At 57.8% G+C, this 54,110-nt stretch carries 70 protein-coding genes, 1 tRNA gene and 1 other RNA gene (1 of these 72 running past the window's edge); 31 read left to right on the top strand and 41 right to left on the bottom strand.

The genetic code is table 11. The features are described 5' to 3' along the window. Positions 1-663 carry the 5' end (the start) of a hypothetical protein gene (locus D3P04_RS23155; protein ID WP_147391945.1) on the bottom strand. The gene continues 915 nt to the left of window position 1, outside the view, so 663 of the gene's 1,578 nt are visible here — the first part of the coding sequence; the start codon lies at positions 661-663; its stop codon lies off the left edge, out of view. Between the two features lie 570 nt (positions 664-1,233). Here D3P04_RS23155 and D3P04_RS23150 point away from each other — a divergent pair. After that, positions 1,234-2,046 (top strand): hypothetical protein, encoded by an 813-nt coding sequence (locus D3P04_RS23150; RefSeq protein ID WP_147391944.1) that lies wholly within the window; start codon positions 1,234-1,236, stop codon positions 2,044-2,046. Between the two features lie 342 nt (positions 2,047-2,388). Further along, positions 2,389-2,580, top strand: coding sequence for a hypothetical protein (locus tag D3P04_RS13625; protein ID WP_119749793.1), 192 nt, complete (start codon positions 2,389-2,391; stop codon positions 2,578-2,580). A 529-nt stretch (positions 2,581-3,109) separates the two neighbouring features. On the opposite strand, the gene D3P04_RS13620 is transcribed toward D3P04_RS13625, so the two are convergent. The 10 genes from D3P04_RS13620 to D3P04_RS13585 form a co-directional block, all read right to left on the bottom strand. Next, positions 3,110-3,367, bottom strand: coding sequence for a hypothetical protein (locus D3P04_RS13620; RefSeq protein ID WP_119749791.1), 258 nt, complete (start codon positions 3,365-3,367; stop codon positions 3,110-3,112). Between the two features lie 9 nt (positions 3,368-3,376). Next, the gene (locus tag D3P04_RS13615; RefSeq protein ID WP_119749789.1) at positions 3,377-3,994 is read right to left on the bottom strand and encodes an SOS response-associated peptidase; all 618 of its coding nucleotides are present in this window, start codon (positions 3,992-3,994) and stop codon (positions 3,377-3,379) included. Positions 3,995-3,997: 3 nt separating this feature from the next. Next, positions 3,998-4,246, bottom strand: a complete 249-nt coding sequence (locus tag D3P04_RS23145) for a hypothetical protein (protein ID WP_147391943.1) — start codon at positions 4,244-4,246, stop codon at positions 3,998-4,000. A 65-nt stretch (positions 4,247-4,311) separates the two neighbouring features. Then, positions 4,312-4,614, bottom strand: a complete 303-nt coding sequence (locus tag D3P04_RS13610) for a hypothetical protein (protein ID WP_119749787.1) — start codon at positions 4,612-4,614, stop codon at positions 4,312-4,314. After that, positions 4,611-4,952 (bottom strand): hypothetical protein, encoded by a 342-nt coding sequence (locus D3P04_RS13605; protein WP_147391942.1) that lies wholly within the window; start codon positions 4,950-4,952, stop codon positions 4,611-4,613. The genes D3P04_RS13610 and D3P04_RS13605 overlap by 4 nt, the downstream gene beginning before the upstream one ends. Before the next feature lie 378 nt (positions 4,953-5,330). After that, on the bottom strand, positions 5,331-5,894 hold the full coding sequence (locus D3P04_RS23140) for a hypothetical protein (protein WP_182912856.1): 564 nt from the start codon (positions 5,892-5,894) through the stop codon (positions 5,331-5,333). Beyond that, on the bottom strand, positions 5,891-6,388 hold the full coding sequence (locus D3P04_RS13595; protein ID WP_147391940.1) for a hypothetical protein: 498 nt from the start codon (positions 6,386-6,388) through the stop codon (positions 5,891-5,893). Before D3P04_RS13595 ends, D3P04_RS23140 begins: the two co-directional genes overlap by 4 nt. A 4-nt stretch (positions 6,389-6,392) precedes the next feature. Beyond that, positions 6,393-7,139: a hypothetical protein gene (locus tag D3P04_RS23135; protein WP_147391939.1), complete on the bottom strand. Its 747-nt coding sequence runs from the start codon at positions 7,137-7,139 to the stop codon at positions 6,393-6,395. A gap of 186 nt (positions 7,140-7,325) precedes the next feature. After that, on the bottom strand, positions 7,326-7,736 hold the full coding sequence (locus D3P04_RS13590; RefSeq protein WP_232845005.1) for a hypothetical protein: 411 nt from the start codon (positions 7,734-7,736) through the stop codon (positions 7,326-7,328). 3 nt (positions 7,737-7,739) lie between these two features. Next, positions 7,740-8,276 (bottom strand): lysozyme, encoded by a 537-nt coding sequence (locus D3P04_RS13585; protein ID WP_119749779.1) that lies wholly within the window; start codon positions 8,274-8,276, stop codon positions 7,740-7,742. A gap of 214 nt (positions 8,277-8,490) precedes the next feature. Between D3P04_RS13585 and D3P04_RS13580 the strand changes: the two genes are divergently transcribed. Beyond that, positions 8,491-8,691: a CsbD family protein gene (locus D3P04_RS13580; RefSeq protein WP_119749777.1), complete on the top strand. Its 201-nt coding sequence runs from the start codon at positions 8,491-8,493 to the stop codon at positions 8,689-8,691. A gap of 109 nt (positions 8,692-8,800) precedes the next feature. Here the strand turns inward: D3P04_RS13580 and D3P04_RS23130 are convergent, their stop codons facing one another. From D3P04_RS23130 to D3P04_RS13480, 19 genes are all read right to left on the bottom strand, one after another. Next, positions 8,801-9,082 carry a hypothetical protein gene (locus tag D3P04_RS23130; RefSeq protein WP_147391938.1) on the bottom strand — a complete coding sequence of 94 codons (282 nt, stop codon included), beginning with the start codon at positions 9,080-9,082 and terminating at the stop codon, positions 8,801-8,803. After that, positions 9,066-9,350, bottom strand: coding sequence for a hypothetical protein (locus D3P04_RS13570; protein ID WP_119749773.1), 285 nt, complete (start codon positions 9,348-9,350; stop codon positions 9,066-9,068). Before D3P04_RS13570 ends, D3P04_RS23130 begins: the two co-directional genes overlap by 17 nt. 284 nt (positions 9,351-9,634) lie before the next feature. Next, positions 9,635-12,373 (bottom strand): SGNH/GDSL hydrolase family protein, encoded by a 2,739-nt coding sequence (locus D3P04_RS13565; protein WP_119749771.1) that lies wholly within the window; start codon positions 12,371-12,373, stop codon positions 9,635-9,637. A gap of 61 nt (positions 12,374-12,434) precedes the next feature. Further along, positions 12,435-14,456 (bottom strand): phage tail protein, encoded by a 2,022-nt coding sequence (locus tag D3P04_RS13560; protein ID WP_119749769.1) that lies wholly within the window; start codon positions 14,454-14,456, stop codon positions 12,435-12,437. After that, a complete protein-coding gene (locus tag D3P04_RS13555; RefSeq protein ID WP_182912855.1) occupies positions 14,456-14,815 on the bottom strand; it encodes a hypothetical protein in 360 nt (119 codons plus the stop codon). The genes D3P04_RS13560 and D3P04_RS13555 overlap by 1 nt, the downstream gene beginning before the upstream one ends. A 23-nt stretch (positions 14,816-14,838) precedes the next feature. Beyond that, positions 14,839-15,444, bottom strand: a complete 606-nt coding sequence (locus tag D3P04_RS13550; RefSeq protein ID WP_119749765.1) for a hypothetical protein — start codon at positions 15,442-15,444, stop codon at positions 14,839-14,841. Further along, positions 15,444-16,115: a hypothetical protein gene (locus D3P04_RS13545; RefSeq protein WP_119749763.1), complete on the bottom strand. Its 672-nt coding sequence runs from the start codon at positions 16,113-16,115 to the stop codon at positions 15,444-15,446. Before D3P04_RS13545 ends, D3P04_RS13550 begins: the two co-directional genes overlap by 1 nt. After that, the gene (locus D3P04_RS13540) at positions 16,115-18,268 is read right to left on the bottom strand and encodes a phage tail tape measure protein (protein WP_119749761.1); all 2,154 of its coding nucleotides are present in this window, start codon (positions 18,266-18,268) and stop codon (positions 16,115-16,117) included. Before D3P04_RS13540 ends, D3P04_RS13545 begins: the two co-directional genes overlap by 1 nt. Before the next feature lie 292 nt (positions 18,269-18,560). Further along, a complete protein-coding gene (locus D3P04_RS13530) occupies positions 18,561-18,908 on the bottom strand; it encodes a GTA-gp10 family protein (protein ID WP_147391937.1) in 348 nt (115 codons plus the stop codon). A 2-nt stretch (positions 18,909-18,910) separates the two neighbouring features. Next, the gene (locus D3P04_RS13525; RefSeq protein WP_182912854.1) at positions 18,911-19,393 is read right to left on the bottom strand and encodes a phage tail tube protein; all 483 of its coding nucleotides are present in this window, start codon (positions 19,391-19,393) and stop codon (positions 18,911-18,913) included. A gap of 61 nt (positions 19,394-19,454) precedes the next feature. Continuing rightward, complete coding sequence (locus D3P04_RS13520) at positions 19,455-19,886, bottom strand: hypothetical protein (RefSeq protein ID WP_119749755.1); 432 nt, start codon at positions 19,884-19,886, stop codon at positions 19,455-19,457. 1 nt (position 19,887) lies between these two features. Further along, a complete protein-coding gene (locus tag D3P04_RS13515; RefSeq protein ID WP_119749753.1) occupies positions 19,888-20,217 on the bottom strand; it encodes a head-tail joining protein in 330 nt (109 codons plus the stop codon). Next, entirely contained in the window at positions 20,217-20,564 is a 348-nt protein-coding gene (locus D3P04_RS13510; protein ID WP_119749751.1) for a DUF2190 family protein, read from the bottom strand. The genes D3P04_RS13515 and D3P04_RS13510 overlap by 1 nt, the downstream gene beginning before the upstream one ends. Before the next feature lie 80 nt (positions 20,565-20,644). Further along, positions 20,645-22,759: a head maturation protease, ClpP-related gene (locus D3P04_RS13505; protein ID WP_119749749.1), complete on the bottom strand. Its 2,115-nt coding sequence runs from the start codon at positions 22,757-22,759 to the stop codon at positions 20,645-20,647. Further along, positions 22,756-24,306 carry a phage portal protein gene (locus D3P04_RS13500; protein WP_119749747.1) on the bottom strand — a complete coding sequence of 517 codons (1,551 nt, stop codon included), beginning with the start codon at positions 24,304-24,306 and terminating at the stop codon, positions 22,756-22,758. Before D3P04_RS13500 ends, D3P04_RS13505 begins: the two co-directional genes overlap by 4 nt. 4 nt (positions 24,307-24,310) lie before the next feature. Continuing rightward, complete coding sequence (locus tag D3P04_RS13495; RefSeq protein ID WP_147391936.1) at positions 24,311-24,511, bottom strand: phage head-tail joining protein; 201 nt, start codon at positions 24,509-24,511, stop codon at positions 24,311-24,313. After that, positions 24,508-26,445, bottom strand: coding sequence for a phage terminase large subunit family protein (locus D3P04_RS13490; protein ID WP_232845004.1), 1,938 nt, complete (start codon positions 26,443-26,445; stop codon positions 24,508-24,510). The genes D3P04_RS13495 and D3P04_RS13490 overlap by 4 nt, the downstream gene beginning before the upstream one ends. A gap of 106 nt (positions 26,446-26,551) precedes the next feature. Beyond that, complete coding sequence (locus tag D3P04_RS13485) at positions 26,552-27,169, bottom strand: hypothetical protein (RefSeq protein WP_119749741.1); 618 nt, start codon at positions 27,167-27,169, stop codon at positions 26,552-26,554. Between the two features lie 119 nt (positions 27,170-27,288). Next, positions 27,289-28,011: a hypothetical protein gene (locus tag D3P04_RS13480; RefSeq protein WP_119749739.1), complete on the bottom strand. Its 723-nt coding sequence runs from the start codon at positions 28,009-28,011 to the stop codon at positions 27,289-27,291. 128 nt (positions 28,012-28,139) lie between these two features. Here D3P04_RS13480 and D3P04_RS23390 point away from each other — a divergent pair, with 128 nt between their 5' ends. Then, complete coding sequence (locus tag D3P04_RS23390; RefSeq protein ID WP_182912853.1) at positions 28,140-28,310, top strand: hypothetical protein; 171 nt, start codon at positions 28,140-28,142, stop codon at positions 28,308-28,310. 175 nt (positions 28,311-28,485) lie between these two features. Further along, positions 28,486-28,977, top strand: a complete 492-nt coding sequence (locus D3P04_RS13475; RefSeq protein WP_119749737.1) for a YciE/YciF ferroxidase family protein — start codon at positions 28,486-28,488, stop codon at positions 28,975-28,977. Positions 28,978-29,220: 243 nt separating this feature from the next. Here the strand turns inward: D3P04_RS13475 and D3P04_RS13470 are convergent, their stop codons facing one another. The 7 genes from D3P04_RS13470 to D3P04_RS13435 form a co-directional block, all read right to left on the bottom strand. After that, positions 29,221-29,568: an HNH endonuclease signature motif containing protein gene (locus D3P04_RS13470; protein WP_119750147.1), complete on the bottom strand. Its 348-nt coding sequence runs from the start codon at positions 29,566-29,568 to the stop codon at positions 29,221-29,223. Positions 29,569-29,846: 278 nt separating this feature from the next. Next, complete coding sequence (locus D3P04_RS13465) at positions 29,847-30,272, bottom strand: hypothetical protein (protein WP_119749735.1); 426 nt, start codon at positions 30,270-30,272, stop codon at positions 29,847-29,849. A 71-nt stretch (positions 30,273-30,343) separates the two neighbouring features. Beyond that, positions 30,344-31,042: a hypothetical protein gene (locus tag D3P04_RS13460; protein WP_147391935.1), complete on the bottom strand. Its 699-nt coding sequence runs from the start codon at positions 31,040-31,042 to the stop codon at positions 30,344-30,346. Continuing rightward, complete coding sequence (locus D3P04_RS13455) at positions 31,039-31,602, bottom strand: hypothetical protein (protein ID WP_182912852.1); 564 nt, start codon at positions 31,600-31,602, stop codon at positions 31,039-31,041. Before D3P04_RS13455 ends, D3P04_RS13460 begins: the two co-directional genes overlap by 4 nt. A 252-nt stretch (positions 31,603-31,854) precedes the next feature. Then, complete coding sequence (locus tag D3P04_RS13450; protein WP_119749729.1) at positions 31,855-32,484, bottom strand: DUF1376 domain-containing protein; 630 nt, start codon at positions 32,482-32,484, stop codon at positions 31,855-31,857. A 271-nt stretch (positions 32,485-32,755) separates the two neighbouring features. Further along, positions 32,756-33,016: a hypothetical protein gene (locus tag D3P04_RS13440; protein ID WP_147391933.1), complete on the bottom strand. Its 261-nt coding sequence runs from the start codon at positions 33,014-33,016 to the stop codon at positions 32,756-32,758. Positions 33,017-33,155: 139 nt separating this feature from the next. After that, on the bottom strand, positions 33,156-33,389 hold the full coding sequence (locus tag D3P04_RS13435; RefSeq protein WP_232845003.1) for a hypothetical protein: 234 nt from the start codon (positions 33,387-33,389) through the stop codon (positions 33,156-33,158). A 385-nt stretch (positions 33,390-33,774) separates the two neighbouring features. On the opposite strand from D3P04_RS13435, the gene D3P04_RS13430 reads away from it, so the two are divergent. The 4 genes from D3P04_RS13430 (at position 33,775) to D3P04_RS23380 (ending at position 35,485) form a co-directional block, all read left to right on the top strand. Then, positions 33,775-34,104 (top strand): helix-turn-helix domain-containing protein, encoded by a 330-nt coding sequence (locus D3P04_RS13430; protein WP_119749721.1) that lies wholly within the window; start codon positions 33,775-33,777, stop codon positions 34,102-34,104. A gap of 318 nt (positions 34,105-34,422) precedes the next feature. Then, the gene (locus D3P04_RS23385; protein ID WP_119749720.1) at positions 34,423-34,695 is read left to right on the top strand and encodes a hypothetical protein; all 273 of its coding nucleotides are present in this window, start codon (positions 34,423-34,425) and stop codon (positions 34,693-34,695) included. A gap of 317 nt (positions 34,696-35,012) precedes the next feature. Then, complete coding sequence (locus D3P04_RS13420) at positions 35,013-35,351, top strand: hypothetical protein (RefSeq protein ID WP_147391932.1); 339 nt, start codon at positions 35,013-35,015, stop codon at positions 35,349-35,351. After that, positions 35,348-35,485: a hypothetical protein gene (locus tag D3P04_RS23380; protein ID WP_182912851.1), complete on the top strand. Its 138-nt coding sequence runs from the start codon at positions 35,348-35,350 to the stop codon at positions 35,483-35,485. Before D3P04_RS13420 ends, D3P04_RS23380 begins: the two co-directional genes overlap by 4 nt. Positions 35,486-35,505: 20 nt before the next feature. Here the strand turns inward: D3P04_RS23380 and D3P04_RS13415 are convergent, their stop codons facing one another. Next, positions 35,506-36,204, bottom strand: a complete 699-nt coding sequence (locus D3P04_RS13415) for a hypothetical protein (protein ID WP_119749716.1) — start codon at positions 36,202-36,204, stop codon at positions 35,506-35,508. A 344-nt stretch (positions 36,205-36,548) separates the two neighbouring features. On the opposite strand from D3P04_RS13415, the gene D3P04_RS13410 reads away from it, so the two are divergent. From D3P04_RS13410 to D3P04_RS13395, 4 genes are all read left to right on the top strand, one after another. Further along, positions 36,549-36,911: a hypothetical protein gene (locus D3P04_RS13410; RefSeq protein ID WP_119749714.1), complete on the top strand. Its 363-nt coding sequence runs from the start codon at positions 36,549-36,551 to the stop codon at positions 36,909-36,911. Positions 36,912-36,923: 12 nt separating this feature from the next. Beyond that, positions 36,924-37,907, top strand: a complete 984-nt coding sequence (locus tag D3P04_RS13405; protein ID WP_182912850.1) for a DUF2303 family protein — start codon at positions 36,924-36,926, stop codon at positions 37,905-37,907. A 62-nt stretch (positions 37,908-37,969) separates the two neighbouring features. Then, a complete protein-coding gene (locus D3P04_RS13400) occupies positions 37,970-38,257 on the top strand; it encodes a hypothetical protein (protein WP_119749712.1) in 288 nt (95 codons plus the stop codon). After that, complete coding sequence (locus tag D3P04_RS13395; RefSeq protein WP_119749710.1) at positions 38,254-38,460, top strand: hypothetical protein; 207 nt, start codon at positions 38,254-38,256, stop codon at positions 38,458-38,460. The genes D3P04_RS13400 and D3P04_RS13395 overlap by 4 nt, the downstream gene beginning before the upstream one ends. A gap of 43 nt (positions 38,461-38,503) precedes the next feature. Here D3P04_RS13395 and D3P04_RS23375 read toward each other — a convergent pair whose 3' ends face one another. Further along, positions 38,504-38,914 carry a DUF4145 domain-containing protein gene (locus D3P04_RS23375; protein ID WP_182912849.1) on the bottom strand — a complete coding sequence of 137 codons (411 nt, stop codon included), beginning with the start codon at positions 38,912-38,914 and terminating at the stop codon, positions 38,504-38,506. Positions 38,915-39,328: 414 nt separating this feature from the next. Between D3P04_RS23375 and D3P04_RS13385 the strand changes: the two genes are divergently transcribed. From D3P04_RS13385 to D3P04_RS13365, 5 genes are read left to right on the top strand one after another with little or no spacing between them, the layout of a single operon-like run. After that, the gene (locus tag D3P04_RS13385) at positions 39,329-40,009 is read left to right on the top strand and encodes a hypothetical protein (RefSeq protein WP_119749708.1); all 681 of its coding nucleotides are present in this window, start codon (positions 39,329-39,331) and stop codon (positions 40,007-40,009) included. Beyond that, entirely contained in the window at positions 40,006-40,251 is a 246-nt protein-coding gene (locus tag D3P04_RS13380) for a hypothetical protein (protein ID WP_119749706.1), read from the top strand. Before D3P04_RS13385 ends, D3P04_RS13380 begins: the two co-directional genes overlap by 4 nt. Positions 40,252-40,274: 23 nt before the next feature. Further along, positions 40,275-40,883, top strand: a complete 609-nt coding sequence (locus tag D3P04_RS13375; RefSeq protein ID WP_220475336.1) for a class I SAM-dependent methyltransferase — start codon at positions 40,275-40,277, stop codon at positions 40,881-40,883. Beyond that, positions 40,883-41,125 (top strand): helix-turn-helix domain-containing protein, encoded by a 243-nt coding sequence (locus D3P04_RS13370; RefSeq protein ID WP_232845002.1) that lies wholly within the window; start codon positions 40,883-40,885, stop codon positions 41,123-41,125. Before D3P04_RS13375 ends, D3P04_RS13370 begins: the two co-directional genes overlap by 1 nt. Next, positions 41,122-42,168: a tyrosine-type recombinase/integrase gene (locus D3P04_RS13365; RefSeq protein ID WP_232845001.1), complete on the top strand. Its 1,047-nt coding sequence runs from the start codon at positions 41,122-41,124 to the stop codon at positions 42,166-42,168. The genes D3P04_RS13370 and D3P04_RS13365 overlap by 4 nt, the downstream gene beginning before the upstream one ends. A gap of 57 nt (positions 42,169-42,225) precedes the next feature. Here D3P04_RS13365 and D3P04_RS13360 read toward each other — a convergent pair. Continuing rightward, positions 42,226-42,300, bottom strand: a tRNA-Glu gene (locus tag D3P04_RS13360). Between the two features lie 383 nt (positions 42,301-42,683). Here D3P04_RS13360 and D3P04_RS23370 point away from each other — a divergent pair. The 10 genes from D3P04_RS23370 (at position 42,684) to D3P04_RS13315 (ending at position 48,795) form a co-directional block, all read left to right on the top strand. Then, positions 42,684-42,851 (top strand): hypothetical protein, encoded by a 168-nt coding sequence (locus D3P04_RS23370; protein ID WP_182912848.1) that lies wholly within the window; start codon positions 42,684-42,686, stop codon positions 42,849-42,851. Between the two features lie 85 nt (positions 42,852-42,936). Next, a complete protein-coding gene (gene gatC / locus D3P04_RS13355) occupies positions 42,937-43,224 on the top strand; it encodes an Asp-tRNA(Asn)/Glu-tRNA(Gln) amidotransferase subunit GatC (RefSeq protein WP_119749698.1) in 288 nt (95 codons plus the stop codon). Then, entirely contained in the window at positions 43,221-44,702 is a 1,482-nt protein-coding gene (gene gatA, locus D3P04_RS13350) for an Asp-tRNA(Asn)/Glu-tRNA(Gln) amidotransferase subunit GatA (protein WP_119749696.1), read from the top strand. The genes gatC and gatA overlap by 4 nt, the downstream gene beginning before the upstream one ends. Positions 44,703-44,736: 34 nt before the next feature. After that, positions 44,737-45,000: a hypothetical protein gene (locus tag D3P04_RS13345; protein WP_119749694.1), complete on the top strand. Its 264-nt coding sequence runs from the start codon at positions 44,737-44,739 to the stop codon at positions 44,998-45,000. Further along, positions 44,997-45,671 (top strand): N-acetylmuramoyl-L-alanine amidase, encoded by a 675-nt coding sequence (locus tag D3P04_RS13340; RefSeq protein ID WP_269902628.1) that lies wholly within the window; start codon positions 44,997-44,999, stop codon positions 45,669-45,671. The genes D3P04_RS13345 and D3P04_RS13340 overlap by 4 nt, the downstream gene beginning before the upstream one ends. Continuing rightward, positions 45,650-46,075 (top strand): GFA family protein, encoded by a 426-nt coding sequence (locus D3P04_RS13335; RefSeq protein WP_232845000.1) that lies wholly within the window; start codon positions 45,650-45,652, stop codon positions 46,073-46,075. Before D3P04_RS13340 ends, D3P04_RS13335 begins: the two co-directional genes overlap by 22 nt. Positions 46,076-46,175: 100 nt before the next feature. Further along, an RNA gene (gene rnpB, locus D3P04_RS13330) (RNase P RNA component class A) lies at positions 46,176-46,565 on the top strand. A gap of 213 nt (positions 46,566-46,778) precedes the next feature. Beyond that, a complete protein-coding gene (locus tag D3P04_RS13325; RefSeq protein ID WP_119749692.1) occupies positions 46,779-47,234 on the top strand; it encodes a RidA family protein in 456 nt (151 codons plus the stop codon). Beyond that, entirely contained in the window at positions 47,231-48,013 is a 783-nt protein-coding gene (locus D3P04_RS13320) for a glycerophosphodiester phosphodiesterase family protein (protein ID WP_333473100.1), read from the top strand. The genes D3P04_RS13325 and D3P04_RS13320 overlap by 4 nt, the downstream gene beginning before the upstream one ends. 83 nt (positions 48,014-48,096) lie before the next feature. Beyond that, positions 48,097-48,795: a fumarylacetoacetate hydrolase family protein gene (locus tag D3P04_RS13315; RefSeq protein WP_119749688.1), complete on the top strand. Its 699-nt coding sequence runs from the start codon at positions 48,097-48,099 to the stop codon at positions 48,793-48,795. Positions 48,796-49,007: 212 nt separating this feature from the next. Here D3P04_RS13315 and D3P04_RS13310 read toward each other — a convergent pair whose 3' ends face one another. Further along, positions 49,008-49,901, bottom strand: coding sequence for a LysR family transcriptional regulator (locus D3P04_RS13310; RefSeq protein ID WP_119749686.1), 894 nt, complete (start codon positions 49,899-49,901; stop codon positions 49,008-49,010). A gap of 172 nt (positions 49,902-50,073) precedes the next feature. Between D3P04_RS13310 and xdhA the strand changes: the two genes are divergently transcribed. From xdhA to D3P04_RS13295, 3 genes are all read left to right on the top strand, one after another. Further along, positions 50,074-51,525: a xanthine dehydrogenase small subunit gene (xdhA, locus tag D3P04_RS13305; protein WP_119749684.1), complete on the top strand. Its 1,452-nt coding sequence runs from the start codon at positions 50,074-50,076 to the stop codon at positions 51,523-51,525. 2 nt (positions 51,526-51,527) lie between these two features. Further along, a complete protein-coding gene (gene xdhB / locus D3P04_RS13300; protein WP_119749682.1) occupies positions 51,528-53,828 on the top strand; it encodes a xanthine dehydrogenase molybdopterin binding subunit in 2,301 nt (766 codons plus the stop codon). Next, the coding region (locus D3P04_RS13295; protein WP_333473099.1) for an XdhC family protein at positions 53,825-54,110 on the top strand (286 nt) is incomplete at its 3' end. The genes xdhB and D3P04_RS13295, both read left to right, overlap by 4 nt.

The raw sequence follows: 54,110 nt of genomic DNA, 5'->3' as shown, positions 1-54,110 counted from the left end.
TGTGAACAGTTGAACTGCGCTTAGCTTATCTATGTTCTTTAAAGAAAGGATTGATGCCAGGGTGCATCTTGAATCAAGCCCTGCGCTCATCCGCATTACTGGTTTCATCCCCGCGTCAAGGTATGAGTTCATAAGAGACGCGAAAAACTTTCCGGCAGCGTAGTTCGATTCATGTAAATCCGGTGACCAGCGCAGGTCGGGTTTCCTTGCGAATCCAATTTTTGATTCCGTAATAACTACATTATTCCAGTGAGGTACTAAGCTGATTTCCGAGATTGGTGTTCTGAAAGATGAAAGCTGTTGTCCAACACCTTTCTGGATCATGAAGGAATATGCAGATGGTAGGTAGGGTGTGAGAGGAAGATTGCAGGAGTTTGCAAACGCTGCCAAGTCAGAGATACTATCTGATAGAGCCCAATGGTCTCCATGAAGGTAAACGAATAATCGAAATAATCCGAAGTGATCTGTGGATATGGTGGTTCTATTTCCCTTCCTTTCAATTACAGCAAACCTACCGTATATCGGATTAAATTCTCTTATTGAGTGATTTTCAGAGAAATTCTCAAATCCCTCTGGGCCAAAAATCGAGTATAGCTCAGAATGCGCTTCCCCCAATACAGTGTTGCTAACCGAATGAATTTCACTGGCAGATGCGATAATCATTACATGGAGCCCTAATGAAAAAAATACCTCTGTGCATCACTTGCCGTTTCGATTTTTGAATCTATTTGAAATTATCCGTGGAGTCAATCAATCCGCTGTTCCATTCGATTGATATTCCTGATGTTGCCGCTCACTTTGCTCTTCAGGCGAATGAGCCAAATGCCTGTGCCGGCGATTGCTGCGATGATGGAGCAGAACGTTTGTGTTTCCTCGCGCGCATTGGACCTCCGATTCAGGTATAAGAAAAACCCACTCGAGGCGAGGTGGGGCGATGTTTTTTGATTTAGTCGGCGTTGGGTTGTGCTGGGGAGTAAGAATCCTTCGAAAACGAGGTGGCCAAGCCCCTTTCCATAGGTGCAATCGCGACCACGTCCCCCCGAGCGATTTTCAGGTTTCGGATTGACGAATTTGACCAAGACACTGAAACATACTATCTTCTAAGATCAAGAACAGCTAACACACATGATATATGCGGTTCACGCTCCTGACATGGCGCACAGAACGCAAGAATTATACCGTTTGTAGGTCAATAAAAGCTAATGGGTGATTCGAAAAAAGGGGGAGAGAACTTTGACTGTAACCGAATTTGATTTGCACATTGGCGCTCATAAAACGGCAACAACTTATATTCAGAATATTTTAAGGATGTCAAAATTCCGCCCGGGAACGCTATACATTCCCATGCAAGAATTCAGATCGGGACTTGGGAGAGAGATAGGTCGAAAAAAAATATCGAAACTACCGGATTATATATTTAAGAATAATCATGTTGTCATATCGGAAGAGAATTTATCCGGCGCGGCGCTGGGTGGACTGAACCTATATCCTAGAGCTCATAATAATTTGAAAATATTTAGAAACTTTTCGGGAAGAGTTCATGTGTGTATCAGGAGGTATTCTGAATTCTTTCCATCTTGCTGGATTGAGGGAAATTTGCGTAAAGTATCGACTAGCTCATTTGAAGTTAATTTCCCCCAACGCACATGGAATGACTACCTGGGTGAGATTGCAGCAGCCTTGCCAAATTTCAAGATAAGAGTTTGGGATTATGAAGATTTTAGAGGCAATGAAAGTTTCTACATAAAGATGATTGCTAATCAATCCATTGCTGAGATGGGTCAGATAAAGACGAATACTGCCAGGGCATCTTTGAGTCATGCTGCATTTGTGGCACTTAAGGCTTGTACTGAGTTCCTCGATCCAAAAGAAAGGGCAATTTTGACAAGGCGACTGGCGAAAAAATTCCCTGCGGGAGAGATATATCCAAAATTTTCTCCGTATAGTAAGGACGAAATATCTTTCATGGATGATCGCTACAGAGAAGACGTAATGGATATAGATTCGAGCTACGGTATTATTAGGCCTTCAACGAGGATTGCGTAAATACTTGACAATCCAGCAAGAAAATGCCCAGTGCATACGCCGATTTGGATGGGCCGGTTAGGGCCAACCGCTCGAAATTGGCAGACAGTGGCTTTGAGAAACTCGGGAGATTGTCCAAACTTTTCCGAAAAGTTGGGCAAGTAGAAGGATTAGTCCATGCGTATCAATGGCTTAACGAGAGAAAGTGGCAGCCCGTAGGGGTCTACTGTATTTCCGTGTTTTCAACGCGCTATCTTGTAAAATCATTTGTTCCCCTCGTTATATTTTTCAATGACTTGCGGGGTCGATTGTAAACTCAAGATTCGATTTGCCTACGCTCGGCATTCTTGCCATTACCGCCCCATGAAAGCGACTCACGACGACAAGACATTCACCCTGACCGGACGGTACTGGTCAGGAACATTTCCGATCGAAGAACTGCCTAAGCAGCTGGCCTTTTACCGCGGTCAGCGGGCCAAGTTCTCGAAGGCGAAGGGCGTCTATGACGCGACGATCGAGGCGTTGGAGAAGCTGGAGAAGGAGATCGGTCCGTGACAAAGCCCGCGCCGCTTGCTGCAGCGATCTACGGCCGAAAAGGCGCTTTTGTCGCGCATGATCCGTGTTAGACAGGAATTAACGAGGAGGTTTGTTTATGCTTAGTGTTGCAGGATACGTAGCGATTGTCGTTTTAGCTTGGGTGCTGGTCAGAAAGGGTAGTGGAGGCGGCAGCGTAGATGGCGGCGGCAGATCATCCCACGATGGTCATCACTGGGTAGGAGGCGACGCAGGAAATGACGGCGGTGGAGATAGTGGCGGCTGCGACTGACAGAGCGCAAAAAAAGCCCGCGCTGGTTACGGTGCGCGGGCTTAATCGTAATTGTGAGTGCCTAATACAGGGAAGATATCGGGTCCGCCTGCGTGATCCAATCCGTAAGATTACCTACGTAGCATTGAGCAAAAAATAGCCCGCGCTACATGAGGGTGAGCGCGGGCTTACTTTGAACTGCTATGCCTACATCAAAGAGAGTAGTTAACGCGGCCACAAATAGCCGGTCTGCGCTGGCGCTCCTATCCGTAAGATTACCTACGAAGATGCGGTGTCTTCCACCCACTCTTCCGCGTCGTGGCCATCCCCGGCCGCAACTTCGATGCGGACCGGCTGTTTCTTCACCCATGTCGCACGATGCCTGGCCTCATCAATGGCAGCTTCGCGGGTGCTGCGGATGACGTCGCCGCCAGTAATTTCCTCGCCTTCATATTTCGGACCTGACACCAGCCATTCTGCGGGTTCAGTGCCGCTGGCGCAGACCTCGATGATCAACTCTCTGTCTTTGTCTGCCATTACGACCTCCTAAACGGGGTTTTCAATCAGCTTCAGAGATCCATCTGGTAGCGGCCTCTGAAGCTCGGCGGCCGATATGCCGCCCATCCAACTGTCCCATTCTTCTTGTTCGGTCAGGATGACCGGCATTGCCTTTGGGTGAACCGCCTTGACCTCGGCATTCGGTTCGCAGGTCAGAAAAGCATAGAGATCATCTGTAGTCTCGCCTTCCTTTACCTTGCGAACGGATGTCCAGTCTCGGACCTCGATGCCGGCGAAGAACATTGGCTTGTCATCTGCATGGGAAAACCACTGATTGCCTTTCCCCTTGCCGCGCGGTTCCGCGAAACTGGTCAGCGGCACCAGGCAGCGATGCTCTTTGCCGAGCCAGCGCCGCCAATGGCCAGATGATAGGTTGCGGACATTGGTGACGCCCGGATCACGGGCAGTTTTCAGGGCGAATATCGGTGAAGGCATGCCCCATCGCGCTTTGACCAGCTCGAAGCCGTCGCCATCGTGCCGGATGATTGCCCCGAGCTGATCCGGATAGACCTCGCCGGGCTGAACATTGCCGGCGCGATCGTCAATCCGATCGAATACTTTCCGGGCCAGTTCCTGCGAGGTCGTATTGCTGTAGAGATTGCACATGCTTCACGCCCTCTCGTTGCGCCAGATCCATTTCTCGATCTTCTTGACTGGGCGGCGCACAGTCAATCCGCTCGCCAGTTCGGCCGCAGAGGGCACATGCCAGGTCATGGCGAGATATTCCCGGCTTCGACATCGGGAACAGGGCCACGGTGGATCGTGCGCTTCGTGGAACCGGTCGAGAACCTTCACCAGGTCGGACGCCCAGTAGTGCACGCGTCGGCGGCAACCGCCGCAATACACGGTCATCAGCATCCTGTCCGCCGCACAGTGATAGACCATGCGATTTCGGAACTTGTTGGAGGACGGGACGGCGGGCATTAGCTTCGGTGTGGAGAAGTATAGCTTGGAGATATGGTGCCGTCCGCCAGTTTTAGTTCGGGGAACGCGGCAAGAAAATCAACAGCCGGGGCAGGATCACGGAAATAAAAGGCCTCGCGATCGTTGAATATGGTGTGCCCGCCGGCGGAATGCCAAGCGTAGTCGCCTCTGCCGATGTTCTGGTCCAGCCATTGATACATTTCATCGAGTGGCCTGTGCTTCCCGATTTCGGGAAGGGCGACGATAACGCGGACGGGGAACGCGCGATCGTCGATTTTCTTCTGTGGCGTGGAGCGTCTCATGCCGCTGCCTCCGTCCGGCGAAGGTAGGGCCCTCGCTGAAATTGTGTGTCCGGCACGATGACATAAGTAGACGGCAAGACGACTCGGCCATTCGCGATCCGTCCGAATATTTCGTCACGGGCCGCATCGTCATCTGGGTTTTTTGATGACAGGGCATCGCCGACTACTGCCGCCTCCGGGAATATCTCCATGCGCATGACGCCGCCGTTATCTCGGCTACACCACCAGTTGCAGCCGGAGAGCCGCATCAAGCGCCCGATCGCACCGAGCAACGTCAGGCCGCCGAGAACATCTTCGCCCGGGCAGGAGGCGATGTTGAAAACCGTATATGTGACCATGTTCACACCTCTTGACGAATCAAGACCCAATGAGAACATAAGAGGAACATTTGAGTCAATATTGCGTCCGCGAGTGGTGTTTCGAGACGCAACGAGCGAGGCGGCATGAAATGGATTGAGGTGAAATGCGAGATGTGCAACCGGCACGGACGATATCGCCGGGACCGATTCTATGAGATTGCCGGCACGGATCATTCGCCAAGTGCGCTAACGAAGTTTGCGGCAGAAATGGGGTGTGAGAAAGCGATCGAGCAATGGCGGCAGTTCCATCGTTACAACAACCTGATCATGCACGATCGGTGCGAGATCCAATATTACAGGCCAGATTTGTGAGTGATGTTTATCGTCGCTCTCTACCTGCCAATTAAGAAAGTGTACTTATTCTTCCGGTCGCGGAAGTGTCGGCATGAACTCGTTTTGCAACTCTTTCTGATGTGCGCAGCAATGATCCGGTGGAAGGAGCGAAGGTCCAGAAAGTAATTTTATCAGCTCAGTTCGCAAAAGCCGCTCATCTTCCTTAACTTTCCTTTCGGGCTTCCGTGCTGAGAGAGCCTCATCAGTCGGGTGCAGTTCAATATGGAAGTGTCTGTGGTCGCCATCTTCAGGCGCATGACGCAGGGCCCCACGAGAGTTTGCTAGAATGTCAAAATTTATATGGCGGGCGTAGATATCGTAAAATCCAAGGTAATAGCTTCTTTTATCTATATCGGGCTCTTGGCCATATCTTTCTTTTAATCTGTCATTTTTCTGTATGGAAACAGATAAACCATAATCGTGAACGCCAGTTTCATCCTTGCATACATCCCAACCGGCGAGAGATAGAGCTCGAGAACTGTTGTCCAGGGGCGAGAATGTCAAAAGGGCAGCTTCATCAAAGCGATCTGCTTTCAAGCAGCTTGGGTGGTTTGCAAGCCTACAGAATCTGTCAGTTGGAAAGTTCATTCTGCAGTACGAGACCTTACTTTTAATGGAAAAATCTTCGTTACGTCATGAAGGCTTAGTTCGGAGCCTTCACTGATCTGTTCAATGCATCGAATTCCGGTAACGCCGTTATAAATTGTTCTCTCAAGTTCATCGTTATAAATTGTTAAAAACTGTTTAAAATCATTGAGTTTCCATGTCAGGGAAAGGCTGTCTTCCCCCTCTGGAAGAATTTTTGGATATGGTACATCAGCGAAATCCCTCAGGAGATTGATAACTTCAATTGCTCGCTGCATCACGTCGTTGCCTACATGAAAAGCATCTTCGGAATCTAGTTCAGACATATTTTGAAGTGCTGAAACGATTTCATGATACTCATGATTCCGCCAGTTGCTTACAGGACTAGGGTTCTCGGACGCTGCAAGCCAATATGTACTAAGAATATTACCATCCGTTGAATTCTCTGATATATTTACAGTTCCATTTGGGTTATTCACAACTGCTGATGAAAACATCGCGTTATCCTTTCAGAAATTCTAGATTCTCAGCGGAAATAGCACGAATATGCTCATCTGCAATTCGAGATATTATCTGTTTTTGAAGATCGAGAGAATAAGGCGCATCGTTTGGATTGGGCACAGTGTTAAAATCATACGTAATGCTGAGTAACGGGATCGTTTTGACGCTCTGGGCGCTTTGGGCTCCAGAAACTATAGAAAACTGTATGCTTTGTCCTTCAGTAACGGATAGTTGTATTACCCTGTTCATCTGCATGTTAAGTGCTTCAAAGCGACGGTTGATCTGAAAAAAATGATCTGAGGTATTGCTTAGATCAAGTTTAAACCCTGTGAAATCGCAAAATTTAGATTTTGCTTTATCAAGGGTTTCTGTTATCGAATTAACGACGACAATTAAGGATACGCGCCGTGAAACGGGCAGCCGTTTAGCTTGGTTTACAACGCCAGTTAAGAAATTTATAGCCTCCTCGGTGTTCATTAATGGCGGAGCGCCAAATGGATTTGAGCTTGAGGCAAGAGTCTTTTGAATTACAAGATCGATTCGCGCCCCTTGCCTTTGCACCTCAGCATCAAAATTTCCGATTGTTCCGCCGGCAGTTTCATAGAACGGAGACTGCGGAGTCGTGTTTTTAACCTGTGTGGAGCGATCAGGCTCCGTGCCAAAGAGATCAGAAAAAAGTTCTCGTGCTTGGCCTGCCTGCGTGCCCTGAACGAACCAGACCAAGCGCAAGTTTAATGAAGGTAACATAATCACTCTCGGTCGTTTGCTGTGTCTAACAGATAAATCGGTTTGGCTTGCTGGATGTCAAGGCCTTATTGTCCTTCGCAGCGTTCCGTCCAGGAACGGACATTGAGCAAATGGAGTATGTGGCATCTTTAGATAACCACTCGCCGCCCAGGACAACCCGCCACAACGAACTTAGACAATATCCTGCTATTGCCGCATCGCCCCTGCACGCTCTAACGCCTCAGCCAGCCGATCCCGCCCGGTGATCGCATCCAGCCGTTCCTGTAGCTTTGCGCGTGCCATCTGTTCCAGCTGCTTCTGCGACGGGCCGAGCTTGCGTATCGCGCCGGGAACTGACCGGCGGACATAATCCACAATCTCGCTGGCCGCACGATCCGGCACCGCGATCGACGGGTGACGCTGCAAGTTATCGATGACCAGGCCGACACCGGTATACAGCGCCCAGTGCAGTGCTTCGCGGTGCTTAGCCTCGATGTCGATCCGCCAGCGCTCGGGCAGGCGACGGAAAAACCACGCCAGCACCGCCAGAATCAGCCAGACGGCATAATCCACGATGATTGGTTGCAGAATGTTCTGCATGCTGTCGATGATGCTCATGACTTAACCTCCAATGGCTGCAAGACAGATGCGCTGTTCCGCAGCGCGGCGGTTCACGAGACCCTGCACGGTTTTTCCGCCAGCCTTGTTCCAGCGTGGCAATTCATTGCAGGCATCGCGCCATTGGCCCGCATTGGCGCGCTTCGCCAGCGTCGAGTTGCACGCAGCACCGGTGCCGACATTGTAAGACCAGGACACCAGCGCGACTTGAACGTCCTGGGGTTGCTGGGGCAGGGCAGGGATGCATTTCGTCAGCCCGTCTCGAAACGATGCCAAGGCGGTCATCAGCATCTTGCTGCATTCGGCCGAAGTGTAGCGGTCGCCCTGCTTGACGCCCCGCGTCTCGCCGTAACAGACAGTCCAGACCGGTGGGCTGGCAACGCGATCGAGATAGGCTTCCGTGCGTTCGCCTTCCCACGGGCCGACGAACGCGGCAGCGGCAGCGAGAACGGCAGCAGCGCCGGTTGTGGTCGCCGCTTTGCGTTTGGACGAAAACAGCGAGGCAATCCACGCCCAGAGCGCGGACAGGAATTGAGGCATGTTGTTCTCCATGATAAAGCCGCCCAGAACCTAAATTCTCGGGCAAGAATTGAATTGTAAAGACAAGGGTTTAGCCGTGTTGTGCCAAGTTTCGCGCGATTTCTTAGGGGAACCTGAACGCGCATGCGGCGTTGATCTTCTGCAATTGCGCACATGTAGAGAGTGGACGCGCGTCCTGTTTGATCAACCGCATTACTGAAAGGAGTAACGCGAGATGAACTGGGACATAATTCAAGGTAAGTGGCAGCAGTTTAAGGGCTCTGTGAAGCAGCAGTGGGGCGATCTCACCGACGATGAGATCGACCAGATTGCAGGAGATCGGGATAAGTTGACCGGGAAACTGCAAGAAAAGTATGGCTGGGCGAAAGAGGACGCCGATCGCCATATCGACGATTTTTTCCGCGACAAGTCATAACAAGCTAATTTACTGGGGCCTTAACGCGCCCCAGTTCAGCTTTCTCCGGCAAACATGGGCTAGGTCCGCGTGTTAAGCGCACTATCTATCCAGCATGACTATTCTTCGATTATACAAACGCCTGCGCGATATGCGTGACGAAGCGATCCGGCGTCCGGCTTACCGGGTTGTCTACACGCACGCCTTGACCGTCGCGCATATGGAGGGCCGGCTGATTGCCGACGACCATCCGTCTTGGGAACGAATCCACATTGCAATCAAAGCTGCGCGTGCCGGCGATCCCGAAGGATTGGATGCGATCGAACGTGAGCTCCTGCGGCTGCAGGAATAGAAACAGGGCGATCTTCGAGACGATTGAACGTCGCGCGAATGGCTCACTGTCCTCGATCAAGCCGAGCCTCGATCTTTCGCAACGCATCGAGGATCAACACCAGTCGCTCATCCTGCCGAGCCGACATCTGCTCGACTGTGCGGATTCTGGTTTCATGCGACTGGGCGGTAGACTGGAGGCGCAACAACTCGGTATCGAAGTTGCTTGCCCTCTCGCTCAACCGGCCACCCCAGACGAATAGAGCGGAAGCCATTCCGATCGCAGTAAGGATCGTGCCGACAAGCGATATGATGTTACCGAATGAGATAGTGGCGTCGATTCTCGGCATTGCCGGTTCCTTTCAGGCATGAAAAAGCCCCGCGCGAGACGGAGCTGATGAAACGTCGCTAAGTTGCGGACACAAAGAACTAGCCGACATGCGCTTGCATAACGTGCAGTCATGGGCGAATTGTCGCCTATGGCTAGGATCGGTATGACCCATGGATGAATTCAAAGACGCGCTTGAAAAGCTGGCGAATAAGCGCGCTTTGCGCGAGGTGCGGGAAAGGCGGAAGATCCAGAAGGATCTGGCGAAGGGCCTCATGGATGATCATGCAGATGATGAGTCCGAGACTAAATCGCCGCCGGGTTCGAAACGGACCATGGTCCGGGCCCGTCTGAGAATACAGCTCGCACCATTCCGATATGACGTCCTGTCGGCGGTGCGGAAAACCTGTGCTGCGTAGCTGACACTGCTTCGGCGACCGGAATGACCAGGCTGTCAAACTCCACAATCGCCACCTCATACGACACGGGACCTGCTACGGGCGCCCATGACAGAAGCATGTCACTGCCCGAGGGGCTCCACCCTGTGATCACTGGACCCGATCGCTGATTAAGAACGGACGTTTCCTGCAAAATTCCGGTCGCGATTACCTCGTGCCCCAGATTGGTCGGATGGATGTTGTCGTCTGATATGACGCCCTGACCCACAGTTATGTTCGAAAACTGAACCTGTCCGTCAGTATTTGCACCGTCAACCGTGAGCATAAGGTCATAGAACTCCGCTCCTTCCGGAGATGTCCCTTCATTGGTGAATATTTGAACAGACGTGTCCGAAAGCGTAATGTAATCGCCACTGGTCGTGGAAATTACGGTGTCGGGGTTCTCTGAGCTTAGCCAGCGGATTTGAATTCGCGCGCGTCCGGTCGTTCCTCCGAGACGGCGAATATCGGCTGAAATCCACAACTCGCCCTCCGGAACGGGTGATATATTGCCCCCCTGATTGTTGGACACCGTTGTAAGCGTCCCGACATACGTCGCTGAACCATCCCCTATATCCCAGACGGCATTGTCTGAAAATGTGGACATGTCGTAGGGAGACCCGTTATCGCGCATGTAATCTCGCATGTGCGCATAGCTGTCGAAATAAAGGGTGCCGAATTCCTCCGCCACGTCACGCGCGGCGGTCACATATTCCTCGAAGCCTGCGCGGGTCTGGCCAGTGAAGCCCTCCGATCCGGTTTTCAAACCAATATCGGTTATATAATGCGGCCCGACGATAAGGATCTGATCGCGCCGGTATCCGTCGCAAAGCAAGCCGGCCAGAACCTCCCGGTAATCGTTCTTATAAGCTGCGGCATTGAAGGTACTTGGGGCCACGGTGTAGCGGGCATCATTGAAACCATAGGCAAATAACGCGAAGTCTTTCTTGCTGCCGCCCGTGAAGAGACCGCGAAAACGGTCACGGCCGTTGTTGTTCAGCGGCACCTCACCTGAGCCATTGCTGTTTTGCAGGACCGTGCCGCCAATGCCGTAATTCGTGACCGTCGCTCCCAGTGCGGAAGCAACGCGATTCAGGAACCGGTTAGACGCCGGAGAAGCGTTCGCGCCAACTGTAAAGCTGTCACCGATACCGGGCAAATTCGTGAGCCTCGACGGCAATGCTGACCCGCTCAACAATGCGTTAAGGGCCGTTTGCAGGCGAATTTTTTCAACACCGGCAGCATGTTCCATGGTGGAAATCACGCTTTCTGCAAACGCCTCCGGCGAGGTCGAGCCGGAGGGGATATAGGTCAGTCTATATGTCCCGGTGTTGATCGTCGCTGCCCGCAGATAAGACACTCCTGCGGGGATGGTAACGGAAGCGGATAGGCTCTGGATCGGCCCGGACCCGGCGGGATCGGCGACCAAGCCGTCTGCAACGTAACCCTGATTGGAGTCGTAATAGGCGATGGCTGCGCCCTGATCGCGGTTGATGCCGCCGACATATTCGACAACCTGGCCCGCTCTGACCGGGATGAAATCGGTATAGGTCCAGCTTGCCGAGGCACTGGCAATCTGCCCGTTCCCGATCGTCAGAAAGCCTTCCTTGTTGGCATTCTCGAAACCGTCGACGGGTGCGCCGACCAGAGATATGGAGCTGCGCAGGCCTGCAATCGTGGCTGTTCCGACCGCGCCGGACTGAATGATCCAGCGCCCTGCCTGCTGACGGACAAGAAGCGCGGCCCCCAGCTCAACATCATCTGCGGTCGCCTGTGCGGTGTTTTTCTCAAGGTAGATCGGCAGGGGGGTATACCCGTTGACCTGTAGCGACAGAGCGCCCTCGGCATCATTGGGAACGACAACCAGCGCCTTGGTTCCTGCACCGACTGTCAGTTTCGCGCTCAGCGAAGCGCCTGCCATGTCGGCAGTGATCAGCGTATTCCCATCCGTCACCGTGGCAGCCTGATTGATCAGATGGATAATTCCGGCCTGCGAAAGCGCCGGCCTCTGTTCCGTTCCAACTGCCCCCGAAACGATGCACCAGTTTCCCCCACGACGATCGAGCAGGATGGTCGATCCGGCGGTGACATCATCGGCGGTCAGCTGGCGATCGTTCTGCTCGGTCCTCAAGGGGCGTTCGTCATCACCCACGGTTTGAAGGCTCAAAGCGCCAGATAAGGTGCCCGGCAGAAAAATACGGACAGTTGCACCACCGCCTATCGAAACGCCCTTGGTCGCCAAACTCTCGGGGATTTCAGCAGTAATCTTCGTGGAGCTTTCATCAGGTGCAACAACCGCGGCGATGTTCGACAAAGGAATGACGCCCAGTTGATTATCAACGTCCTGACGGGAAGAAATTTCCGCATTGAGCAGATTCAAATCGGCCTTACCGCCCAACTGGTTGAGGATGTCCTGAAGCGCGTCGGGATCGCCCATAGCCTGCAGGATGGCGATCAGCAGCTCGCGCAGGCGAAACTTGGCCGGGTTGTGGATGCCGCTGCGGGGATCGCCGATCGGCAGCGGATGGCCAATGGGCGCATTCGGCTTTCCATCACCGGTATAGCGCTCAAAATCTCGCAGAACTTCATTGATCAGTGCAACGGACATGTGGCCTCACAGCAAAAAGCCCGCACAAAGGCGGGCGATTATCGGGTTGTTTTTCGAGATGTCAGACGGTGACGGCTTCCGGACCGGCTGGCGCTGAGCTTACGGATGACGGATTCAGGGTCACGGCCCAGTAATGATACGTGCCAGACGCGAGCGCCTGATCGGTATAGTTGGCCGGCTGGCCTTCAAGCCCGTCGACCACCGCGATCAGGTCCGCCGTTCCGAAATCATTCACCGTGTTTCGGTAGATGCGCGTCCGGTAGAAATCGGCGGCCGGGTTGATCCAGTCCAGATACACATCACTGCCGGTGACCATCGCCCCAAACTCTGAAGGTGGGGCAGGGGGCGTCGGATTGGCGACGACTGTGACGGTGCCGGCCGAAATCCAGCTTCCCCGACCTTTCCAGCGAAGGCGCACGGTATATTGCTGGCCATCATTCAGAATGCTGGTTTCGGCGCGATACCCGGCGACAAGCATTTCCGACCAGCCGGCGGAATTGTCGGACGGTAGCGGAGTTCCCTCAGCCACCTGTGCCCGCAGTTCCAGATCATCCCGGCCCGGATCATTGAGGCGGGCCACGAGCTTGACCCCGGTCACACCGGATGAAAGCTGTGTCAGTTCCTGGGTGAGCGTGATGCCCTCCAGCGGGGGCGGCGTGTGGATCGGCTTGCTCATCTCGCTCACACTCGGAGGGATGGGCCTCTCCATTGCCGTGGTCCAGGGATAGGGATTCTCGATGCTGGCGATGCCGATTTCGCAGAAGCTGTCCGGGATCGAGAAGCTGTGCGAGGTGACCTCGAAGACTGCATCGAGATCGAATTCCGGGGCCTGCACGCGGATGGTGTGGATTCCGTCACCTTTCGGGAAGCGGGCCTTCAGGCCAACCAGGTTCGTCCGAATTTTTCCGACCTGGTCACGGCGGTCCTTGGCGAACTTGATTGCCATCAGGCGTTGCAGCTGTGACCCTGATGGACACATTTCCAGATCCAGCTGATCTGCTCGCCGCTCCTGGGTGAGCAGCGCAACCAGATCCTCGATGTCGTTTACTGGTGTTGGTTGATATGCATGATCCGGGCTGACGAAGGATCCACCCAATGTGTTGTAATCGGTAAATGGATCAAAGCCGTCCTGCATCTCGACCGACAGGATGTCTTCGGCGGTGATGGTGACATCTGGTTCCGACCATGCGCCGCCGAGGATACCGATCTCGCCTTCTGCCGTCTCGTATATTTGCCCGTCGCATGTCGCGAGCATCCGGGCTGTGACATCCTTCAGCGGATCGTCAAGGCTGTAATAGCCGGAGAGCCGATACCGTGGCTCATTGCCGCCCGCCGCCAGGGGAACGGCCTGATCGCATAGATTCACGAATGCCGACCAGCTGGCCGAGGATAACCGCGCGGGAAGAATATTCCAGCCATCCGGGTGGGTCAGAAGATCGCGAATGCAGAGGCCGGCATTTTCGGAATAGGTCAGCGGGCCGGCGAGGCTCGGGACCAGTGATCCCTTAATCTCAACCTGAACATTGGTATGCGGTCCCTTCGGGAAGAATTCCTGAAAATCCTCGTCAGCAGGATCGCCGAACACAGCATAGAATGTTGCCTGACCCTGCAAGCGATGATCATCCGTCCAGAGTGTGGGGAAGGTGTCGATCACCCGTTGATAATCGCCACCAGAACCGCTTCCGTTCCGGAAGAACAGCTCGGTATAGCGGTTCACCTTATCTTCGGTATCCAGCGTCACCGGCTCACCATCGACCCAGAAGCCGATCAGGTCATTGACCCGGCCATGATGCGCAACGACGATCTGGTGCAACTGCCCGTTATTGGCCTCGAAGAACGCGCGCTGCCCGCCGAGAAGATTGCGGCCATAAGCCCGTAAACGTGCGGCATCGGTCTGGCTGATCGTGGCCTGCACCTGTTGGCGCGGAATGCTCGGGCTGTTCAGGGCGGCTCCAGCTAATGACCAGAGCGCGCCGCGCCCGATGGTGAAGATCGCACTGGTCACCGCAGGCGACAGGCCGAAGAGCGAGAACGCGCCCGCGCCGGGAAGGACGAATGCAGTGATCAGCGTGAATACCGCCATTATTTTACCCAGGCTCTTTCCGCCAGGCGATAGCCGAGCCGTGACAAGTCGATCCCTTCCGCACCGGTTGACATCTGGATCAATCGCGCACCCTTATCCGTCGCCCATTTTTCGAAGGCTTTCAGCAGGCGGAGGCCCGAACCATCGGACGCATACCAGCCGAGTTCCGTTGCGATTGGCTCCGGGCTGATGACCGTGCAACGGATGACACCCGCGATAAATCCGCCCTCCGATACCCAGACAGCACCATCAGGGCTGCTGATGAGTGCTGCGACAGTCTTGGCGGTATGCGCCCGGTTGACGGCCACAGGACCGTTCACGGCGACGGTCAACGCCTCAATCATATCCACCACGCGCAATATATCGGTGGCGCCTGCCGGCCTTATCCTCGCCATCGGGTCTCGTAATCATTCGCGTAGATCGGCAAGCGCTCCAGCCCCCTGTCACCCGGGTAGCGGGATTTCTGATCGGCATCGCTCCAACGACCGCGTGGCGCCGCGTTGCGGCGGAAGAACAATCCTTCGGCTTCAAGGCGGATTGTCCGTTCACTGGGGCCGTTCGCAGACCATGGCATGCGTTGCATCGTGCCACTGAACATCGAAAATGGCGAACCGATTGGCTGACCACGCTGAATCTCCGAGGAATCAATCGAAACATCTTCCATCGCGAAGAGCTGGTCATAAACGGTCACTGCGCGATCCCGAACGCGGGATTTGGCCGCAAGGGCCAGAGCCAGAATTTCAGGTGTCGCGGCGAGCTCGAATGTCACCTGCTCTGCCGAAATAGAATATGACGTCCTGATCGGACTGATACTGATCAGATCACCAAGGCCTTGCCAGATAAACCCGCCCGCCGGGAGATCGCCATAGCCAGACCACCAACGCTTCGGTGCATCGAGGAAATCCATGAAGACAAGGGCAGCCTGGCCGACCCGACCACTGCGCAGGAATTCATCCGGGATGGCAAGAAGATCGTCACGCGCGGCCATCAGATCGCTTCCTCGAAATTACATGTGACGATGGCTCCGATCTCTTTGCTTTCCGGGAACTGACCTTCCGTTTCGGAAACGAACCGCATCCGGCAGACCGGCTTCTCGATCTCAACCCGTGCGCCTGCCGTGACGGCCTCACGCAGCGCCGGCGTAATCATGAGGCGATGGGTATTCGCGTCGGGCTGCCAATGTGCCTGTACCCGGTAGAGACGTTCCCCGATGCTGAAATCCTGCCCTGGGCGAATGCCGGTCGTATTGCCAAGGGTGACATCGATCTGCATGGCTCGCAGCGGCGCGTTCGCGGCCACAGTCATTCGCTCAACATTCCCGTTCTCGAAGCCGAAATGTTCCCAGCTCTGCGCATGGGCAATGCCGGCTGCGTCACCGAAACCCAGATCATGACCATCACGGTCTTTCGGGCGGAACATTGAAAGCGCCGGAACCAGCGTTGTTCCGACCCGGCCTTCCATCTGGGCGAGAAATGCGCGCCATTCCAGCGAGTCCGCCTCGCCGATAAGCTGAAATGTCGCTGCCGCAATCCAACGGCCGCGCATTGTCGGCACAATGGTTTCTGCGCCACTGATGGAGCGTTGCGGATCGAGAGACATGCCCACGGGATAAAACTGCACCTCTTTGAAGAGTTGCTGATGAGGGAAGGTAACCTGCATTATGGCCGCCACCGCTTGTCGTGGTTGTTCATAACCTCGGGCACCTGGGCCAGAATTGAAGGCGCGGCCTCAGCGACAATCTTTCCCGCCTCGTTTCTGACGATGGCGCCAAGCGCGCCCGTCGAAGGATCCATGGTGATCGCGACATTCAGGCTATCCTGCGCCGCTTTCTCCGCCATCCGCATCGATACGTCATGAGGAATGACCCGGGTTCCGCTCGGAAGATCGACGATTTCACCGCCGCGCTCATTTATTTCCGCCAGCCCGCCGCTGAAATTTCTCACGCCATTGGCAAAGCCCGGGATCAGGCCGGAGAGAATTCCGCCCGTGGGATTCAACCCGGCACCGCGTAGCGCTCGGGTCAGACCATCGCCGCCAAGGAAATTCGTGAACAGGCTTCCGATCCCGGAAGCGAGCAGATCCCGGCCGAGTTGCTTCAGAACATCGCCGATGTTTCTGGACTTGGTGATGATGTCCGCAGCGGTATCGCCGAATCTCTTACCGAGCGTTTCGGCATTCTTCGATGCGTCATCAAGTGATTTGCCAAGCTTGTTGACACCGGAGGCGGCATTGCCTGAAGACCGGCCAGCGCCGCCCGCCGCATCTGCAGCACCGTTTAATGCGCCACTATAGGTCTGCGCTGCCCCGGCAGCTGCTGCTGTCCCCTCGGCAACCTTGTTCAACTCGCCGAGCTTCGCGATTGCAGGTCCGAATGCATCTTTGACGACAGCTCCGGCCTCGGCCAGTTTTGCTGCAGCATTGCCCGCAGCTGTAGCGGAGGCATCCAATGCGTCGTTTCCGGCTTTCGTCGCGGACGCAATCGGTCCGGTTGCGAGTGCATTGGCGGTTTCAACGGCACCGATCGCCTCAAGACCAACCTTGAAGAACGTCAGGAAATCCGCCCAGGCATAGGACAGGTCGGAAATGAAACGTTGGAATTCGGATTTCACCTTCAACCAGACAGCCGAGAGCGCCGGTGGAATGGCTTGCGCGCTGTCCTGGATGCCTTGCCAGACGAGGCCGGCGACTTCACCCAGAAGGGTCATGGCATTGCCGAATCCGCCAGCGGCACCGACCAGCTCGACGAACTTTCCGACCAGGTAACCGGCTGCAACCACGGCCGCCCCGATCCCGGTCGAGATAAGGGCCGTGCGCAGTCCACGTAACGCAACGCTCAGCAACTTCACCGCCGCGCCGGCACGGGCAGCCGCAAGTGACTGCGCGCCCAGTGCCATGTTCAGGGCAACCATGGACTGCCAGGCAGAAATCATGGATTTGACCGCTGTGACGCCCAGTGCAACCGCATAGCGCGTGGCGAACATGGCCGCGACCACGGCGGCAGTCCCGGCAATAGTGCGCATGACATCTGCGATCGTGTCGGCATGCTGGTGAAAGAACATCGCCGCTCCGGCGACAGCCGCCGCCATGGCCCTGATCGCTGGAACGGCCTGCGCACCGATGGTGTTCCTCATCCCGTCAACTGCCATGCGCATTTCCGAAACAGCGATCTTGCCTTCGTTCAGCTTGCCGATCATCTCGTTGCTCATGATCGCACCCATCTTCTCGGCGCGATCGGCATATTCGGCCATTGCCTTGCCGCCGTTTTTCAACAACGGGATCAGCAGGGTGCTGTCGGATGCCATCGCCTCCATATAGAAGGTGAAATCCTGCTGGTTCACATTGGCCTTTTGCAGGCTGGACACGTAGAGCTGCAAGGCATCCGCACCGGACAGGTCCCGGAACATATCGGCGGTGACGCCGACCTTCGGGGCGATCTTCTCGAAGAAATCCGCCATCGGGCCGCCACCGGTCTGGACGAAATCGCCGACCCGATCATTCACATCCTTCAGGATGTCTGCCAGTTTCTCCTGCTCGATGCCGACGGTTTTTGCGCCTGCCACCCAACCTTGAAATTGCGCAGGCGTGGTTCCTGCCACCTGCGACAGCCGCTCGACTTCCGCAGCGGCATTCATCGCTGATGCCCCCATGGCCACAGCGGCGCTGCCGAATGATGCAGCCAACCCTGCCGCGATCTTCCCCGCCATCGCCGCGAAGCGCGACAACCGACTATTGGCCGAGCCCATCCCACGCTGGAACTGGGCATCGTTAAGGCCGAGATTGACCCGCAACGCACCGATGACAGAAGATGCCATTACTTCTTCTTCCTCTCTGCATAGTCCTTCCACGCTGCAAGCTGTGCCTGCCAGGTCGTGGCTTTGGACGCGGCTTTCTTCTCCGCCGGGATGAATTGATTAAGCCGGGGTATCTTTTGGGCGCGCGTCAGTACCGCAGTGAGCCAGGCAGCCCAGGCCATTTCTTTCGCTTCGCGATCGAGCCGCTTGTGGGCGCCCCGCATATGGATCTGATAGAGGCGCGGTGTCAGCTGCCAGAAGGCGTCGGGGTTGAACCCTGCCGCAATATAATTTTCCAGCAGACCGAGGATTGTTACGCCCGAGCCTTGGTCGGGCGCATCCGGTTTCCCGGTTTCGTCTCCGGTTTCTCGGCCTCCGCCGCAATGACGGCAGTTGCGCGCTGGATCGCATCGGCATTCTCGCTCAGAATACTGCCTGCCAGTTGCAGTGTCATGTCAGGGTGACACTGGCGCAGCCCGGCCCACATCAGGGCGCGGGTATCCGAAGCCGACAGATTTCCGGCCTCCATTCCCTCAAGTTCGGTCAGAGCGTTCTTACCGGTCTCGCTCTCGAAATCGCACAATGCGTTGAAATCGAGAACCATAGTGAAGGACTGCCCCTCATAAGTCAGCCGTATCTCGCCTTTGAAACCATTCGCCATGATCATCCCTCCTCGCCGGTCGTCACAGGTTCGGTTACCGAGCCCGCCGCCTTGGCGACCTCCGGACCCGGAGTGATCGTCACCGCGCCGGTAACCTGGAATTCAACGGTGGCGGTCATGCGATCATCGACGGGGACACCTTTCGAATAGCCTGAGACCGAGCAGTTGAACGCCACAACCGTGGCGTTGGGGTATTCGATTTCCGCACCGACCACGCTGCCTGAGGTGATCAGGGCCTCGATCAGCAGATCGGTGGCTGATCCCGGAACGAAGTTCATCTCGCAGGATGCCGTGCCGTTGTCGCCGAGCGCGGGAATGTATTCGCGCTTGCGACCGGGTGATTTGAAGCTTGTCACCTCGACCTGGTCGATCGACGCCTCAGGTGGCGTCACGCTGTAAACCTCGGCCAGCGGTGTGAATTCGGCCGCAGCCGGCGTGGGTTTGATGCGGAACTCTGTATCGTAACCGATCATTGCGTCGCTCATGGAACCCTCCAATGGGTGCTGAAGATGGGGAATGTGATGAAGGGCAGGTCGCGCCCTTGCATCATGGTGCGGGAGGCAGGGACGGGATTTTGCGGAAGGAGGTCAGGCGGAAACTCATCACCAGCGTGGCGACGTTGCTGTGACCGTCCGTATTGGTGACCACAGACAGGTCCTCGAGAAAGCAGCCTTGACGGATTTTGAGAAAGCTGTCCGAGACAATGGCTTCAATCAGTTCGCTGTCATCATCGAGCTGATCTTCCACGTCATCGTGGCCGAGGCGACGGACAACGACCTGCAGAAGCGTGCGACAGGTGACGGATGGTTTGCCAGGCTGCTCACGGCGTTCCTGCGGCGTCAACACGCCAATCACCGGCAGAGTCTGGTCGTCGATCGAACCAGCCCAGACCTTGAGCCGAGTGAAACTCGCGAACCGGCTATGCGCGGTGAGTGCCGCAAGTGCGACCTGACGGTATTGCGATCGATAATGCGCCATATCAGCCACCCGCAGCGATTTGCAGTTCACAGATGAAAAAAGCGTCCCGCGCGGGGGACCCGGTATTATGGACAACCATCACCCGGAATTTTCGCCCGTCGGGAACCGTAACCTGATCTCCGCGCGCCACCGCCTGGGCGAGATCACGTGCCACCCGCCAAGTCGGTGCCTCAATCCTGACGATCTGACCATCAGCCCCGTCAACCTCGATCGGACTTTCGCGAAAGATCGACTGGATCTCGACGGCAGGGCCATTGGCGGGATGCCAGGTGACGGGGGCACCGAACACATCGGCGAGGATCCCCGTCATGCCGTCAAAGACGGAAGTCATCAGGTCGCGGCTGCCGCCGGTGCCGCGCCATTCAGACGGACCATGCCGGTGGGCGAGGGGTTGGCCGCAACGGCAACAGCAGCACCGATCAGGACATTACCGGTCGCCGCCGTGGTCGCAAGTCCGGTCGAGGATACATAGATCGCCTGACCTTCAGTCCATGCCTGGGCCGAAACCTTGGACAACTCGTGAACCCCCTCAAGGGCCAATTCTACCGGAGCACCGGAGGCCGCGTCGAACTGCGCGACTCCAACCAGCATTCCAACCTGTACCAGCGCTCCGCTGGTCACCGCACCGGGCGCGGTCAGGGTGACCACATGACCCGGCTGAACGAAATTCTTTGCCATGACTATTTTCCCTTCATGATGCATGAATGACGAAAGGACGCCTGCGGGCGCCCTTTCGTCATCTGGATGTCGCCGCCCGATCAGGCGCCGGCGTTCTTGAAGCCGCCACGGAAATCGGTAGCGCCACAGCCGAAATCGAGTTCGACCGAATAGGCGACACCCTGCTGGCCGAACGGCTCATCAGTGCGCAGGCGCGGACCTTCTTCGCCCTGCAGATAGCCGTACATGAACACGGGAACCTCCGATGGGTCCGCGAACATGTACCAGGCATTGCCGGTGATATAAGGTGTCGTCGCCGGGTTAAGCTTTCCGACATAGGGGTTGACGTTCGATGCCTGCGCAGCCTGGATCGGAGCCAGAAGTTGCATGGCCTCGAATTCCTTGTCGGGACCAGTCAGCAGGATTCTCGGCTCGACGGCCAGGAAGGATTCACCGGACACGCCCTTCCGCTTCCGCATTGCGGCATATCCGGCCGACACGCCCGCCGGAGTAATTGCGGAGGCCGTTCCGGCCTTGGTTCCATCGGTGGTATTGAAGACCCGGCGACCGGTTTCCAGAAGCGTCGGGCCGTCATTGCCCGATCCCGACAACATCATCGCGAAGAAGGTTGCGTCTTCGAAGGCCGCCACCGCGCGCCCGCGGGTGTTGATGATCCTGTCGATGGCAGACAGATCGTCATTCACCATCATCTGGCGCGTGATCCGGAATGCGCGGGCATAGGCGACCAGGGCCACGCTTTCCTTCTTGTCGCTGACGGTGCCGTACTTGATCTCTCCGGATTCTTCGACAGGCAAGAGCGTCGGCCAGTCGCCCACTTGCGCGATCGGATGGGGACGGAAATCGGTGAAGTCAATCCGTTCGGCAATAGCGCGGTAGACCGGTTGCGCAGCGGCATAGGCCGTCGCGAGACGCTTGTTCATGGCGTTCTCGAAGACGGCGGGGAAGTCGCTGGTGGTATGCGACGAAAACGCCATTTCGATTGCGCGCTGCTCACCTCCGCCGCGCGCGACGCGATCGCGACGGCCCATGCCGGCCATCGCCATTTCGGCAAGGGTCATCGACATGTATTCGCGGCCAGGACCACGAACGTCGCCGGTCCGGGACATGCGCGCGACGATCGCTTCTTCAAGGCCCTGCCGGCGCGTTGCACGCTCATCACGGATGATGCGGGCACTGGGACCGCGACCATTGATCTTCACCTTCTTGTCCCCTTTGCTGGTCAGTTCGGCATAAGCCTGTTTCGGCGTCAGGCCGCGATTGACAAAATCGGCCGCGCGATCCGGCGCACCATGAAGTGCGCACATATTGACCACGGCCATGATCTGCGAGGCGCTTGCCTTGGGAGCATCCTCATCTTCTTCCGCCTCAGGATCGTCATCGTTTTCGGCCTCTGGCTGATCACCTTCGGCGCGAGCTTCCGGATCGACCTGATCCTCATCACCCTGCATCTCGGTATCGTCTTCCTCGATCGCCGCGATGTCGTCGTCTTCAGCGACCGCACTGGCCGTCATTTTGGATTTCGGCATAGGTTTCCCTTTCTTGCCACTGGTGAAATTGGGCCCTGCCATCATGGCAAAGACCTCGGAGCGTTGCCGGTCGCGAGACAATCTTCCCGAGACGGCTTTCAGATTGGCAGGTGCGTTTCGATACAGGCCGTAATCGAATGCGGCGGGTTCGATCTGATCGCCGTCATCATCGGATGCGGTCGCAAAGCCCGCATCAACGGCGCCGGGCCCATCGAAATATGTTTCCGATTTCATGATGGCGCGGGCTTCGTCTACGGTGATCCCGGCACGCTTGGCGTAAATCCCGGCATAGGCGGTGGCGATGACCCCAAGACCCTTGGCAGCATGCAGATGGTCTTCCTCGGTACCGCGCCCGTCGATCCACCAACTGGCCGGGTCATGGACCATCATGATCGAGCCGAGAGACATTGTGATGGAGTCGCCCGCCATCGCGATCAAGCTGGCGGCGGAGGCCGCGATGCCCTCGACCACGATATCGACCGGGCCATCATATGCGCGCAGTGCCGTGTAAATTGCCTGACCTTCGGTCGCGATCCCGCCGCCCGAGTTGATCCTGACCGTTAACGGGCCACTCATTCCGGCCAAGGATTCACGCACCGTTTTTGCCGTGAAAAATTCCTCATCCCAGAAAGACGAGCCCACTGTTCCGTAAAGCAGAAGTTCGTTCATCGTATTCTCCTGATCTTGCCTTCGGCTTGCCCGGCGCGCGCGCGTGCCTGCATTTCCTCGATCACCTCTTCGACGCCGATGCCTGCCGAAGTCTGGCGTGACACATCCGCTCGCGGATCGCTGTCGAATGGCAGCTGCAGGCGATCCGCCTCATCACGATCCTGCGCGATTTCCTCCAGCAGCCGTTCGGGATCGATCCCAAGCTGGCGAATGACCTGCTGGCGAGAGGCAAAGCCTGAGCGCACCGCTTCGCGCAGCGCGGAGAACTCGCGCGCGGGATCGACGATGATCTTGCGCGGAGGCACCCAGGACAGGTCGAGGTGATCCCAGATATCTCCAGGCAGACCCGCATCGGCCAATTCTTCTCCATCGACGGACTGCCACGCCTTCACGAACAGCGAGGCCAGCGGCTGCATCATCTGCGGGATCAGCATCAGATGCTGCCAGGCACTGATATTCTGATCCATTTCCAGCCGTCCCATCCGGGCAGAACTGAAATTGACCTGGCTAAGATCGCCAGTCAGAGCCTCGTAGGTCACGCCCATGTCCGCTGCGACCGAACGCAACAGGTTTCGGGTGAACTCGTCATAGCCATCGACGCCGGGAGGTTCGGCGAACCTGACCTCTTCCGCGTCACCCAGATCATAGATCAGCCCCGGAGCCAGTTCCGTGAACTCCGACGCCTTCGACTCGTCGCCCCCGATCCGAAAGGCCGCGAAACAGGCAGATATCTTCTGGCGCATTAACTGCGCATCACCGAAATCGCCCAGGTCCTGAAGTCGCATCATCACCGGTGCAAACCATGTCACGCCGCGATTCTGGCCGGGCCGGTCGAGGCGATAGACATGCCAAACCTCATCCGCCGGGACGCGCTCCGATACGCCCGATCTGGTATGCGGCGACCAGTCCGCCCCCGGATGCTCGGGGAACAGCCAATAGGCCGCACGTCGTCCGGCAGCATCGAATTCGATCCCTTCGCGGATTTCCGCACCGTCCGATGTCCAGCCATAGCGCCCGGTATCGAGATAATCCGGTTCCAGGACCTCGATCTGGAATGGCAGCCCGCCCGGCACATCCTCGCTATGCAACCGGATCAGCACCTCGCCAGATTCGACAATGGTCCGCATGGCCAGCTGTTGCAGACCATACAGGTTCAGGCGACCGGCCCGGTCGATCAGGCAGCTGTCGAGATGCTGTTCAATCCGGCGCAACCCGCGCTGGCGGATGCGCTTGATCACCTGATCGTTCAGATCGGGATAGGCGCAAGTGACCTTGGGAATGATCCCGTCGCCAACCACGGCACCGGTGATCACCGTTTGCGCCCGTGCCGCGAATGGCGTGTTGCGCACCATGTCGCGACCGAAAGCCGCCATCCGGTCCCGGCCACGCGCAGCACCATCCGCATCCGTGCGCGATGCACGCAGACTGGATGTCCGCCGGCCAACCTTGGCTGCATCGTAATGGGCGGTGATCGCCAGTCGGGCGCGGGCACGGCGAAGGCCCCACTGCGGTGCCACCGCCGCAATGGTCTTGTCGATCAGGTTCATCAGATCACCCTTTCCGGAATGCCGGATATTGCTGGCGCGAGACGGACACGAGGCCGAGATCGCGTTCCATCATGGACTTGATGCGCATCATCTCATCCAGGCTGCGATAGGCGACCTTTTCACCATTCACTTCGAGGTTGGTGACGCCTTTGGCGATCATCATCACCAGCGTCTGGTATTGCTGGATCGTCCAAGGTGTGGTCACAACCATTTCCCCTTGCGATTGCCGAGCCATCCACCTGGCTGCGGTCTGGTTTCCTGCGCGGCTTCAGCCTCCGGTGACTGTTCCGGTTGCGGTTCCACCGGCATGGCCCGTTCGGACAGCGGCACTACCGGCATGGCCGCATCGAACAGGTCTCCCTGATCTTCTGGCGCGGCAACGCCGCGAGCAGCCTCGAGGACATCCCACTGACCATCGGTCATGGCCGTCCAGCCTTTCTTTCGGGCGGCGGCCTCGGAATAGATCATCGTGTCGAGGCACTCATTGCGCCGCGACGGCTCGACCAATTCCCAGCGCGACACCATCACGCCCGAGGGGGCGCGTTTCAGCACCCGCACTTCGGAGGTGATCTGGCGATAATATTCATCGCCCAGATCACGGGCGAAGGAGACGAAACCGCGTTCTTCAGGATCTTCCTTGGCCAGCCAGGCGTAGAAATCCGCCTTCATCTGGCTGACATTCAACATCCAGCCGCGCTTCTGACGCTTGATCACCCGACCATTGGCCCGGCGATCCGATTGCGGGCGCAGCGTCGGACCATTGGCCGAGGACGATCCCTTGATCAAGATCACCCGCGTCCAGGGATATTTTTTCGCCCAGTCCCGCACATCCTCGGTAAAGGCCCCCTCATCGACCGCCATCATGTCCAGCGGCAATCTCAGCCCCAGTGTAGTGCGCCATGTCGATTTCAGCAGCGCGTCCAGGCCGGCGCGGCCTTCGTCATCGCCGATATGATGCGGGATGATCCGATGGTCGATCACCCAGCGACGATAATTGCGCCCGTAGGCGCAGATCGTCACCTCGATCCGATCCGCCTGACAATCGACCCCGGCGGTCAACAGCACCCCGCATGCCGGAACGATCGATCGAGCCAGCACCTGCGTTTCCTCGGCATTCTCCGTCCGGTCGCGCAGCTTTTCCCAGTCCGGGCCTTTCGAGGCCTGCTCAAATGGTAGCCCAAGGACATCGTTCCAGAAAGTCTGCTCGGTTTCTTCCTCGACGCTCTCGCGCGTCTCGTCCTCGGTTTTGATGTCGGCCTGGACACCGGTCCAGCCCATAACCTGGGCGAACTCGACGGCGATCGAGGCCCAATCCCGCTGCGGCACATACGCCCGCCAAAGGTGAAACCCCGGATGATCGCCACGAGGATTATGCGCGATCCACTTTCCTGCCGCCACCATGGCGGTTTTGTGCGCGTGAGAGATGGCCTCGTTGCACGCCTCACACGTGAAATGCGCGGCATGCAGGTTTTCCGGGTCAATATTCTTGCGGAAATTCTCCCAGGTCAGCGGCGCCATGTTACCGCAATGCGGGCAGGGCACGTGATAGAACATCTGAGTCGAACGGTTGAACGCACGTGTGATCCGACATGTGCCAGCGATCTGCGGAGTGGAAATCCGGCCGATCTTGGCATCCTCGAAACCCGAAGCGCGGCTGGCGGCCAGCTGCTCGGGATCGCCCTTCGGCGTCATCTCGAATTTGGCCACGTCATCCATGATCACGAGGCGGCGTGTCGTGCCGGCGAGATCGTCTGGCGACCCGGCACTGACCACTTTGAGCGACCCGTCCCGACGCAGGGTTTCCTGATTGGACAACGTGTCTGTTTGTTCTCCGCGACCTTCGCCGAATACCGCGCGCAGGCTCGGGGCCTGACGACGCATCGGCATCCATTTGTTGCGCACCCATTCCGTTGCGGATGAGGTGGTCGGGTGAACGACCAGACTATCGAGCGGCCCGTATTCATGCCATGCCGCAATCGTCGGGTTCAGAACTGAAATCGTCTTGCCCCATTGGGCACTCCCGCGCAGCGTGACTTCGCGTGCCGGATGTTCAGGGCTAAGTGCCTCGTGGATATCTCGCAGAAAAGGAAAACGGTCGATCCGGAAAGGGCCGGGGAAGGGTGATCGTTCATCAAACACAATATTGTCTTCGCACCACCGGGTAATGTCCGGCGGTGGCGGGGGTGTCATAGCGTTTGCGAGACCGCGAAGAACCGCAGCCTCGGCAGACGACAGAAACCCCATGTCAGACCTGCGCCCCGGTTTCGGTGTCCGACATCGGTGCGATCGAAGATTCAGCCTGCAACTGTTCCGACCGGCTCGCCCTGTGCGCCCGCCACTGATCCATCATGATCTTGCGCACCTCGCGGAAATCGACGCCAAGCGCATCGGCGACCGCTCGGGCCCCGTCGCGCAATGCCGTTTCAAACTGGGCAACCTCCTGCGCCATCGTGCGGGCGGTGTGCCGGGCAACCTCTTCGGCCAGCACCCATCGGCCTTCGTCACGTTCGTTATCCCGACGCTTGCGGCGGGCATCCTCTTCGGCATTGAGTATGCGGGCCAACTCATAGCGGTCCGGATCATTCGGCGGCAGCGGCGTGTCGGCTTTCTGCGCTCGCGGCGGCGGAGATTCCCCGGCTTCGATGTTGCGCAGCGCCTTGCGGGTCTCAGAGCCGTTGCCCATCATCTGGCCAGGATCGAGGCGACGTCCAAGCGCCGCAGAAACCTTCTCGATGTCGAATCTGCGCGACCGTCCTTCGCCGGTATAGCAGCCGTCCAGCTTTCCCTCGCTCACATACTGGCTGATCCGTGCTTTCGAGACATCCAGCTTGGCCGCAAGTTCAGTGGCATTCAGGTTCGACATGTTCCTTTACCATTCCAGTTGTTAAGCCGGTTAAGGCTTTCCAAAGTGTTAAGGGGCACTGAACCATCGGGGCGCGAATAACCCCCGAGCGATCAGGGCTTGGAAGGACCCGCCGAAATTCAGGCGCGGCTGTGCATTCGATCGACCGCGCGCCCGATGGTCCGCCGCAAATGCAGGGGCAGGCGGTCACGCCAAACCTGCTCGGCACCATCGAAGAAGCCCAGGCGCTCATCGTACACCGGAATGGCTCGCGTGAAGTGCATCACTTTCTGGATTGAGCCGTCCGCATTCCGCTTCCAGATGCCGGGCGATAGCTTCGAGCCAGCGCGCGGCACGAAGAAACCGGCCCGCTTCCTGTTTCTGCGCCGTGACCGCTTGGTCGTGTTTGCCGTGGCATCCCGCTGAGCCTGCACAGCCGACAGCGCCTGGTTGCGTTCACCGGTCGACCAGTTGCCATAGGCATTCAGCTTAGCGCCGCCGGCCGGAGTGACGGCAGAGATGATTCCATCGTATCCGAGTCGTGCGTCCAGCAGGCTTTCCAACCCGGTCTGGCGTCTTTGACCGCCGAACTCCTGCGCCTTCAGGTAGTGACGCCTGCCGACGGATGGCCGCTCTGTGACTTGTGCTTCAAGGTCGCGGGTATGTGCCTTCTTCACCATGAAGGCGTTTTTCGTGAACCGGGTTGGCCGGTCGAAGACTTCGCCCATCCGATCCTGCACATGTGTCAGAACATCAACCGCTGTATCGTCCAGCGCGAACTTTGCCGCCCACCGGACGTCACGCTCTGCCAACTGGCGCATGTTTTTGCGCAGCTGTCGGTCTTCAATCGCGATTTTCAGCATATACAGTCCCATCAGGGGTGAAGCGGCAAACGAGCGGAACGCAAATAGCGCATGCGAGTTATTATTGTATGCGCTTAATGGGACTGCGGACAAAACACGCAGAACCAGCCAAACAAGGGAGAGACCATATGACGAAAGATGTGGAAATTCTTGACGGTATTGTGCGGCGAGACATCATGACGGCCGTTATTCGAGCGTGCGGCGAATTGAAGGTCGAATGCGGCGACGCGAAAGAGTTGGCTGTGCGGGTCGTACAAATCCTTGAAGATTCTGAGCCCCGCGATCAGGAAGCGTCCTGAGAAGTGCCGGGGAGCATAAGCAAGCCCAGCCTGATGTCAGGACGCTGCCAGAACGCGGAAACATAGAACACCTGCGAGGGGATGATCCAGGCGGCGCGGTTGAAGAGTTGGAACCTCACTTTCAGTTGAACGTTGGTTAGAGCGGTCGAGGGACGCAAAAAGAGGATACATAGTGATGAAAACGTTAGCAGATGCCTTCGAACACACCTTGCAAGATATCTACTGGGCCGAGAATGCCTTGTCCAAAGCGCTGCCTATGGTATCGAAATCGGTCAACAATGCCGAGTTGAAGGCGGCGATAGATGACCACCTGAAAGAAACCAAGGGCCACATCAAAACGCTGGAAGCCGTGTTCAAGTCTATCGGCAAGAAAGCCGAGGGCGAAAAATGCGATGCAATGGATGGTTTGCTCAAAGAGGCCGATGGGCTGATTGAAGAGGCATCGGGTCATGCGCTCGATGTCGCGTTGATCGGTGCGGCACAAGCAGTCGAACATTACGAGATCGCGCGGTACGGTACGCTTCGGGAATGGGCCAAAGAACTTGGTCATGATGAAGCGCATACACTCCTTACTTCGATACTTGACGAAGAGAAGGCGGCGAATAGCAAGTTGACATCACTCGCTGTCACCGCAGTGAACGATGCCAAGAAGTCGTCGAAAAAGTAGAACCGCTTGCGAAACTAAGTGCGTCTGCACGGGGTAACTCGGCGGACGCACACTCCAGATCATGAGCGCGACTAGGGCGCGGATGGAGCTTTAATCGGCTCATCCGGACAGTTCATTTCTGCCATCGAGGAGACGAAAATGAAGGGAATTATCGCTTACCTGTTGGGGATACCCATAGTGCTGATCATACTCCTGTACATCACCGGTCCCCAGCCGATGCCCTCCTGGACTTTCCGACACCCCCTACCGGTTGGCCGGGTGATGCGGATCGAGGGGCCAGCCATCCGGCCCGCGAGCATTGGAGAAGCCTCTGACCTCTTCGCGCTGCTTGACGATGTCATGGTGATCCGGACATAGCGTCTGCCAATTGGCCTGATCCCAGAACAGGGCAAGGTCTCCGCGATGGGGCACGATATGGTCAACAACCAGGAATCGCCGCTTCGGATTGGATTGCCGTTCACCGGCGGCGGTCAGTGAACCGTCATTCACGAACCCCATCTGACGACAGTATCGGCATATCGGCTCACGAGATAAATGGTCGAGGCGGGAACGTTTCCAGCGCGTCGTCTTGTACAGACTGAAGCGCGACATGATTGCCTCCTGTAAACCGAAGAGCGCGGCGATTGAGGAAAGTCCCTCCGACATCCCGCGGGGCCGCGCTCATGTCTGTGCCCCAAGTATGTGAGTACGACCCGAATGGAGAACGGGAGGGGCACAGGCAAAAGCGCGGAGACGAAGAGCGCCCGCGGGGAGGCTGATCCCGGCGGGCGCACGTCTAGATGATGGCAATACTTATGCGCCCGTGTGTCCTAAGCCGTCAAGGAAGAATTTTTCCCATCGGCGTTAAAACATATTTGGCTTTGCGTGTTTTACTGGCTCGTGACCCATACAAGCGAAGTTTCCCATGTCCAGCCTTCCCCATAATATGGTCTGATTGTGCCTAACTTTTGCAGGCTTTCCCACTTTTTGATCACCTGCTCTTCACTGCACCCATATCCGGCGATACTGGCGCCTTGAAACATTGGATTATGACTGTTTCCACTGACAAGCGGAGGGACGGCATATGAGAATTGAACGAGCACACCGCCATCTGTCGACATATATTCATCGATTTCTGGCTCTAAGCGGTCCATCTCTTGTTTGATCTTCCACTGATTGACCATAAAGCCAATAACGCTGGCAATGTCCTGTGCCAGTTTGGCGATACTGCCCTTGGATTTATTCCTTATTGCAGAAACGCCGCCACCTTTGGAAACGTGTAATGTCGTGTAAAAATACTTGGGCTGTTGTTGCATTATGAGGCCTTCTGCATGGTCTGAGCAAAGGGAATAAGCACAGGGATTACTTTATTGGCGTTTTGACGGCCTCAATATTGCTGCATGCGGTTCAAAACGCAACCCAGCGCCCCGATGAGCGATTGCACGTTCCGACCGGTGACTGTCCACCCATGCACCTCCAGCACCTGGCGAAACGATTTCCCATGCAGACAGATCGCATCGACCAGATCACGATCGCGAATGTTGCGTGCCGACTTCCCGCCCCGAACCGATGGCCGAACCCGACGAACCTGCATTGCGACCCCATTGCCGATCGCTCGCTGCATCCGCCGGATCGCCTCGCCCTCGGCAAGGAAGGCATCCATGAAATCACCGCCCTTGCCTGATCCGGACGCTACCCTGCCTTCAAGGCTGGCCAGCTTCATGCCGCCGGCATCATGCCGTTCGACAAGGTCTCGATAGAGCCGAGCCACATTCACCTGTCCCTTGGTGAAGGGTGGGACCTCCTTCCGCTTCGCCGCCTTGAGCGCCAGCGTGTCGAAGATGTCCATGGCCTGCGCCGCCTTGAACCCGCGCCAACCGGTTTCCTCGACCTTCCAGCCGCTTTTGTCTTTCGGATCGGGCATCATGACATGCGGCGTCACACTGCGTTGCGGCCCGCGCGCCGGCGCAACCGGAATAGCCGGGCCGCAACCTTCCGCAGGGTGCGCGCGAAAGATCAGCCTTGCGAGACGATCACGCTCATCAAGCAGCCGCGCTGCGCCCGCCGCCCGGTCGATCATTGTCATGCTGCTGTCCCTTCTTCCACGGCGGATTGGATGGCTTCGATTTCGGCCAGTTCGGCATGCCAGCTTTCCAGCCAGCGCTTTTCATCAGGTGTTGCCCGCCCGGCCTCGATGTTCTCGCGGATTACGCGCCGCTTGTGCCTGTTGCTGTCGGCATCCTGCTTGAGGCGGGATATGATGTATTTGCCCGGGGGCGGGCCGAGCTTCTTCGCGATCTGGAACAGCTCGACCGCCCAGCCCTCTGCCATTGCCTGGCGACCCATTGCAGATTTGATCAGGCTGCGCGCATAGGCACAATCGCGCGGAGGAGGGCATTGCAATGTCATCGACCAATGCCGGATCAACCCTTCCTCGGGCCAGACGCCCTTCACTGCATGCCGCGCGATCAGGTCGCGCATGGCCCGAAGATTGTCATCCGACATGTAGCTGAGCCAACCGCGCAAGCGATCCAAGCTTTTCTCATGCTTCTCGGCGCTCACCCCGCGCTTACGCGCCAAACCCGCCAATGGTTCAAACAACAGCGCATCAACCCGCGCCCTCGCTTCCGCTGTTACACCCGACATCGCAATCATCCCTCCTTTCTCAGCTCTTTTTCTGACTTATCCACAGGTGCGGCGCTGCCGGCCCTGTAAAGGTGTTATGTCTTTGTCCATGTCATTGTCGGTGTGATGTTGTGTCCCTGTCCTGTAGGGCAATTTCAGTTGCGGACCTGAAATCTTGCTGAAATCCATCTGAAACGAAGTGAAATCATTACAGTTCATTTCAGTTGATTTCAGCAGCATTACAGCAACTTAAAGGACCGGATCACACCGGCGTCAGACATCCCTCCCGTTCAGGTGGACCAGTTTCGGCCCGCCCATGACTTCCTCGAGCGCAACACGAACATTCTCGCCCGTGACGTAGAGATCGTTGTCCTTGAGCCATTGCGCGATCTGCTCGACGGCGTGCTCATTTTCCGCAATACGCGCCTGTTTCGCCTCCCGGAGCTTCGATCGGACGCGGGATTTCACCGTGGCCCAGGCGGCAACTTCGCGACCCCGCTCACGTCCGCGTTTGCGCCTGAACTGATCGGCGGCGATTTCCGCTATGACAGGATGGCCGAGGCGAGGTTGCGCGCCCGGCGGCGCATCATCGATATGGACAGGCTTCCAGCCATATAGAGCGCCGGCTCGCGCGCGGCGCCAGCCCTCGACATCCGCTCCGAAACGAGCGGCTTGCGCCAGATCCACGTCATCATCCGGCAACGTTCCTGCTGGGTCACTTTCCATACTGGCAGCCCATAGGAGTAGCGCGGTACCTATATCTTCGCGACGGCCGGCATAAACAGCCGCGTTGACGAAATGCGATGTCAGCAGCCGTTTCGTGAAGAGCGGCATCCACTCGAAATTCTTGAGCGTGTCGCCGAATTTGAGGGGATAGGCCCAGAACTCTGTGGTTTCACTCATACCCTTACCCTCCCGCGAACACGCCTGGTCGGCTGATTGCGCAAGGCGATAGCTGCTGTGAACTTCATCATGACCTGGCTGGGTTCAACGCCGGCCAATGCGCAGACCTGAAAGAAGTCTGAGCTACCGAACCAGTTGCGGGATTGCTGGATCTCGACTGGGTGGGCACGAGATGATGGGTAAATTGCCTCAACCCATGCATTCGCCAGAACGGCGCACCAAAGGGCACGGCATGAGACTGAAGCCAGGTGCTGATATTGGTGATCGACCATCATGCTGGGTCACCGCCGATCGGCCACCAATCCCAATCCGTCAGGCCGCGCATACAAACCTGCCGATATGCACCGCGCCAGCCCGTTGCCCGCCACTGGCTGCCGGTATCGTTACAGCGCAGCACCACGCCGCCAGTGAGCGCGGCAATCTGCTCAATTTCCTCGGGATCCATTTTCAGATCGGCCGCAACGCGGTCGACGCTACGATTCCGGAGCATTTCGCGGACGCGCGCGCGAGTAATGGCAGGTCTATTCTTCATTAATCCCCCTCATCCCAATCGAAGCCACCGCGCTGGAAGAATTTTTCCGCTGTCGTTTTGAAACGATGATGCAGGTTCAGGGCGCGGACAGACCGCGCCCTGTAGAAGCGATACAGCAGGTAATTGCAGAGCTTGCCCATCACCGCCTCTCGATCTTGCCGAAGACGATTTCGGCGCCCGCGATAGCCAGAACGGCCATGACGTATTTCAGCGAAGCGTCATGTTCCTCGCGTAGCCAGTTCTTCACTTGGCGCTGCGAGACATCGAGGACGCCCGCGGCCTTGACGGTCAGATCATGCTCGGATGGCGATGGAAAAGCGCGCCATAGCATGTTGCGAAACCACCTTCGTGGATTTTCGGCAGGATTTTTCATCGAAGAGTCTCCATGTTTCATTTGTGATGGTGAAACTGGAGTTGGATTGGAGAACGGGGGCGCGGCGAGTTTCATCCCCGCGCCTCCTGGTTGCAGGAATTGGGCGCGCGTTCATGACGAAGGCGCGCAATGACATCCCGCACCCTTTCAGCCGTCTCCGGCCATACCCGCTTTCCTGCCTCAAGGCGGGCGTGGAAGCGCCCACCTTGACCTGCCAATCTGCCAATCGTAGAGACCGACATATTGAGGTCAGCGGCCGCTCTTTTCATCTCATTAAGAAGGGCATCAGTATCTGTCATGCCTCGCAACGTAGTGTGAATAATCACACATAGCAAGAAGAAACTTCACACTCGCAGAAACTTCACACCCGGAATATCAATCCCGCATGGAGATAAACGAGATATTCCGCCGAAGGCTTGAAGCTGAAATGAAGGCTCAGGGAGATAATCCTGATAGCCTAGCTAAGAAGGCCGGCATGAACCGCCGTGCCGTTCGGGATATTCTCGAAGGAAATTCGCAGAGCCCTAAGCTTTCGACGGTTTACAAGTTAGCAACCGCACTCAACGCTAGCATTGATGAGCTAACCGGGAATGCTCCCCATGCGGTTATTGCGCCGCGCCTACTAGAGCTTCTTTCGAAATACGGTCCAGACGAGCAAGAGCGACTGGCAGAGGCAATCTTATCCCTTCCTCGGGCGCCGGCGTCAGAGCAATGATTGCAAGCAAGATTTGAAATTCGGTCGCTTCTGCGATTTGCGTCGGTTCCATCTACCACCTCTCCCATGGCGCTTCCTGCATAGCCAGTGAGAACGAAAGAACAACCACACAACAGGTTGTGTATGCGCCTATAGGTTGGTGACAGTTTCGAGAATCGGGCTAGATAGTGTGAGCGGGTAGCCGCCAACCCGAGGCGATAAATTGTCATGGTAAGGATAAGCCTCGACAGGCAAAGGAAAGATTATCGGCGGATTTACGCTTGCAGAATCAAGGTCAGTGACAGACCCTGAAATCAGAAAACTGTCAGGGAGGATAATATGACCGTTTTTCTGATTACCTATGATCTAAACAAGGAAACCGTTCGCCCTAAGATCGTTGATAAGATTAAGGATTTTGGTAGCTGGGCGAGGCTATCAGAAAGCTCATATGCGGTTGATACGACCCTCACTTCGGATCAAGTGTATGATCGGTTTAAACAGATTCTGGATAGTAATGACCATTTGTTGGTTATACGGCTCTCGAAGCCATGGTGCGGTCGGAACAGCCAGGAAGTGATTGACTGGTTAACTCCACGCTTGCTGTCTCAATAACCATAACTGGCGCTCGGTGATCGAGTTCAGCCGCTTCTCTTCGTCGCTAGTGGATGCTTCGACCGAATACGTGTGACCATTATCCTTTAGCTTCATCTCAACTCCTACGCCCGCGAATCAGCGGGCTTTTTCATGTGCTATTGGTTCTTATCCATGCCCCGATTCTACCACAGCGCGGGGAAGGGTGCGAACCGAAGTGCGATAAATCACACTTTATATATTGACGGTGTGATGTATCACACTTATTGTTTCTTCATGCCGCAGGAGAACCCGCTCGCCAGAACGGCAACGGAGCAATCGCGGAAATGGAGAGAAATATGCAACTCACTTCAACGCTCACGAACGTCGATATCGCCAAGCTTGAGGCGAGACGTTCCTACGCCGATGCGAAGCGTTCCCGCATTAGTAAGATCGCCGACGTCGATGCGGAGGAGCCGAGCGGAACGCTGATTATCAGGTATCGAAGTGGCAACACTGATCGCTTTCCGGGCGTGTCGTTCTCGAAGGCCGATCAGCTTTTGTCAGATGTTCATGACGGCGCGAGCTTCACGGGATCGCTGCACGTCAAGGCGATTGGGTACGTTGGCTTCGTTATCAACCTGACCGAGGTCGAGAGCCTGACGTTCAGGCTCGATGACGCGGAGGATCCGTCATGACCCTCGCGCAGTATCTCGCCCTCCGCGCCGCCCAGGCTTCACTGATCGTCACGCTCTTCCTGACGCTGCCGTTCTTCATGGCGCTGTTGATCCGCTGGGGCGGTGAAACCGTGCGGCAGGTTTTCGGGTGGTGATCGTGGTACCTGAAATAAACTCAGGTTTCGGGCATGGCCTTCTTGGCCTTGATTTCACAGATTTTAGGGTATTGCTTACCTTCGAACGCCCAATAACTGCCTGCCAGACGATCCCAGAACGATACTACAAGCCGCTGATCCTCGTCATAGTACCCGGTTGCATCAATCGCGTCGTTATAGGCTTTTGCATCGATGGCGCGGAGCATCGGCGGTTCATCTGCTGTGATGCGGATCATTCGCCCTTGCCACGAGGCGCGCTGTTCCTCTGTGGCCTCCAAGATTTCCTCAATGTCGGCAAGAAGCAGGTAGTAATCACGCTGCAACAATTGATGGTTGCGAGCTTGTCCTCCGAAGTCCAGAACAAGCTGGAGTGCCCCTGTGATCGCAACTGCCATCCCTCCCCAGTATGCCTGAACGCCCCAATCGACCAAGGCATTGCCAACTGCCGCTGTGCCCAGTGCAATCACGAGAAAATTGAAGATGCGGTTCCACCGCTCCATCGTGCGGCGACGCGCTGTGTGGTACAGCGCGTTTCTCAGGACGTTGAAGCGGATGTTCTCGCGGTCGGTCGGGCTGCTCATTTCTTCGGCTGCGGTCCCGAGGGCGTTGGCTGGCGAGGTCCCGGCCCCGTATTGGGCGTCGGTCTTGGCGTAGGCTGTCGCGGACCTAACCCCTTGGTGTTCGGGGCGCTTGGCCATTGTTTCGTTGCGTTGGACCATCTGATTTCTTCCATCCTGATCGTCTCCTTGTGGTTGTGTCATAAGGTGATGAAGGGGTTCGAGGGTATTTGTGGTACTCTCGGACCCCGCCCATACAATTATGGGGTGATCTCTAAATCTACGCAACATATTGATTTCCGGTTTCGCGCCCGTGGTGGGCGCGGGTCTGGGGAGGCAGTCAAATCTTATGATGAAAGGCTGTCCCTAATCTCTCAAGCCATGAAGCCTCCCCAGGCAACGAATGGGTGCCGAACTGCTTCGCACTCCAACTGGCCTGCGGCCGCGCAGCTGCTTTCGACCATGCGCGGTCGCGGGTCTTTTTCTCACGACGAAAGGATCTGACCATGTCGCAGACACCCGAACTGCGCAGCCTCGACCAGCTGCTGTCATTGGCTGACAACGGGGATTACCTGCCCGATCTGCTGGAACGCATCGAAGCGAACAATATCGAGATGCGTCAGTTCTCGCAGGATTTCTCGACCGCCGCCAAGGGCAAGATCACGATCACCATCGATATGAAGCTTGATCGCTTTGGCCAGATCGAAATGGCGATCGAAGACAGGATTGTCGGGCCGAAGCCGCCCAAGCATAGGGCGGTGGGATGGATCACCGGCTCGGGTGCTTTGACCACCCATAACCCCGCGCAATCCCGCATGGAAATCCGCGATGCCGGTGACGGCCGTCGCGAGTTGCGCACAGCCGAATAAGGAGAACGGACAGTGACCACGGAAACCCCGAAGAACATCGCCGAGACGGTGATCGAGGAAATGAAGCGCGTAGGCGAGGTGCAAATCCTCGCAATGCCGACTGCAGAAGCGCCGGAAGTACCGTATATCGTTGCGGCTCCGGAGGCGATGAGGCTGCATGATCTCACTGCGCAGCATCGGCAAGTGATCGAGGCGTTGCGGCCGCTCCAGCGCAAGGGTAAGGCGCAGCTGGCCGATCTGGACAGTCTGATTGCCTGGACCAATCGCTTTAAGGGCGATGCCACCGCCTTGTTCGGTCAGATCCATCCCACGCCCAAATTGGTTTCGGTGATCGACTATCACGGCGGTGGAGCGCCGGTGATCGATGCCGAGAATGGTGACCCGAACGCAAGCCATGGTCGCCACACCGGCGTTTATACGTTCCCGGTCTCCGAGGAATGGAAGCGCTGGACCGGCATCGATGGCAAGAGCCTGACGAAAGATGAGTTCGGAGAGTTCATCGAAGATAACGCCGATGATTTCCTTGATCCGACGCCCGCCTTGCTCGGACAGAACACTGCCGATGCTGAGCCGTGGGAAATGCGGATGATCGAGATTGCGGGCAAGCTTCAGGGCCGCTTCGGCCAATACGCTGCCCTCAACCTGCTCTCGCGTGAATTCAAGGTTCACGAGGTCGGGCATCTGGAGGTCAAGACCAGCCGCGACACAGGTGAACAAAAGGTCCAGTTTCTGACCGAGCACCGTGATCCGGACGGACAGCCGCTGACATTGCCGAACCTGTTCATGATTGCCATTCCGGTCTTCGAGGAAGGTGCATTGTATCGATTGGCCGTGCGGTTCCGCTATCGCAAGTCGGGCAGCGACATCCGGTTCATTGTCAGCCTGTATAACGCCGATGTCGCGCTGCGCGATGCCGCGCGGGAGGCGATGAACCGGGCGCAGGCCGAAACCGAAGTCCAGCTGCTGATGGGTGTGCCCGAAGTAGGCTCTTCCTGACTTTTCCGGTGCGCCGCCCCTGCGTTGGGCGGCCATCCAGAACAGTCAAAGGGAGGCAATCCATGAATGCCACGAAGTCCATGCCTGATCCATTCGTCACCCGCCATCTGGGTCATATCACCTATCAGGGCCCTGAGAGCGAAGCGCCCAATTGGTCGCTACCGATCGACCTGCCTGCCTGCGATGATCTGAACACATCGGCACCCGTGCATGTCTTCGACGCGTTCTACGATGACATGGCCAATGCTGACCCATCCTATCGGTTGGCCTGGCGTGATCTGATTTATGTCGTGTTCGGCGCGGTCGGAACAGCGATCGGCGGCTTGATTGCGCTTTGGATGCTGAAATGACCGATCGCCCCACATTCACCCCCGAGCAGCTGCGCGAGGCATACGCCTTTCAGGTCAAACAAACCTATTCCGGCGATCTCGGCACGACAGCCGCCGCGATGTATCTGCTCGAAAAACATGGTGTCGCTGCCAGCGATGACATGATCGAGCGGCTGGCGGCGGAGATTGGGCAGGCGGTTGAGGCAAGTCATGAAGCGTCCTGATCTAATCAGTAAGACCTTGGGCGAGATACATCAAATTGCTTCTTTACTCAGCTTTCGCAGCGGCCCGCTTTTCGGCAGCGATTTTCACTCGTCCGGGAAGTTCATAGAGGTAGGAAAGAAGGAGCGTGATGAAATCTGCTCCGGCCTTAACATCCTCTGGATCGGGGTCGTCCATGTCATGGATTTGGTTTCCGAGAAATCGGATCTCATGCATCAGGTCAATCATAGATGTTGGCAATGCATTTGCGTCGGCGAGGCGTTCAATCTTTTGAAAGAGTGTTCCTGTGCCCCCAGGTGCAATGTCTTTCATCGCTCGATCAAGAGCCGTCCGATAGTTTCCCGCGGCACTAAGGTACCTTCGATCCGCGAGATTTTGCTCCCCTTCTCGGAAGGCATTTTCCACTTGACATGGAAGGTGAGCGATACTTCTGGGTTTCGGGAAATTTGGGGCCATTCCTATAATTTCCATATGTTCAACAAGTTCAGGCCAATTCTTAACGTATTTACTCAAAGGTCGGCGAGCATAGTCGGATGGAAGGCCCCTCGTGTTTCCAAAAACCAGGATGCCCCCGAAACATGTATTGCAACTTCCAAAAACAGCCAAGCGGGCCGCCGTGCTGGCATATACCTCGTGAAAGGTGGCGCCCGACTTTTTCGTTCCACAGTGAGGACAATCGATGGGGAATTGCAACATGCCAGATAGCTCCATTCTAAATACCACATTGAAAGAATATCCCGATCTACATGATTTTGCACGAGTAATGACGGATAAATATATCTGCGCTAGGGAAAATGAGCGCACGGAAATTACGATCTCATTAATCACTGAGCTGACCGCTCGTATAATGATCGAAAAAAGAGTGCGTAGATGATCCCTCTCCGCATCCTGATCGGCTGTGAAACCTCGGGCGTGATGCGCCGTGCCTTCGCCGCACGCGGTCATGATGTCTGGTCGTGCGATCTTCTTCCTGCCGAGGATGGCAGCAACCGGCATATTCGGGGCGATGTGCGTGACTATCTCGATGACGGTTGGGACTTGCTGGCCGTCATGCATCCACCCTGCACGCGACTTTGCCGCTCTGGTCGGCGCTGGATGTCCGGGCCGGGAAAATGGACACCGCCAAAGCAACTGCCCCGCGGGCGCAGTTGGGACAGCATGAAAACAGAGTTTGAGGAAGGCGTTGCCCTGTTCATCGCCTGCTGGCGTGCGCCGATCGAGCGCGTGGCGATCGAGAACCCCGAAATGAATGATCTCGCCCGCGACCGCATGCCTAATGATCTACCTGCGCCTCAGATGGTGCAGCCGTTCTGGTTCGGTGAACCCGCCTACAAGGCAACAGGCTTCTACCTGCGCGGTCTGCCGCAATTGTCACCGACCAATAAGCTGGCCGAGCCTGAGCGCGGCAGTGACGACTGGAAGAGTTGGAACGCCGTTCACCGGGCCCCGCCCGGGCCGGATCGCTGGAAGTTACGCAGTCGCACCTATGAAGGGATAGCGGAGGCCTGCGCCGATCAGTGGGGCGGGTACGCGTTGGAGGCAGCGGCATGACCCGCAATTTACCCGTCCTGACCTTCCACAAACCGCATGAAACGCATGACACCGCTCGCGTCACTGTGTCGATCGGCGGCGCCAATATAGGGCGCATCTATCCTTTCGATGATGGTCGGGCGGCATGGTTTCTGGATCTTATCCACGAGCAAGGGACTGCCAAGTCGGTTCGGGCGGCCGAGGCGACTGTGGCTGACGCACTCGGCCGGTGGATGGAACTGGCGGGGTTGGTGCAGTCATGAGTCAGAACCGTAGCAGTGCCGTAATGCAGCAACGTGCTGAGCCTCACGATAGCCTCGACGATTTCCCGACACCGCCATGGGCGACGCGGGCGTTGTGCGAGTGGCTGAAAACCCATGCCATCATGGACAGTTGCCGAGAACCCGCCGCTAATCGCGGTCACATGGTCCGGCCACTGCTGGAATATTTCCCTCAGGTCGACGCGGCGGATGTGCACGATTACGGAGCGGGCTTTCGGGTGGAGGACTATCTGTTCGGACCTGATCCGGAGCCAGTCGACTGGACGATCACCAATCCGCCGTTTCGCCTGGCTGAACAGTTCATCGAGCGTGCGTTGCGGACTTCTCGCCAGGGCGTCGCAGTGATCGTTCGAAGCGCATTCCTTGAAGGGGTCGGGCGATTTGAACGCCTGTATGATGTCTGCCCGCCCACGGTGATTTTGCAATTCTCTGAACGGGTGGTGATGCACAAGGGCAAGCTGACCGCCACGGGCAGTTCGGCCACCGCCTATTCTTGGTTGATCTGGATGCAGTACTGCCCAGCGGACCGCTTCGGCTCGAGGTTTGGCTGGATTGCGCCATGCCGGAAGCGGCTGGAGAGGGCAGGGGATTATGAAGGGAAGGAAATGTTCTGATGGCCCGGGCCGAACTGACATTTGCGCCGCGGCTCCTGCCTTCTCCGCAGGCGGCCGCATATCTTGGTGTCAGCGAAACCACCCTGCGCGGGCTGAATATTCCTCGCAAAGTGCTTGGAGGAAAGCGCCTCTATGACCGGCTTGCACTTGACGAATACGCGGATTCCCTGACCATGGAAGGCTTGGACACTGGAGTTGAGGTCAACACATGCCGGGGCAAATTCGGACGGCGAGCGTCGTGACGCTTAAATATCTCCAGACAATATATAAGGGGGGTAAAGCGTATCACTACCTCAGGGCGCCAAACGCCAAGCGCCAAAGGCTTCCTGACCTGCCGATCGACAGTCCCGAGTTCCTTGCCGCATATTCAGCCGCACTCAGCGTTGTTGCGGTGAGGTCAAAGGCGAAATCGGGGAGCATTGCCCAGATGATCGAAGGCTATCTCGGGAGCGGTGATTATCTCGAGAGGTCCGAATCGTATCGGCGCACGATGCGCAGGCACTCAGAAGCAATTCTGATCCAGGCAGAAGATGCCCTGGCAAAACACCTGACAACCGAAGATATCACCGACGATCTGGACCCATTGGCTCCTAACGCCGCAGCCGATCGGCTGAAATGCTGGCGGGCTGTTTGCGCATATGGAAAACGGAAAAGATTCTTTCAGGTCGACCCATCCCTTGCTGCGCGCCGAAAGACGATTCCGAAGACGATCGGGCATCCCGCCTGGTCGGACGCCGAAGTTGATCTGTTTCGCAGCAAATGGCCGATCTATTCCGTCCAGCGCCTATGCTTTGAATTGATCTATTGGACCGGAGCCCGCATCAGTGACGCGGTCAAGATCGGTCCTGGAATGGTCGGTCGGGACGGGGTGCTGCAATTCACTCAGCAAAAGACAGGCGAGCCGGCGTTTGTTCCGTGGACCTGCCAACTGCCACCCTATGCAGGCAAGATGCTGGCAGATCGGGAGATCATGCACTCCGCACTGGCGGAAAGGAAGCAACGGCATATGACGTTTCTGGCAACCGCTCACGGGCGAACCAGATCGTCAAAAGCATTGGGGCATGTTGTCTCGGATGCTGCGAAGAAAATTGATATCGAAAAGTCGGCGCATGGATTGCGCAAGGCCCGCGCAAAAGCGCTCGCAGAGGCCGGGGCAACGGTCCATCAGATCGCGGCGTGGACAGGTCACATTACGCTGGAAGAGGTCGAGCATTATACCCGCGAAGCGGACCGTCGCGCGGCCGTTAGGGGATCAGAACAAAACGGGAAAGCTGTAAACCGCTAGCTCATATCTGTAAACTTACAGGAATTCGATTGATTTTAAACGATTATTTTGGTGGAGTGGCAGCCCGTAGGGGAATCGAACCCCTCTTTCCAGGTTGAAAACCTGGCGTCCTAACCGATAGACGAACGGGCCACCTTTAACGCTGCCAAGGCCCTCGGCTGCGTGGAGCGGTGTTTAGGCGAGCATACTGGCGGGTGCAAGGGAAAAAAACGGGCTGATTTGAAGATTTTTCATCCTCCGGTTTCGGTTTCAGGAATGTGCAAGCGGAATTGGCTGCAGAGGTCATGTCGCGGTGGATGGCGCGGCTTGCCTACCCCAAGGGAGCCGGAACCCTTTCGAACAACCGGATGTCGGACGGGGCTTGGCTCCCATGCCGCAAGACATTCCCGCATCAGCGGGCCGGGAAGGATTGTCCGGATGATTCGGCGTATAGCATGCTTCGTGACTCCTGGTCCGGACTCCGACATGTTCGCGGGCGAGCAGGGTAGCAGCATGGTGATCGAACAGATATTCTCGTGGGAAGCAGGACCGCCGTCATCACCGACGGATCGCTGAATGCGACAGGCCGGATGCGCTTGCCGCAGCTGCCGGTGCCGGCCGGCAATGGCACCCTCACCGCATATGCCAGAGCCACGAGCTCGACGGCGGGCATGTATCGCAACGGCGGCATGCAGGACGCGTGACTGCGACGGGGGATAGTGAAATGCGGCAGCTTCTTGCAGTGCCGCGCACAGCCTTGTAAACCGCCGGATAACGAAAGGGAAAGCCATGTCGATTACCGAAAACGAGGCCCGGAAGGTCGCCAAACTGGCACGGATCGCGGTCGAGGATGAGGCGCTGCCCGCGCTTGCACGCGAGTTGAGCGGTATTCTGGATTTCATGGAGCAGTTGAAGGAAGTCGATGTCGAAGGTGTCGAGCCGATGACCGGTGTCATGCCCATGCGGCTCAAGCGGCGAGAGGATGTCGTGACGACTGGCGGAATGCCCGAGCGGATCCTGTCGAACGCGCCCGACGCGCGCGAAGGGTTCTTTGCCGTGCCGAAGGTGGTGGAATGAGTGATCTGAACAAACTCACCGTCTCGGAGGCCCGCGATGCATTGCACAAGGGCGATGTGACTTCGGTCGAACTGACCGATGCCTGTCTGAATGCGATCGAGGCGGCAGGGGCGCTGAACGCTTTCGTCCATGGCACGCCGGACAAGGCCCGTCAGATGGCGCTTGCCGCGGATGATCGGATCAAGTCGGGCGATGCGGCGCCGATGACCGGGATCCCGCTTGGGATCAAGGATGTGTTCTGCGTGCAGGGCGTGGCCTCTCAGGCCGCCAGCCGTATTCTGGAGGGCTTCGTTCCGGAATATGAATCCACGGTGACGCAGAACCTGTGGGATGCGGGCGCGGTCATGCTGGGCAAGCTGAACATGGATGAATTCGCCATGGGCTCGGCCAATGAGAATTCCTGCTACGGCAAGGCGATCAATCCCTGGAAGATCGATGATCGCGACCTCACCCCGGGGGGGTCTTCGGGCGGATCGGCTGCTGCTGTGGCTGCGGATTTATGTCTTGCCGCAACCGGCACCGATACCGGCGGCTCGATTCGTCAGCCTGCAGGTTTTACCGGCACTGTCGGGTTGCGCCCGACCTATGGCCGGGTCAGCCGCTATGGCGTGATCGCCTATGCCTCCAGTCTGGATCAGGCGGGGCCGATGACGAAATCGGTTCGCGACGCGGCGATCATGCTGGGGGCGATGGCCTCGGTCGATGAAAAGGATTCGACATCCGCCGACATCCCGGTCCCCGATTTCGAAGCCGCTCTGACCGGCGATATCCGCGGCAAAAAGATCGGCATTCCCCGCGAATACCGCGTCGATGGCATGCCCGAAGAGATCGACGACTTGTGGCAGAAGGGCACGGATATGCTGCGCGATGCAGGCGCCGAGATCGTCGAGATCAGCCTGCCGCACACGAAATACGCCTTGCCAACCTATTATATCATCGCAATGGCCGAGGCCTCTTCCAATCTCGCGCGTTATGACGGGGTGCGCTATGGTCGTCGGGCAGGTCTGGGGCAGGGCGACGGCATTACCGAAATGTACGAGAAAACCCGAGCCGAGGGTTTCGGCCCCGAGGTGCAGCGCCGGATCATGATCGGCACCTATGTGCTGTCGGCAGGGTTCTATGACGCTTATTACAATCATGCACGCAAGGTCCGGGCCCTGATCAAACGCGATTTCGACAATGCCTATGCGGATGGAATCGACGCGATTCTTGCGCCGACGACGCCCTCGGCGGCTTTTGCCCTTGGGGCGATGGACACTGCCGATCCGGTGCAGATGTATCTGAACGATGTGTTCACCGTTACGCTGAATCTTGCAGGATTGCCGGGAATTTCCGTTCCGGTCGGGTTGGACCGTCAGGGATTGCCGCTTGGCCTGCAACTCATCGGAAGACCCTTTGAAGAGGGTGCATTGCTTAATCAGGCGCTGGTGCTGGAGCGCGCGGCGGGATTCGTGGCCAAGCCGGAACGCTGGTGGTAAGCTGCGGCGGACAGGGAAAAGGGAAAGGTTCAAAATGCGCGGCTGTTTGATCATCATGGTGCTGGCGCTTGCCGGTTGTGCCGAAAATCAGGGCTGGAATCCGAATTACCAATATGGCGCGACGCCCTACGGCAAATACAAGACCACGCGCGAGGCCGCTCTGATGGCGGGCAATGAATCTCCGCAGGTCATTCCGGTCGCGCGGCCTTTCAAGGCGCCGACTGCTGCCGATATCGCAGGCCGGAAAAAGCCCGCTCGCGCAGCTGCAGCGGCTCCGGCGGCCAAACCTGCCCAGTGACGGCGGACTATCCCAGCCTGAATCACGGCGACCGGCGCGGGCAGCGCCCCGAACTGATCGTGCTTCATTATACCGGCATGGCAGATGCGGCCGCAGCACGGGCTCGGCTTTGCGATTCCGGAGCCGAGGTCAGTGCCCATTGGCTGATCTGCGAGACCGGCGGGACCGAGGCGCTTGTCCCTGAAACCCGCAGGGCATGGCATGCCGGTGCGGGCGCATGGCAAGGCCGCGGGGATGTGAATTCCCGCAGCATCGGAGTAGAGATCGCCAATCCCGGCGACCGGCCTTTCACGGCGCAACAAATGGATGCCCTGACAGAGCTGCTGCGCGGGATCATGTCCCGCTGGCATATCGGCCCGGCATCGGTGATCGCCCATTCGGATCTGGCGCCCGGCCGCAAGATCGATCCCGGTCCCCGTTTCGACTGGCAGCGCCTTGCGCATGAGGGGCTGGCACTCTGGCCCGCCGACGGTCCCGATATGCCCTTGGCGTCCAGTCTTGACGCGATCGGTTATCCTGCCTGCTCCGCGACAGAGCGTCTTTCCGCCTTTCGTCTGCGTTTCCGTCCCTGGGCCAACGGCTCCGAAACTGTCGCTGACCGTCGCCGCGCTGCCGGGGCGGCGCTTCTATATCAGGAAAATGCACAGCCATGCCCACCGATTTCGACATGACCGAGGCCCACGCGGCCTGCCATTGCCAAACCGTCCGCCTGCATCTCCGGTTCACCAACGGCTTGCATACCGCCCGCCGTTGCGATTGCAGCATGTGCCGGATGCGTGGTGCGGTCGTCGTCAGCGTACCGCTTGACGGGCTGACGATCCGCGAAGGAAAGGACGCGCTGAGCCTCTATCAGTTCGGTACCCATGTGGCCGAACATTACTTCTGTCGCCATTGCGGCATCTACACCCATCACCGCCGCCGCTCGAATCCCAACGAGTATGGTATCAACACCGCCTGTATCGAAGGTGTCAGCCCGTTCGATTTTCCAGATGTCACGGTTATGGATGGACGCAATCATCCACAAGACGGCGGCGGCGGAATCTCGGGCTATCTTTCCTACCGTTCAAAACGATAACGCTTCTTCTTTGCCGAAATACCTCGGGGAGTCGCGCGCAGGCGCGACGGGGCAGCGCCCCCATTGACGGCCCGCCCCATCCGCGCCATATCGACATTGCGCGGAGGGCTGGATGACCGCGTGACCCGCAGTCACCTGCGCGGTTGCGAGGAAAGTCCGGACTCCATGAGGCGACGGTGCCGGGTAACGCCCGGCGGGGGCAACCCCAGGGAAAGCGCCACAGAGAACAGACCGCCCTGCATCCGCAGGGTAAGGGTGAAACGGTGGGGTAAGAGCCCACCGGGGGGCCGGCAACGGAACCCGCATGGCAAGCCCCACCGGGAGCAATGCCGAATAGGGATCGCGCGCGGGGAAACCTGCAGGGCCGCCTTGCCCCAGCAGATCCGGGTAGGCAGCTTGATCCGGCCGGTAACGGCCGGACCAGAGGAATGGTCATCCATCCGGGGGCGACTCCGGAGGACAGAATCCGGCTTACAGGCCCTCCGCGCAAATTTCCGCCGTGATTCAGGACAGGCCCGGTCTGTTCCCGACGATTGTTTCCGGCGATGCTGCAAAGTCACGCCACAGCCACGCTTCGCACCGCGCGAGATGTATCGGGAAGAGAAATACCCGCCCCTCTTTCCTTCCACTCCGGTTCCGCTCTAGTCTGCGCTGCGAATCCTGCTTCCGGATTTCCGTAAACGTTTCAATGAATGAGGACCGAATGAGCATCGAAAACAGACTGGCCGAATTGGGTATCACGTTGCCGGACGCGCCTGCTCCGGCGGCGAATTACGTTCCTTTTGCCCAATCGGGCAATCTGATTTTCATCTCGGGGCAGATCAGTGCGGATGAGAACGGCCTGATTATCGGCAAATTGGGTGAAAATATGGAAACCGAAGCTGGCGCTGCCGCCGCACGCCGCTGCGGATTGGCGCTGATCGCGCAGCTCAAGGCTGTGACGGGTTCACTGGACAAGGTGAAGCGGGTGGTCAAGCTGTCCGGCTTTGTCAATTCGACGCCGGATTTTACCGAACAGCCCAAGGTCATCAACGGCTGCTCGGATCTGATGGTCGAGATATTCGGCGATGCGGGCCGCCATGCGCGCGCTGCCGTTTCCGCGCCGTCACTGCCTTTGGGAGTCGCAGTCGAGATCGAAGCGATATTCGAGGTCGAATGATGAGCCGGCTGCCGTCTGACTTTCTTCGCCTGCCGGTTTCCCATCGTGGATTGCATGGACCGGGCGTGCCGGAAAACTCACTGGCGGCAGCCCGGGCGGCGATCGAAGCGGGTTATGGGATCGAATTGGATATCCAGCCCGCCGCCGACGGCACGCCGATGGTGTTTCACGACTACGATCTTGTGCGTCTGACCGGGGACAAAACCGCGATTGCGATGTATTCTCTTGCGGATCTGGCCGAAAAGCGCCTGCTGGACAGCGATGAGGCAATTCCGACCCTGGCGCAATTTCTGGAACTGGTTGCCGGGCGCGTGCCCCTGCTGATCGAGATCAAGGATCAGGACGGGCGGCTGGGTGACGATATCGGCGAGTTGCACCAGCGCGTTGCCGAGGATCTTGACGATTATCGGGGACCGGTCGCCGTGATGTCCTTCAATCCGCATACCGTCCGGGCGTTTCACGAGATCAGGCCCGATATCCCGGTCGGCATCACCTCATGCGGCTATCCTGCCGAGGATTGGCCGCTGCTTGACGACAAGACCCGCAGCCATCTTGCGGCGATTGCCGATTTTGATCAGTCGGGTTCCTGCTTCATCTCGCATGACAAGGGCGATCTGGCCAATCCCCGCGTCGATGCGCTCAAGGCGCAGGGCATTCCCGTCCTGTGCTGGACGGTGCGGTCATCCGCCGAGGAAAATGCGGCCCGCCAATTTGCGGACAATATCACCTTCGAGGATTATCAGCCGTCCATCGTGACGGAAATGCAGGTAGGGGAATGAGTTTTGCGCCCGGATCTCCGGGGATATGTGCCCCGCCTGATTGTTGCTGATTGTTACGGATAAATCGCCAGACAGGAGGCAAGATGACCGATTACGTAATCACCCCGCCCGAATTGGCTTCGGTGCCCGTGGCAAACGGGTCGGATCGTTTTCCGGTTCGCCGCATTTACTGCGTGGGACAGAATTATGCCGATCATGCCCGCGAGATGGGCAGCGATCCCGATCGTGCCCCGCCGTTTTTCTTTTCGAAACCGGTGGATGCGCTGCTGACCGATGGGGGTGATCTGCCATATCCTCCGCAGACCGCCGATTTGCATTTCGAGGCCGAACTGGTTGTCGCCATAGGCAAGGCGGGGCATGATATCGGCGCGGATGCGGCGCCGGATCATATCTGGGGATTTGCCGCCGGGAATGATTTCACCCGCCGCGACCTGCAAGCCGTCGCGAAAAAGCAGGGCAGGCCCTGGGATATGGCGAAGGGCTTCGATCATTCCGCCGCCTGCGGCGTCCTGCATCCGGTGGCTGAGACGGGGCTGCTTGAACGCGGCGCGATTACCTGCATTGTGGACGGTGAGACGCGCCAGCGGGGGGATCTGTCCGACATGATCTGGGCGATTCCCGAAATCATCGCCTATCTGTCGCGTTTCGTGGCTCTGGCGCCGGGTGATCTGATCTATACGGGAACACCCGCCGGTGTCGGTGCGGTTCTGGGCGATCAGACCGTTACCGTCGAGATCGAAGGGTTAAGTTCGCTGACGACCCGGGTAACGGTTCCGGGCTGAACGTGAGAGCAGATCTCGTTTGACTGGAAACACTATTTATTTGCGTCTCGTGTTGGCGGAGGGCTGCCCGTCGCCGGCAGGTCTCTTGAAACAGTGGCGGAGGCGAGTTTGGTCAGCTACGACGGGCAATAAGCTTGCCGGCAGTATCCGCTCCCGGTCGTGAATCTGGGGCCACGCTTGCAAGTGGCTGGATCGAATCTTGTTCGAAAACCTCAGAACTTCCTTTTCAACTCCCGCACGGCGTAATCGGCGAACATGCGGACCTTGGGGTCCTGAAGGCGGCGATGAGGGGTCAGACTGCCGAATTGCGCGGGCGGTGGCGGCGTGTCGGCCAGCACCTCGATCAGCCTGCCTGCCTTGATATCGTCGGAGACCTCGTATCGTGGACGATTCGCGATACCTTCGCCCGCAAGCGCCCATGAGGTCAGGACATCACCGTCATCCGTATCGAAATGTCCGGATACCATCATTTTCTTTGGCCCTTCATCCGTTTGCAGCACCCAGAAATATTCCGGGCTGCGGGGATATCGCAGCAGCAGGCAGTTGTGGTCAGCCAGATCCTCGGGCTGCGCCGGTGTCCCGTGCCGGGAGAGATATTCGGGAGATGCAACCAGAACGCGCGGGCAATCCGCGATCTTGCGCCATTTCAACGCGGAATCGGCCGGCTCGCCCAAAAAGAAAGCCAGATCAATGGCATCTTCGACGATATTTACGTTGCGATCCGAAAGTCGCAGGCGGAACTCCACCCCCGGATTGTCGTGACAAAAGGGTGGTATCAGGGGGGCGATCAGCCTTCGGCCCAACCCTAGCGGCGCGGTCAGCCGGATCACGCCCTGTGGCTTGCCCGAGAACGTGCTGACCATCGCTTCGGCCTCGTCAAGCGTGTCGATCACCCGGCGGGCGTGATCATAGAAGGCGCGGCCGATCTCGGTCGGGGTCAGGCGGCGGGTGGTGCGGTTCAGCAGCCGCACGCCGAAACGATTTTCAAGATCCTTGATACGATTCGAGGCGACGGCAGGTGAAAGTCGCAAATCCCGTCCCCCTGCGGTGATCGAACCCAATTCGATCACCCGAACAAAGACCCGCAGACTTTCAAGATAGGACATGAGAATAGCTCGTTTTCAAGGAATCGTGTAAAGTCTTCCGCGTTGAAAGCGATTTCGCAAGGATTCTTTCCGGCTTAGGCTTTCAGGCGAAGAATAGCTGTATGTTATGCTGACGGGTTGTGGGGTTCTGACCGGACCCGCCTTGATCAGTGCCGGTGCCAGGGAGAGAGCGATGAAGCCCGAGCTAAGTTTTCTGCTGAATGATCAGGAGGTCAAACTGACCGAGGTCGGCGCTTCGGACACGCTGCTGGATTATCTGCGTGTGGCCCGCCGTCTGACCGGCACCAAGGAGGGTTGTGCCGAGGGCGATTGCGGTGCCTGCACGGTGTTGCTGGGACGCCTGACCGAGAGCGGGCTGATCTATGAGCCGATCAATGCCTGTATCCGTTTTCTGGCCTCGTGCCATGCCTGCCATATCGTTACGGTCGAGCATTTGAGCGGACCGGATGGCGGGTTGCATCCGATCCAGAAGGCGATGGTGCAGCATCATGGCAGCCAATGTGGCTTCTGCACGCCGGGGATCGTCATGTCGCTTTACGGCTTGTGGATGAGCAATCCGCAAGCAGGGGCGAGCGACATCGAAGTAGCGTTGCAGGGAAATCTGTGCCGCTGCACCGGATATGAGCCGATCGTGAAAGCGGCGCTGGCCGCAGGGGCAGAAGGCGGGCAGGCGCAGGATGCCCTGACGGTCGAGCGGGAGAGCGTCGCTGCGCGGTTACAGCAGATGCGCCAGGGGCGGGTCGAACTGACCAAAGGCGGCGAGCGGGCGATCATCCCGGCTGATGTGGATGATCTTGCCGCCGTGCTGGAAGAAAACCCCAAGGCGATCATTGTCGCGGGCGCGACCGATGTCGGGCTGTGGGTGACGAAATTCCTGCGCGATATCTCTCCGGCAGTCTTCATCGGGCATCTGATGAAAGACGTGACCGTGACGGATGGAGAGATCCGGCTTGGGGCGGGCGTGACCTATAGCGAGGCCGCTCCGCTGATCCGTCAGCATATCCCGGCGGTGCATGATTACCTGCTGCGGATTGGCGGCTGGCAGGTGCGGAACATGGGCACGATCGGCGCGAATATCGCCAATGGCTCGCCCATCGGGGATACGCCTCCCTTGCTGATCGCGCTGGGCGCGCGGATCGTGTTGCGCAAGGGCGAGACGCGGCGCGATGTGGCGCTTGAGGATTTCTTTATCGAATATGGCAAGCAGGATCGCGCACCGGGCGAATTCGTGGAAGAGGTGATCATTCCGCTCCAGCCCGAAGCGAAACTTGCCGCTTACAAGATCTCGAAGCGCCGCGACAGCGACATCACTTCTGTTGCCGCAGGTTTCCACGTCACGGTCGAGAATGGTATGATAACCGATGCGCGGATTGCGTTTGGCGGCATGGCTGGCATTCCGAAACGTGCCGCACAGGCCGAGGCCGCATTGATCGGCCAGCCCTTTGCCGCGCCCGCGTTCGAGGCGGCGGCAATGGCCGTGGCGCAGGATTTCGAGCCGCTTTCCGATTGGCGGGCGAGTGCCGATTACCGCCGGGCGGTGGCGGGGAACCTGTTTCGCCGCTTCTGGCTTGAGCAATCCGAACCCGATCTGCCCGTGCGATTGAAATATGCAGTGGGGGAATGACCATGAAAGACGAGATCAAGGGCCTCGCCCATAGCGACACCATCCACGATTCCGCCATCAAGCATGTGACCGGCAGGGCGGAATATACCGACGATCTGAACGAACCGGCTGGTTTGATCCATGCCTATCTGGGCCTGTCGCAATGCGCTCATGGCCGAATCACTGGCGCGGATTTTTCCGAAACGCTCGCCTCGCCCGGTGTGGTCGGAGTGCTGACCGTCAGGGATATTCCGGGCGTCAACGACGTATCGCCGAACGGCAAGCATGACGAGCCGGTGTTCGCGGATGGCGAGGTGCATTTCTACGGACAGCCCGTTTTTGCGGTGCTGGCCGAAACCCGCGATCAGGCGCGCCGCGCGGCGCATAAGGCAAAGCTCGATTACGAGGAACTGCCCTTTGCTTTGGACCCCATTGCCGCCCGCGATCAGGGCATGGGCTACGTGACCGAACCGCTGACACTGAAGCGCGGCGATGCCGGGGCGGCGATGAGTGCCGCACCGCGCCGGATCAAGGGGCGTTTCGGGATCGGCGGTCAGGACCACTTCTATCTGGAGGGTCAGATCGCGATGGCCGTGCCGGGCGAGGATGACGATGTCACGGTCAATGTCTCGACCCAGCATCCCAGCGAGGTGCAGCATATGGTCGCCCATGTGCTGAATGTGCCCTCGCATTCCGTCGTGGTGAATGTGCGCCGCATGGGCGGGGGCTTCGGCGGCAAGGAAACACAGATGAACCTGTTCGCCTGCGTCGCCGCCGTGGCCGCGAAGAAATGGAACCGCGCGGTGAAAATCCGCCCGGACCGCGACGACGACATGACCGCCACCGGCAAACGTCACGACTTCGTGGTGGATTACGAGGTAGGCTTTGACGATGACGGCCGGATCCTTGCTGTCGAGGGCGATTGGTATGCCCGCTGCGGATTTTCGTCCGACCTGTCCGGGCCGGTGACGGACAGGGCGCTGTTTCACGCCGATAACGCCTATTATTACCCCGATGTGCGGATCAGCAGCCATCCGATGCGCACCAATACCGTCAGCAACACGGCTTTCCGGGGCTTTGGTGGTCCGCAGGGCGTGATCGTGGCGGAACGCATGGTCGAAGAGATCGCTTATGCGCTTGGCCGAGATCCCTATGAGATCCGGCAGAAGAACCTGTATGAGAATGGCCAGCTGACCCCCTATCATCAGGAGGTCACCGACCAGATCCTGCCGCGCATTTTTCAGGAGCTGGAAACTGACAGCGATTATCAGGTCCGCCGACAGGCTGTGCTGGACTGGAATGCGAAAGGCGGTGTGATCCGCAAGGGGATTGCCCTGACGCCAGTGAAATTCGGCATCAGCTTCACCGCGACATGGTTCAATCAGGCGGGCTCGCTGATCCATATCTATTCCGACGGCTCAATCGCCCTGAACCATGGCGGGACCGAGATGGGGCAGGGGTTGAATACCAAGGTCGCGCAGGTCGTGGCCGAGGCGTTCCAATGCGATATCTCGCGAATCAAGATTACCCGCACCACGACCGAGAAAGTGCCGAATACATCGGCGACGGCGGCATCAAGCGGCACCGATCTGAACGGCATGGCGGCGCTTGACGCGGCCGAACAGATCAAGGCGCGGCTGGTCGAATTCGTGGCCGAGCGCTGGCAGGCACCGCGTGAGGATGTGCGTTTCGTTCCCGGTCATATCATGGCGGGTGATACGGCGGTTCCCTGGAACGCCGTTATCAACGCGGCCTATATGGCGCGCATCCATCTGTCTGCGGCTGGATTCTACAAGACGCCCAAGATCCACTGGGACCGCGCGACAGGACAGGGGCGGCCCTTCTATTACTTCGCCTATGGCGCGGCGGTGTCCGAGGTGTCGGTCGATACGCTGACCGGCGAATATGTGATCGACCGCGCCGATGTGATCCACGATGTCGGCCGCAGTCTGAACCCGGCGATCGACAAGGGACAGGTCGAGGGCGCATTCGTGCAGGGCACCGGCTGGCTGACCTGCGAGGAATTGTGGTGGGACGAGCAGGGGCGGCTGCGCACGCACGCGCCCTCGACCTACAAGATCCCGCTGGCCTCGGATCGTCCTCGTATCTTCAATGTCCGGCTTGCCGACTGGTCCGAGAATGCCGAACGTACGATCAAGCGTTCCAAGGCCGTGGGAGAACCTCCGTTCATGCTGGGCATCAGCGTGTTCGAGGCGATCAATATGGCCGTGGCGTCGCTTGCGGACTATCGCGAACCCGCCCGTCTTGACGCCCCCGCCACGCCCGAGCGCGTGCTGATGGCGGTAGAGCGGTTGCGCCGATGATCCGCGTCCGGGTCATATCTACTCGCGGCTCGACCCCGCGCGAAGCAGGAGCCGAGATGTTCGTTGGGCCTGACAGTGTCGAAGGCACCATCGGCGGCGGACAATTGGAATATATGGCCATCGACCGCGCCCGGCAGATGCTGAAAGCGGGCGAGGCCCAGGCCGAGATGGATATCCCTCTTGGCCCCGAAATCGGCCAATGCTGCGGGGGCAGAGTGCATCTTGGCCTTGATCGCAAAGGACCGGAGCCGCAAGACTATCCCGATGTGCTGATATTCGGGG

The organism is Paracoccus onubensis, assembly GCF_003591515.1.
GTDB lineage: Bacteria > Pseudomonadota > Alphaproteobacteria > Rhodobacterales > Rhodobacteraceae > Paracoccus > Paracoccus onubensis.
The sequence above is the reverse complement of the archived record's forward strand: the minus strand, read 5'-3'. Positions and strand labels throughout refer to the sequence as shown.

Coding starts and splice junctions, on each gene's coding strand:
- D3P04_RS13625 (WP_119749793.1), top strand. CDS start 2,389: ATGAAAGCGACTCACGACGACAAGACATTCACCCTGACCGGACGGTAC.
- D3P04_RS13620 (WP_119749791.1), bottom strand. CDS start 3,367: ATGGCAGACAAAGACAGAGAGTTGATCATCGAGGTCTGCGCCAGCGGC.
- D3P04_RS13615 (WP_119749789.1), bottom strand. CDS start 3,994: ATGTGCAATCTCTACAGCAATACGACCTCGCAGGAACTGGCCCGGAAA.
- D3P04_RS23145 (WP_147391943.1), bottom strand. CDS start 4,246: ATGCTGATGACCGTGTATTGCGGCGGTTGCCGCCGACGCGTGCACTAC.
- D3P04_RS13610 (WP_119749787.1), bottom strand. CDS start 4,614: ATGAGACGCTCCACGCCACAGAAGAAAATCGACGATCGCGCGTTCCCC.
- D3P04_RS13605 (WP_147391942.1), bottom strand. CDS start 4,952: ATGGTCACATATACGGTTTTCAACATCGCCTCCTGCCCGGGCGAAGAT.
- D3P04_RS23140 (WP_182912856.1), bottom strand. CDS start 5,894: ATGAACTTTCCAACTGACAGATTCTGTAGGCTTGCAAACCACCCAAGC.
- D3P04_RS13595 (WP_147391940.1), bottom strand. CDS start 6,388: ATGTTTTCATCAGCAGTTGTGAATAACCCAAATGGAACTGTAAATATA.
- D3P04_RS23135 (WP_147391939.1), bottom strand. CDS start 7,139: ATGTTACCTTCATTAAACTTGCGCTTGGTCTGGTTCGTTCAGGGCACG.
- D3P04_RS13590 (WP_232845005.1), bottom strand. CDS start 7,736: ATGAGCATCATCGACAGCATGCAGAACATTCTGCAACCAATCATCGTG.
- D3P04_RS13585 (WP_119749779.1), bottom strand. CDS start 8,276: ATGCCTCAATTCCTGTCCGCGCTCTGGGCGTGGATTGCCTCGCTGTTT.
- D3P04_RS13580 (WP_119749777.1), top strand. CDS start 8,491: ATGAACTGGGACATAATTCAAGGTAAGTGGCAGCAGTTTAAGGGCTCT.
- D3P04_RS13570 (WP_119749773.1), bottom strand. CDS start 9,350: ATGCCGAGAATCGACGCCACTATCTCATTCGGTAACATCATATCGCTT.
- D3P04_RS13565 (WP_119749771.1), bottom strand. CDS start 12,373: ATGTCCGTTGCACTGATCAATGAAGTTCTGCGAGATTTTGAGCGCTAT.
- D3P04_RS13560 (WP_119749769.1), bottom strand. CDS start 14,456: ATGGCGGTATTCACGCTGATCACTGCATTCGTCCTTCCCGGCGCGGGC.
- D3P04_RS13550 (WP_119749765.1), bottom strand. CDS start 15,444: ATGGCCGCGCGTGACGATCTTCTTGCCATCCCGGATGAATTCCTGCGC.
- D3P04_RS13545 (WP_119749763.1), bottom strand. CDS start 16,115: ATGCAGGTTACCTTCCCTCATCAGCAACTCTTCAAAGAGGTGCAGTTT.
- D3P04_RS13540 (WP_119749761.1), bottom strand. CDS start 18,268: ATGGCATCTTCTGTCATCGGTGCGTTGCGGGTCAATCTCGGCCTTAAC.
- D3P04_RS13530 (WP_147391937.1), bottom strand. CDS start 18,908: ATGGCGAATGGTTTCAAAGGCGAGATACGGCTGACTTATGAGGGGCAG.
- D3P04_RS13525 (WP_182912854.1), bottom strand. CDS start 19,393: ATGAGCGACGCAATGATCGGTTACGATACAGAGTTCCGCATCAAACCC.
- D3P04_RS13520 (WP_119749755.1), bottom strand. CDS start 19,886: ATGGCGCATTATCGATCGCAATACCGTCAGGTCGCACTTGCGGCACTC.
- D3P04_RS13515 (WP_119749753.1), bottom strand. CDS start 20,217: ATGACTTCCGTCTTTGACGGCATGACGGGGATCCTCGCCGATGTGTTC.
- D3P04_RS13510 (WP_119749751.1), bottom strand. CDS start 20,564: ATGGCAAAGAATTTCGTTCAGCCGGGTCATGTGGTCACCCTGACCGCG.
- D3P04_RS13505 (WP_119749749.1), bottom strand. CDS start 22,759: ATGAACGAACTTCTGCTTTACGGAACAGTGGGCTCGTCTTTCTGGGAT.
- D3P04_RS13500 (WP_119749747.1), bottom strand. CDS start 24,306: ATGAACCTGATCGACAAGACCATTGCGGCGGTGGCACCGCAGTGGGGC.
- D3P04_RS13485 (WP_119749741.1), bottom strand. CDS start 27,169: ATGTCGAACCTGAATGCCACTGAACTTGCGGCCAAGCTGGATGTCTCG.
- D3P04_RS13480 (WP_119749739.1), bottom strand. CDS start 28,011: ATGCTGAAAATCGCGATTGAAGACCGACAGCTGCGCAAAAACATGCGC.
- D3P04_RS23390 (WP_182912853.1), top strand. CDS start 28,140: ATGACGAAAGATGTGGAAATTCTTGACGGTATTGTGCGGCGAGACATC.
- D3P04_RS13475 (WP_119749737.1), top strand. CDS start 28,486: ATGAAAACGTTAGCAGATGCCTTCGAACACACCTTGCAAGATATCTAC.
- D3P04_RS13470 (WP_119750147.1), bottom strand. CDS start 29,568: ATGTCGCGCTTCAGTCTGTACAAGACGACGCGCTGGAAACGTTCCCGC.
- D3P04_RS13465 (WP_119749735.1), bottom strand. CDS start 30,272: ATGCAACAACAGCCCAAGTATTTTTACACGACATTACACGTTTCCAAA.
- D3P04_RS13460 (WP_147391935.1), bottom strand. CDS start 31,042: ATGACAATGATCGACCGGGCGGCGGGCGCAGCGCGGCTGCTTGATGAG.
- D3P04_RS13455 (WP_182912852.1), bottom strand. CDS start 31,602: ATGTCGGGTGTAACAGCGGAAGCGAGGGCGCGGGTTGATGCGCTGTTG.
- D3P04_RS13450 (WP_119749729.1), bottom strand. CDS start 32,484: ATGAGTGAAACCACAGAGTTCTGGGCCTATCCCCTCAAATTCGGCGAC.
- D3P04_RS13440 (WP_147391933.1), bottom strand. CDS start 33,016: ATGAAGAATAGACCTGCCATTACTCGCGCGCGCGTCCGCGAAATGCTC.
- D3P04_RS13435 (WP_232845003.1), bottom strand. CDS start 33,389: ATGAAAAATCCTGCCGAAAATCCACGAAGGTGGTTTCGCAACATGCTA.
- D3P04_RS13430 (WP_119749721.1), top strand. CDS start 33,775: ATGGAGATAAACGAGATATTCCGCCGAAGGCTTGAAGCTGAAATGAAG.
- D3P04_RS23385 (WP_119749720.1), top strand. CDS start 34,423: ATGACCGTTTTTCTGATTACCTATGATCTAAACAAGGAAACCGTTCGC.
- D3P04_RS13420 (WP_147391932.1), top strand. CDS start 35,013: ATGCAACTCACTTCAACGCTCACGAACGTCGATATCGCCAAGCTTGAG.
- D3P04_RS23380 (WP_182912851.1), top strand. CDS start 35,348: ATGACCCTCGCGCAGTATCTCGCCCTCCGCGCCGCCCAGGCTTCACTG.
- D3P04_RS13415 (WP_119749716.1), bottom strand. CDS start 36,204: ATGGTCCAACGCAACGAAACAATGGCCAAGCGCCCCGAACACCAAGGG.
- D3P04_RS13410 (WP_119749714.1), top strand. CDS start 36,549: ATGTCGCAGACACCCGAACTGCGCAGCCTCGACCAGCTGCTGTCATTG.
- D3P04_RS13400 (WP_119749712.1), top strand. CDS start 37,970: ATGAATGCCACGAAGTCCATGCCTGATCCATTCGTCACCCGCCATCTG.
- D3P04_RS13395 (WP_119749710.1), top strand. CDS start 38,254: ATGACCGATCGCCCCACATTCACCCCCGAGCAGCTGCGCGAGGCATAC.
- D3P04_RS23375 (WP_182912849.1), bottom strand. CDS start 38,914: ATGGCCCCAAATTTCCCGAAACCCAGAAGTATCGCTCACCTTCCATGT.
- D3P04_RS13385 (WP_119749708.1), top strand. CDS start 39,329: ATGATCCCTCTCCGCATCCTGATCGGCTGTGAAACCTCGGGCGTGATG.
- D3P04_RS13380 (WP_119749706.1), top strand. CDS start 40,006: ATGACCCGCAATTTACCCGTCCTGACCTTCCACAAACCGCATGAAACG.
- D3P04_RS13375 (WP_220475336.1), top strand. CDS start 40,275: ATGCAGCAACGTGCTGAGCCTCACGATAGCCTCGACGATTTCCCGACA.
- D3P04_RS13370 (WP_232845002.1), top strand. CDS start 40,883: ATGGCCCGGGCCGAACTGACATTTGCGCCGCGGCTCCTGCCTTCTCCG.
- gatC (WP_119749698.1), top strand. CDS start 42,937: ATGTCGATTACCGAAAACGAGGCCCGGAAGGTCGCCAAACTGGCACGG.
- gatA (WP_119749696.1), top strand. CDS start 43,221: ATGAGTGATCTGAACAAACTCACCGTCTCGGAGGCCCGCGATGCATTG.
- D3P04_RS13345 (WP_119749694.1), top strand. CDS start 44,737: ATGCGCGGCTGTTTGATCATCATGGTGCTGGCGCTTGCCGGTTGTGCC.
- D3P04_RS13335 (WP_232845000.1), top strand. CDS start 45,650: ATGCCCACCGATTTCGACATGACCGAGGCCCACGCGGCCTGCCATTGC.
- D3P04_RS13325 (WP_119749692.1), top strand. CDS start 46,779: ATGAGCATCGAAAACAGACTGGCCGAATTGGGTATCACGTTGCCGGAC.
- D3P04_RS13320 (WP_333473100.1), top strand. CDS start 47,231: ATGATGAGCCGGCTGCCGTCTGACTTTCTTCGCCTGCCGGTTTCCCAT.
- D3P04_RS13315 (WP_119749688.1), top strand. CDS start 48,097: ATGACCGATTACGTAATCACCCCGCCCGAATTGGCTTCGGTGCCCGTG.
- D3P04_RS13310 (WP_119749686.1), bottom strand. CDS start 49,901: ATGTCCTATCTTGAAAGTCTGCGGGTCTTTGTTCGGGTGATCGAATTG.
- xdhA (WP_119749684.1), top strand. CDS start 50,074: ATGAAGCCCGAGCTAAGTTTTCTGCTGAATGATCAGGAGGTCAAACTG.
- xdhB (WP_119749682.1), top strand. CDS start 51,528: ATGAAAGACGAGATCAAGGGCCTCGCCCATAGCGACACCATCCACGAT.